This window comes from Methylophaga sp. OBS4 (assembly GCF_026319305.1).
Taxonomy (GTDB): domain Bacteria; phylum Pseudomonadota; class Gammaproteobacteria; order Nitrosococcales; family Methylophagaceae; genus Methylophaga.
The window spans coordinates 1-57,671 of sequence record NZ_JAPDMV010000002.1 but is presented as its reverse complement, the minus strand read 5'-3'; the positions used below and the strand labels follow the sequence as shown (position 1 = coordinate 57,671).

At 50.3% G+C, this 57,671-nt stretch carries 50 protein-coding genes (1 of these 50 running past the window's edge); 23 read left to right on the top strand and 27 right to left on the bottom strand.

Annotated features, from left to right (window positions below; genetic code table 11):
- Both OMP95_RS00825 and OMP95_RS00820 read right to left on the bottom strand, forming a co-directional pair.
- On the bottom strand, positions 1-804 hold the 5' portion of the coding sequence (locus OMP95_RS00825) for a hydantoinase/oxoprolinase family protein (protein ID WP_266324915.1). Its footprint begins 243 nt before the window's first position; 804 of the gene's 1,047 nt are visible here — the first part of the coding sequence; its start codon is at positions 802-804; the stop codon falls past the left edge of the window.
- A 12-nt stretch (positions 805-816) separates the two neighbouring features.
- Positions 817-1,779: an ATP-grasp domain-containing protein gene (locus OMP95_RS00820; RefSeq protein WP_266324913.1), complete on the bottom strand. Its 963-nt coding sequence runs from the start codon at positions 1,777-1,779 to the stop codon at positions 817-819.
- Positions 1,780-1,801: 22 nt separating this feature from the next.
- Here OMP95_RS00820 and OMP95_RS00815 point away from each other — a divergent pair, with 22 nt between their 5' ends.
- A complete protein-coding gene (locus tag OMP95_RS00815) occupies positions 1,802-2,518 on the top strand; it encodes a HisA/HisF-related TIM barrel protein (protein ID WP_266324911.1) in 717 nt (238 codons plus the stop codon).
- Positions 2,519-2,548: 30 nt separating this feature from the next.
- Here the strand turns inward: OMP95_RS00815 and fae are convergent, their stop codons facing one another.
- From fae to OMP95_RS00755, 12 genes are all read right to left on the bottom strand, one after another.
- Positions 2,549-3,067, bottom strand: coding sequence for a formaldehyde-activating enzyme (gene fae / locus OMP95_RS00810; RefSeq protein WP_266325017.1), 519 nt, complete (start codon positions 3,065-3,067; stop codon positions 2,549-2,551).
- A gap of 123 nt (positions 3,068-3,190) precedes the next feature.
- Positions 3,191-4,060 carry a triphosphoribosyl-dephospho-CoA synthase gene (locus OMP95_RS00805; RefSeq protein WP_266325016.1) on the bottom strand — a complete coding sequence of 290 codons (870 nt, stop codon included), beginning with the start codon at positions 4,058-4,060 and terminating at the stop codon, positions 3,191-3,193.
- Entirely contained in the window at positions 4,050-4,967 is a 918-nt protein-coding gene (locus OMP95_RS00800) for an ATP-grasp domain-containing protein (protein ID WP_266324909.1), read from the bottom strand. The genes OMP95_RS00805 and OMP95_RS00800 overlap by 11 nt, the downstream gene beginning before the upstream one ends.
- Positions 4,968-5,009: 42 nt before the next feature.
- Positions 5,010-5,993 carry a methenyltetrahydromethanopterin cyclohydrolase gene (gene mch, locus OMP95_RS00795; protein ID WP_266324907.1) on the bottom strand — a complete coding sequence of 328 codons (984 nt, stop codon included), beginning with the start codon at positions 5,991-5,993 and terminating at the stop codon, positions 5,010-5,012.
- 166 nt (positions 5,994-6,159) lie between these two features.
- On the bottom strand, positions 6,160-7,386 hold the full coding sequence (locus tag OMP95_RS00790; RefSeq protein WP_266324905.1) for a multifunctional CCA addition/repair protein: 1,227 nt from the start codon (positions 7,384-7,386) through the stop codon (positions 6,160-6,162).
- A gap of 9 nt (positions 7,387-7,395) precedes the next feature.
- Positions 7,396-9,336, bottom strand: coding sequence for a transglycosylase SLT domain-containing protein (locus tag OMP95_RS00785; protein WP_266324903.1), 1,941 nt, complete (start codon positions 9,334-9,336; stop codon positions 7,396-7,398).
- A 46-nt stretch (positions 9,337-9,382) separates the two neighbouring features.
- Entirely contained in the window at positions 9,383-9,859 is a 477-nt protein-coding gene (locus OMP95_RS00780) for a chemotaxis protein CheW (RefSeq protein WP_266324901.1), read from the bottom strand.
- A 3-nt stretch (positions 9,860-9,862) separates the two neighbouring features.
- On the bottom strand, positions 9,863-15,790 hold the full coding sequence (locus OMP95_RS00775) for an Hpt domain-containing protein (protein WP_266324899.1): 5,928 nt from the start codon (positions 15,788-15,790) through the stop codon (positions 9,863-9,865).
- Between the two features lie 33 nt (positions 15,791-15,823).
- Positions 15,824-17,086 carry a methyl-accepting chemotaxis protein gene (locus OMP95_RS00770; RefSeq protein ID WP_323135097.1) on the bottom strand — a complete coding sequence of 421 codons (1,263 nt, stop codon included), beginning with the start codon at positions 17,084-17,086 and terminating at the stop codon, positions 15,824-15,826.
- A 24-nt stretch (positions 17,087-17,110) separates the two neighbouring features.
- Positions 17,111-17,659: a chemotaxis protein CheW gene (locus tag OMP95_RS00765; RefSeq protein ID WP_266324897.1), complete on the bottom strand. Its 549-nt coding sequence runs from the start codon at positions 17,657-17,659 to the stop codon at positions 17,111-17,113.
- A 2-nt stretch (positions 17,660-17,661) separates the two neighbouring features.
- Positions 17,662-18,027, bottom strand: coding sequence for a twitching motility response regulator PilH (gene pilH / locus OMP95_RS00760; RefSeq protein WP_266324895.1), 366 nt, complete (start codon positions 18,025-18,027; stop codon positions 17,662-17,664).
- Positions 18,028-18,030: 3 nt separating this feature from the next.
- Complete coding sequence (locus tag OMP95_RS00755; RefSeq protein WP_266325014.1) at positions 18,031-18,402, bottom strand: response regulator; 372 nt, start codon at positions 18,400-18,402, stop codon at positions 18,031-18,033.
- Between the two features lie 279 nt (positions 18,403-18,681).
- Between OMP95_RS00755 and gshA the strand changes: the two genes are divergently transcribed.
- Entirely contained in the window at positions 18,682-19,956 is a 1,275-nt protein-coding gene (gene gshA, locus OMP95_RS00750) for a glutamate--cysteine ligase (protein WP_266324893.1), read from the top strand.
- A 272-nt stretch (positions 19,957-20,228) separates the two neighbouring features.
- On the opposite strand, the gene OMP95_RS00745 is transcribed toward gshA, so the two are convergent.
- The 3 genes from OMP95_RS00745 to OMP95_RS00735 form a co-directional block, all read right to left on the bottom strand.
- Complete coding sequence (locus OMP95_RS00745; RefSeq protein ID WP_266324891.1) at positions 20,229-21,371, bottom strand: FIST signal transduction protein; 1,143 nt, start codon at positions 21,369-21,371, stop codon at positions 20,229-20,231.
- Between the two features lie 223 nt (positions 21,372-21,594).
- Complete coding sequence (gene gatB, locus OMP95_RS00740) at positions 21,595-23,037, bottom strand: Asp-tRNA(Asn)/Glu-tRNA(Gln) amidotransferase subunit GatB (RefSeq protein ID WP_266324889.1); 1,443 nt, start codon at positions 23,035-23,037, stop codon at positions 21,595-21,597.
- Between the two features lie 117 nt (positions 23,038-23,154).
- Complete coding sequence (locus tag OMP95_RS00735) at positions 23,155-23,811, bottom strand: HAD family hydrolase (RefSeq protein ID WP_266324887.1); 657 nt, start codon at positions 23,809-23,811, stop codon at positions 23,155-23,157.
- Between the two features lie 150 nt (positions 23,812-23,961).
- Here OMP95_RS00735 and OMP95_RS00730 point away from each other — a divergent pair, with 150 nt between their 5' ends.
- Complete coding sequence (locus OMP95_RS00730) at positions 23,962-24,474, top strand: RNA pyrophosphohydrolase (protein ID WP_266324885.1); 513 nt, start codon at positions 23,962-23,964, stop codon at positions 24,472-24,474.
- A 2-nt stretch (positions 24,475-24,476) separates the two neighbouring features.
- Here OMP95_RS00730 and argA read toward each other — a convergent pair whose 3' ends face one another.
- On the bottom strand, positions 24,477-25,784 hold the full coding sequence (gene argA, locus OMP95_RS00725) for an amino-acid N-acetyltransferase (RefSeq protein ID WP_266324883.1): 1,308 nt from the start codon (positions 25,782-25,784) through the stop codon (positions 24,477-24,479).
- A 120-nt stretch (positions 25,785-25,904) separates the two neighbouring features.
- On the opposite strand from argA, the gene ilvD reads away from it, so the two are divergent.
- Complete coding sequence (gene ilvD / locus OMP95_RS00720) at positions 25,905-27,758, top strand: dihydroxy-acid dehydratase (protein ID WP_266324881.1); 1,854 nt, start codon at positions 25,905-25,907, stop codon at positions 27,756-27,758.
- Between the two features lie 138 nt (positions 27,759-27,896).
- On the opposite strand, the gene OMP95_RS00715 is transcribed toward ilvD, so the two are convergent.
- Entirely contained in the window at positions 27,897-29,681 is a 1,785-nt protein-coding gene (locus OMP95_RS00715; protein WP_266324879.1) for an ABC transporter ATP-binding protein, read from the bottom strand.
- A gap of 146 nt (positions 29,682-29,827) precedes the next feature.
- Entirely contained in the window at positions 29,828-30,502 is a 675-nt protein-coding gene (locus OMP95_RS00710) for a TIGR04211 family SH3 domain-containing protein (RefSeq protein WP_266324877.1), read from the bottom strand.
- 166 nt (positions 30,503-30,668) lie between these two features.
- On the opposite strand from OMP95_RS00710, the gene OMP95_RS00705 reads away from it, so the two are divergent.
- Positions 30,669-31,103 carry an arsenate reductase ArsC gene (locus OMP95_RS00705; RefSeq protein ID WP_266324875.1) on the top strand — a complete coding sequence of 145 codons (435 nt, stop codon included), beginning with the start codon at positions 30,669-30,671 and terminating at the stop codon, positions 31,101-31,103.
- 22 nt (positions 31,104-31,125) lie between these two features.
- Here OMP95_RS00705 and OMP95_RS00700 read toward each other — a convergent pair whose 3' ends face one another.
- The 3 genes from OMP95_RS00700 to OMP95_RS00690 form a co-directional block, all read right to left on the bottom strand.
- Positions 31,126-32,952, bottom strand: coding sequence for a GGDEF domain-containing protein (locus OMP95_RS00700; RefSeq protein ID WP_266324873.1), 1,827 nt, complete (start codon positions 32,950-32,952; stop codon positions 31,126-31,128).
- A gap of 83 nt (positions 32,953-33,035) precedes the next feature.
- Positions 33,036-34,520, bottom strand: coding sequence for a choice-of-anchor I family protein (locus OMP95_RS00695; protein WP_266324871.1), 1,485 nt, complete (start codon positions 34,518-34,520; stop codon positions 33,036-33,038).
- Between the two features lie 164 nt (positions 34,521-34,684).
- Positions 34,685-36,043, bottom strand: a complete 1,359-nt coding sequence (locus OMP95_RS00690; RefSeq protein ID WP_266324869.1) for an OprO/OprP family phosphate-selective porin — start codon at positions 36,041-36,043, stop codon at positions 34,685-34,687.
- 222 nt (positions 36,044-36,265) lie between these two features.
- On the opposite strand from OMP95_RS00690, the gene OMP95_RS00685 reads away from it, so the two are divergent.
- From OMP95_RS00685 to groL, 3 genes are all read left to right on the top strand, one after another.
- Entirely contained in the window at positions 36,266-36,742 is a 477-nt protein-coding gene (locus OMP95_RS00685; RefSeq protein WP_266324867.1) for an FxsA family protein, read from the top strand.
- A gap of 122 nt (positions 36,743-36,864) precedes the next feature.
- Positions 36,865-37,155 carry a co-chaperone GroES gene (gene groES / locus OMP95_RS00680; protein ID WP_266324865.1) on the top strand — a complete coding sequence of 97 codons (291 nt, stop codon included), beginning with the start codon at positions 36,865-36,867 and terminating at the stop codon, positions 37,153-37,155.
- Between the two features lie 45 nt (positions 37,156-37,200).
- Positions 37,201-38,838 carry a chaperonin GroEL gene (gene groL, locus OMP95_RS00675; protein WP_266324863.1) on the top strand — a complete coding sequence of 546 codons (1,638 nt, stop codon included), beginning with the start codon at positions 37,201-37,203 and terminating at the stop codon, positions 38,836-38,838.
- Between the two features lie 329 nt (positions 38,839-39,167).
- Here groL and OMP95_RS00670 read toward each other — a convergent pair whose 3' ends face one another.
- The 4 genes from OMP95_RS00670 to OMP95_RS00655 form a co-directional block, all read right to left on the bottom strand.
- Positions 39,168-40,784 carry an ATP-binding protein gene (locus tag OMP95_RS00670; RefSeq protein ID WP_266324861.1) on the bottom strand — a complete coding sequence of 539 codons (1,617 nt, stop codon included), beginning with the start codon at positions 40,782-40,784 and terminating at the stop codon, positions 39,168-39,170.
- A gap of 177 nt (positions 40,785-40,961) precedes the next feature.
- The gene (locus OMP95_RS00665; RefSeq protein WP_266324859.1) at positions 40,962-41,987 is read right to left on the bottom strand and encodes an MBL fold metallo-hydrolase; all 1,026 of its coding nucleotides are present in this window, start codon (positions 41,985-41,987) and stop codon (positions 40,962-40,964) included.
- A 382-nt stretch (positions 41,988-42,369) separates the two neighbouring features.
- Entirely contained in the window at positions 42,370-43,410 is a 1,041-nt protein-coding gene (locus tag OMP95_RS00660; RefSeq protein WP_266324857.1) for a PA2778 family cysteine peptidase, read from the bottom strand.
- Positions 43,376-43,783, bottom strand: a complete 408-nt coding sequence (locus OMP95_RS00655; protein WP_266324855.1) for a DUF6627 family protein — start codon at positions 43,781-43,783, stop codon at positions 43,376-43,378. Before OMP95_RS00655 ends, OMP95_RS00660 begins: the two co-directional genes overlap by 35 nt.
- Positions 43,784-44,017: 234 nt before the next feature.
- Here OMP95_RS00655 and glnE point away from each other — a divergent pair, with 234 nt between their 5' ends.
- From glnE to queC, 15 genes are all read left to right on the top strand, one after another.
- Entirely contained in the window at positions 44,018-46,831 is a 2,814-nt protein-coding gene (gene glnE / locus OMP95_RS00650; RefSeq protein ID WP_266324853.1) for a bifunctional [glutamate--ammonia ligase]-adenylyl-L-tyrosine phosphorylase/[glutamate--ammonia-ligase] adenylyltransferase, read from the top strand.
- Between the two features lie 39 nt (positions 46,832-46,870).
- On the top strand, positions 46,871-47,803 hold the full coding sequence (locus OMP95_RS00645) for a branched-chain amino acid transaminase (protein WP_266324851.1): 933 nt from the start codon (positions 46,871-46,873) through the stop codon (positions 47,801-47,803).
- A 229-nt stretch (positions 47,804-48,032) separates the two neighbouring features.
- On the top strand, positions 48,033-48,782 hold the full coding sequence (locus OMP95_RS00640) for a YebC/PmpR family DNA-binding transcriptional regulator (protein ID WP_266324849.1): 750 nt from the start codon (positions 48,033-48,035) through the stop codon (positions 48,780-48,782).
- A gap of 11 nt (positions 48,783-48,793) precedes the next feature.
- Positions 48,794-49,330 (top strand): crossover junction endodeoxyribonuclease RuvC, encoded by a 537-nt coding sequence (ruvC, locus tag OMP95_RS00635; RefSeq protein ID WP_266324847.1) that lies wholly within the window; start codon positions 48,794-48,796, stop codon positions 49,328-49,330.
- Entirely contained in the window at positions 49,327-49,920 is a 594-nt protein-coding gene (gene ruvA, locus OMP95_RS00630) for a Holliday junction branch migration protein RuvA (protein WP_266324835.1), read from the top strand. Before ruvC ends, ruvA begins: the two co-directional genes overlap by 4 nt.
- Before the next feature lie 2 nt (positions 49,921-49,922).
- A complete protein-coding gene (gene ruvB, locus OMP95_RS00625; protein WP_266324834.1) occupies positions 49,923-50,936 on the top strand; it encodes a Holliday junction branch migration DNA helicase RuvB in 1,014 nt (337 codons plus the stop codon).
- A 2-nt stretch (positions 50,937-50,938) separates the two neighbouring features.
- Entirely contained in the window at positions 50,939-51,343 is a 405-nt protein-coding gene (gene ybgC / locus OMP95_RS00620; protein ID WP_266324832.1) for a tol-pal system-associated acyl-CoA thioesterase, read from the top strand.
- Positions 51,333-52,001: a protein TolQ gene (tolQ, locus tag OMP95_RS00615; RefSeq protein ID WP_266324830.1), complete on the top strand. Its 669-nt coding sequence runs from the start codon at positions 51,333-51,335 to the stop codon at positions 51,999-52,001. Before ybgC ends, tolQ begins: the two co-directional genes overlap by 11 nt.
- A 14-nt stretch (positions 52,002-52,015) precedes the next feature.
- Positions 52,016-52,471, top strand: a complete 456-nt coding sequence (tolR, locus tag OMP95_RS00610) for a protein TolR (RefSeq protein WP_266324828.1) — start codon at positions 52,016-52,018, stop codon at positions 52,469-52,471.
- A gap of 4 nt (positions 52,472-52,475) precedes the next feature.
- Complete coding sequence (tolA, locus tag OMP95_RS00605; RefSeq protein WP_266324826.1) at positions 52,476-53,594, top strand: cell envelope integrity protein TolA; 1,119 nt, start codon at positions 52,476-52,478, stop codon at positions 53,592-53,594.
- A gap of 12 nt (positions 53,595-53,606) precedes the next feature.
- A complete protein-coding gene (gene tolB, locus OMP95_RS00600) occupies positions 53,607-54,905 on the top strand; it encodes a Tol-Pal system beta propeller repeat protein TolB (RefSeq protein ID WP_266324824.1) in 1,299 nt (432 codons plus the stop codon).
- A 20-nt stretch (positions 54,906-54,925) separates the two neighbouring features.
- A complete protein-coding gene (gene pal, locus OMP95_RS00595; protein WP_266324822.1) occupies positions 54,926-55,495 on the top strand; it encodes a peptidoglycan-associated lipoprotein Pal in 570 nt (189 codons plus the stop codon).
- A 1-nt stretch (position 55,496) separates the two neighbouring features.
- Positions 55,497-56,297, top strand: a complete 801-nt coding sequence (ybgF, locus tag OMP95_RS00590) for a tol-pal system protein YbgF (RefSeq protein WP_266324820.1) — start codon at positions 55,497-55,499, stop codon at positions 56,295-56,297.
- A gap of 19 nt (positions 56,298-56,316) precedes the next feature.
- Entirely contained in the window at positions 56,317-56,961 is a 645-nt protein-coding gene (queE, locus tag OMP95_RS00585) for a 7-carboxy-7-deazaguanine synthase QueE (RefSeq protein ID WP_416234620.1), read from the top strand.
- Entirely contained in the window at positions 56,958-57,629 is a 672-nt protein-coding gene (queC, locus tag OMP95_RS00580) for a 7-cyano-7-deazaguanine synthase QueC (protein ID WP_266324816.1), read from the top strand. The genes queE and queC overlap by 4 nt, the downstream gene beginning before the upstream one ends.
- Positions 57,630-57,671: the final 42 nt, after the last annotated feature.

Here is a 57,671-nt window from a genome sequence, read left to right as displayed (position 1 = left end):
AAACCATTGCGCTAGGTAAGACCATTGCTGCTCGGAAGCAAATTCGGCATCAGTGGCTAATATGCGTGCCAGCCTTTGCCGGCAATATGGTTTGTCCCACGGTTGACCGTCGGCACTATTATCCTGAATATCCGCGCTGCTGAGTTGATTTAACAGACACCAGACATCGGCACTGCTGGCAAACCATTCGGCTGTCAGCGGTATCCAGTCACCATTCAAGGGGGCCTGATGGGCGATCGCCATCAGCGGTGTACGAATCGCACCGGTATAGACCAGTTCTCCATGGCGTTGCCGATCATGATCACTGAGACCGCCGGGCCTGATTTGATGTTGAACGATGGGAATAATATCGCAGGTGGTACTGCCGATATCGATAAACAGCCCTTGCTCAATAGTGGCTGCTGCATACATGGCACTGGCTTGCCAGTTCATCGAAGCTACAGCCTGCCATTGTGTTTTTGCCTGTTCGACCTCTAACCAGCCCTGTTTGCCGGTAAATATCTGTATTGAGGATAGCGGCAATATGTTTACTATGCAGTCGAGGATCTGTTCAACGCCCTGTTGTCGATTGCGGAAAAAATCAACCAGTTCGCCGGTCATGGTGATCGCATGTACATCAGTCTGATTGTTGAGCTGTGCCAGTGCCAGACTGAAAGCCGTTTCCAGTTCGTCAATACCACGCCATAAAGCACAGGGAAACTGGATAATATCTTGCAGTTGTCCGGAAACATCACAGCGCGCCACTTTCAGATGCGCGCCGCCGATATCCCAGCCACTGAAGCCTGATGGTTGCGATTTATTCATAGCAAATACGGGTTATTGTTGTGTCAGATAAGCGTGCAAAGCCAGTGCCGGGTTGTGGTATTGTCTCATTTCAGCCTCAGCATAAGAGCTGGTCAGGCGGGGATTGATATCTATCACCCACAGCTGATCACCGGTTTTTATCAGATCAATACCCACAAACCCCCACAGACCCGGCATCGTATCATGAATCCTGCCGGCAAGCGCTATCGCCACTGTCGGTGCGAGTAGGTGGTCGTGATTGACCTGGCAGTGAGTCAGTTTTAACTGTTGCTGATGCTGCGTCATAATCTGAGCATTGATGGATAATAAATCGACGCCATTATCAGAGATAAACAGGCTCAGGCTCAGCGCCTGACCACCGATATAAGGCTGTACGATAAAGTATTGCAGCTCAGTCAATGAGAAAGTTGCCAGCTTTTCACGGCTTTGGCGGGTGTCAAGTACATAAGTGTCCTCACAACCGGCGCCATCAATGGGTTTTATCACCCACTGCCGGCTTGTTGTTGCGGAGTTGAGTAGCCAAGCTTCGGCTGATTGAGTAACTGGTGTTTGAATATCATGCTGCTCAAGCAGATGCCAGCATTGCAGTTTGTCGCCGCAAACAGTGATGGCAAGTTGATCGCAACCGAGCCACTGTTTTTGCGCTTGTTGCACCTGCCGGGCAATGTTCAGCAAGATATGGTCGGTTTCCGGAGCAATAACCAGAAATTGATCATATTGCTGCAGGCAGCGTGTCCAGCAGGTTTCAAAACTTTCTTTATCCTTGATCCAGAGGGTCTGCAAGCGGGTATCAGTAGGGCTGGTAGTAAGCGCGGGAAGTCGTTGGTCTCGCATGATCACCAGCTTGTGGTTTAACGCCAGCAGGTCCTGCACAATGGCGCTGAGCATGGCATCACCTTCAGCCGTCAATTCGGGGGGACAAAATCCTCCGGCCAACGCCCCACTGGTAAAATGTTCGTAAACAAATAAAGTCATTAAATTAAATCGAAATATGTGAATGGAAATTATACCGGTCATCGATATCAGAGAGGGAGTAGCCGTTCATGCCCGTGGTGGCAACAGGAGCGACTATCCACCGTTAAAATCATGTTTAACGCAGGCAAGCGAGATAAAGCCGCTTATCGCTGATCTGCTGGATTGGTATCCGTTTCGCGCCATTTATATTGCTGATCTGGATGCTATCGAAAGCGGCCAGCATTCGGTTTTGCGCTATCACGAACTGGAAAAAACGTTCCCTCAGCTGGAAATCTGGCTGGATGCCGGCATCAGGACTTATGCGGATTATTTGCAGTATGAGCAAAACCAGATTGTCCGGCCGGTTCTGGGGAGTGAAACTTTGGCTGCTCCCGACCTGTTGCAAAAACAGGATGTGCAGCAGCGGGCGATTCTGTCTTTGGATCGACGTCATGGCCGTTTTCTGGGTGATCAGACATTATTGCAGCAGCCTGCTAACTGGACTCAGACAGTGATCGCAATGAATCTGGATACCGTTGGTGCTGATAGCGGACCGGGTTATGACTGGCTGACAGAATTAAAACAGGCCAGGGCTGATGTGGATTTATTTGCTGCTGGAGGGGTGAGGGGAGAACAGGATATGTTGCAATTGCAGCAACTGGATATCAAAGGGGTGTTGCTTGCCAGTGCATTACACACCGGACATTTGAGTAGAGAGGCTGTCGCAAGCCTGATGGAGCAGGAACACCGCCCTTCGTGAGAAGAGCGGTGTTGTAACAAGCTTTAAAACTTACTTAGCACCGAATGGGTGTTCAGAAGTTTTGTATTGAGCAACAACATCAGCCGCTTTTGGCTCACGTGCAACGGCACGTTTGATAGCTTCTTTGGTTGCTCGCTGGTTCCAGTCCTGAATTTTCTCGTCGCTGTCAGCGGTTGGAGAAATAAAGACACCTACACAGATGAAACAATCATCAGCTTCGCCAGCAGGGATAGTTCCGTCTTCAACACATTCAGCTACTGCCAAAGAAACACCACGCTGAGCGGGACCGAACATTTGTACGGCTTGCTTCATGTTTTTGATGGTCACTTTGTTGAACATGACTGTTGAAGGTTTAACCATCAGGTTAGGCGCAACAACGGCCAAAAGACCATTTACACCTTGTTTCTGGTCAGTCAGAGTGCGGCAAAAAGCATCTTCTGCTGCTGAACCACGTGGGCCCATAATAAGATCAATGTGAGCGACATTATCCAGGTCACCATCTTCAATGACCAAAGATTCACCTACAAGTACGCGATCGATAACTGGCATGTTATATTTTCCTGTTCCAAAAAAATTGTCAAAAAGGCTCATTTTTTCCCCTCCTTATCACAAGGAAAGGTTTATACGTAATAAAGGAACGTATCACCTGCTCAGTGCCGTCCGCTATATGCATCATGGTACTGAAATTCTGTGTAAAGAAAACCTTTGCTGAAATGCATGCAGCAGCAAGGTGGCTGCGACAAGATCAGCGGTCGTTCCTGGGTTGATGGCTTTCTGTTTTAATTCGTTATCCCAAGCAGTGAGCTCAGTATAATAAGCATCTAACTTATTGTTCTTATTCATCTCAAAAACAAATTGTTTTGCCTTTTGTGTGACCGCCTCTGCGAGCTCAACGGACTGCTTGCGACAGATAAGACTGTCCGGAGCGGTTGATAACAGCTTAAGATACGCGAAAGCGGTGGCCCATTCAACACTTTCCCCAGAATCCAACGCCGCTGTCAATGCCGGCAAAGCGATCGTCCATATATCCCCGAAGTTGCTTACATACTGAAGGGCTATTTGGTCGCGATCCCGAGCCATGTCCATCGCTTCAAGTAGTGTAACGGTCGGTTCCTGAGCAATGTCCTGATTATTCAGCTTGCCCAAACCGCCGGCTTCAGCCATGCGAATAGCCTGATAGCAAAGGCGGGCATCTTCAACTGACAAATCATTCAGCACGTACTGCAACTGTGAAGAGAGTTGTTCAAACGATTCACATTGCTTGATAGCGCAGCAAAGAGGAGCAAATAATAAGACAATGCCGAGATTGGTATTACAGTCAACAACCGCTCGAGTCGCGGTAATAGCCTGCATAATGCGCTCGCCGACAGAAAGTCCAGGGCGGGCCATAACGGGCGCTATGGCATGGGCACTGCGGATAAAATCATCTACCGCCATATTGTGACCATCGCTGAAGCAGTTCACATTGCCGGGTTTGGGCGCCCGGACTTCCTGTTCACAGGCCCAGATCACAGCTTGCTGGATATCAGACTCAGACAGCATGGTGGGATTGTAGCGAGTTTTCCACCCGTTGCAGTAATGCCTTGGCCAAAGCGCCGGCGATATTCGCACCGGTAGCCTGATATAAACCTTTCCATGCCGGGACGCTGTTGACTTCCAATACACTGAACTGGCCATCACGGGTGCGGATCAGGTCAACCCCGGCATAGTCAGCCTGTACCGCCGCTGTTGCCTGGAGTGCGAGCTGTTCCATTTCTGCCGAAACCGGTGAGGCAAAACAGCGTGCACCCTGTGCGAAGTTGGTGATCCAGTGTTCGGAGCGACGAGACATCGCCGCGTATACCTGCCCATCAATTACCAGTAAGCGCCAATCCTGCCAAAGACCGCTTTGTTCGGGCGCGATATATTCCTGCAGATAAAATGCGTCGCCGACCGGAATTTGTTCGCCGAGTTGCTGCATGTTTTCAATCAAGGTAATGCCCTTACCCTGAGAACCAAACAAAGGTTTCATCACCAGTGTCATGCCTGCATTCAGCTGACGGCAGGCTATATCGAAGGCCATAGAGCGGTTTTCACAGGCCCAGGTGCGGGGGGTGTTGAGTCCGGCCAGATGCAGGCGTAAAGAGGTGCGGGCTTTATCAACCGTATGCTCTATCGCCGTGGCAGGATTGAATACCGGTACGCCCAGTTCAGCCAGGGTATGTAATACATCCATACGCAAGGTGATTTGTTCGAGAAAACCGGGCGCAATGCCTCTGACCATAGCTGCTGCCGGCAATTCGTTTTCAAAACCGGGGATAAAAAGGCCTTCCGGATAATCCAGATCAATCCGGCATTGCGCCAGATCGGTGAGTACGACATCAAAGCCGAGTTCCCGTAAAGCCGTTGTTAATTGCTCACTGTGCCAGCCATGGGTGTCGTTAAAAATAACAATGCGAGGCGTATTCATATGTCGACTTAAAAGGGGAGTGAATTAATACTCCCGTATCAATTACAGACCGAAAGACTGGTTAAGTAAGTCCTGATTCAGTTCACCTGCGCTAAAGCTTTTACCGGTTTTAGCATTGGTTACGATCACTTTCGCCGGGCTGAACAGCATCGGGTCAATTTTGAAGAAATCATATTCATAGGACTTGAAGATATCAGCAAACGGACGACCATAATCAGAAGAAGTGTTACTTGGCATTTTGGCTGCCAGATCACGGGCTTCTTCATCGGTACCTTCGATAAACAAATGTACCAGACCACCGTAAAGAATGGCATCATTGGTGCGGCCCATGCCGGTCATAAAGTCACCACCTGGCGGCGCAACGGGCGTGACGCCAAAACCATCGATGATTTTTTCCATCGGGAAATGCACAGTATGCGCTTTGTGCATTGCCACCTCCAGTACCCGAATGGCTATCTGCATCACGCCGGCCAGGCTGGAAGTCGGGGTCAGAATAAAGGTCAGGTTTTCAGCTTTTATGCCACAGTTGTCCGCCACTTTTTCTGCGACTTCAACGGGGGGGAACGTGTCCACTTCCAGCACAATCACCGTCGAGTCGGCTTTATCTTGATAGGCAAATTCCTTGAACAATTCTTCTCTGGCTGCCAACGCACGGCCGGGACCGGATCCTAAAGCAAAAAATTTACTGTCTTCGCTTTTGTGGGACAGGCTCCACCCGGCATATTGACTGCCCAGACAGCTTAATACAGGTGTTTTGGCATGCACATTGACAGACCATGGCCAGTTATCAAAACCACTGTTCGATCCGAGGGTAACGGTGCCCAGGCCGCCCATGCAGATTTCACCAATGCGACGTCCGGCTTCCAGACCGCCAACACAATTGATGCCGGCATCAACGATACGGGTGCCGTTTGCGAGCGTGCTGATTTCAAGTTGAAGGGCTTCGGCATCGGCGATCAAGCGGTCGACCAGCGGTTGGCATGCGGCGTTGACGCTGGTCCAGTTGGCGGAGATATCACTGCTCATGAAAAGGTCCTGTCTAGAATCGAAAAATAAACAAATTATACGTGATGTGGCAGCTGCTGTAATGTTGCAAGCCACAGTCAGTTAAGGCCTGAGCGCTTGTTTCGGTATATAACCGTCCGCTAACTGCGTTACTGTTGGAAAAAGGTGCTGGATCGCTGTAACGGACTCAGGCTGTTTGCCTGAATTGTGCGAGGGTGTCTGCAATTGCCTCGGTACGCGCTGTGGCAAGCGCTTCGGCAATGGCTTTACCACTGAGCCCTGCTTCCACAAATGGTTGGACATCAATGGCTTTAGCCGCCTTATAGCATGCCTGAAAAGCGGCTTTTTCCGGGAGGGGGGCATCTTCATAGCCGGGACGACCGCGAAAATCAGCTTCGCTGGCTAAAAGGTATTGTTGAAAACGTTGGGGGCGACGAAAGCTGTCAATGGCTTCCAGCGCTTGCAAAATCTTATCCGCAGAGAACTCAAACAACAGGTGTACATGAGTATGAAACTCGGCGACTTTGACTGCCAAAGTGGTCAATTCCCTGGGGACACGTAAGCGTTCACACAAAGCCAGAGTTAATGCAACACTGCTGGCCTCATGGCCTGTGTGACGGGGCAGAATATGCTCAGGGGTGGTGCCTTTACCTAAATCATGACACAGGGCGGCAAAACGCACCGCCAGATCACTGCTGAGCCGTGCGGCCTGATCAATGACCATCATTACGTGCACACCGGTATCTACTTCCGGGTGCCATTTGGGATCTTGCGGCACACCAAACAGACGATCAACTTCCGGAAACAACACCGCTAAGGCACCGACCTGTCGCAGTGTAGTGAAAAATACGGAGGGGTGATCCGCCAGCAAGGCATTGGACAGTTCCTGCCAGACTCGCTCGGCCACCAGGTGATCTAGCTCACCGCTGGCTATCATCTGCCGAATCAAAGCTTGGGTTTCATCCGCGATTTGGAAACCAAAACGTGCTGCAAAGCGGGCGATCCGCAATACTCTGACCGGATCTTCAACGAAAGCAGGCGAGACATGACGCAGGATCCCCTGTTGCAGATCCTGCCGGCCGTTAAACGGATCGATGATATTACCGTCCGGATCTTCGGCAATGGCATTGATGGTCAGATCGCGGCGCGCCAGATCCTGCTCCAGTGTCACATCCGGTGCGGCGTGTACCGTGAAGCCATGATAACCATGCCCAGACTTACGTTCGGTGCGGGCTAAAGCGTATTCTTCCTGAGTTTCAGGATGCAGAAATACAGGGAAATCTTTGCCCACCGGGCGAAAGCCCTGAGCCAGCATTTGAGCAGGCGTGGCGCCGACCACGACCCAGTCGCGATCTTTAACGGCCAAGCCTAACAGTTGATCACGGACACAGCCGCCAACAAGATAGGTTTGCATATCAACAGTTTAAGGTGTTTTGGGTTTGATTGCAGGCATACGTTCCGACAGCGGTTTAATTGACTGTTTGCGCTGGCTGTCAAAAATCGCTGCATAACTCAGCACACTACTGACATAGTGGCGGGTTTCATTAAACGGAATGTTTTCCACCCAGATATCGGCATCAATATTTTCGGGGGGTAACCAGCGTGTCACACGATGAGGCCCGGCATTATAAGCCGCGGTTGCCAGCACCGGGTTACGCTGATTTTCATCATACATGCGCTTGAGATAGGCGCTGCCCAGCTCAATATTGGTATCGGCATTGTATAACTCTGTCAGTTGCCTGAGCGGACGGTTGATCAGCTTGGAAATCAGCTTGCCGGTAGCCGGCATCAGTTGCATCAGTCCCATTGCGCCGGCATGAGAGCGTGCCTCAGGGTTAAAAGCACTTTCCTGGCGTGCAATGGCGAATAACCAGGATGGATCCAGTCCCTGGGTTTGTCCTGCTTTCAACATTTGATGGTCATACAGCACCGGAAAACGCAAATCCAGCGCATCCCAGTACTGCGCTTTGCCGAGCAGTGCAATAGTCTGGTTATGCCAGCCCCAATCATGGGTGATCATGGCAATCAGCTGCAGTTCACGGGCCGGACGCGTTAATGTGAGCTGATAAACCTCGCGCCGGGCTTCCAGCATCATATCCTGCAAATAGAATTCATACAGGCGCTGCATGGCCGGTTGTTGTTTCAACGTAGCGATTTCTACCGGCTGCGCCGCTATCGGGCGGTGATTCATCTGATAAGGCTGCGTCAGATGATCTGCGGCGAGGAAGGAATAATAATCACGCTGGCCGATGATGGCGGCGAAGGTTTCATTAGCCGCTGCCTGCTGACCCAGTCCAGCCTGACTGCGGCCCAGCCAGTACTGCCACTTGGTGGATGCCTGATCATCGATGTTCAACTGGGTGATGGCTTTGTGGGCAGCAGTCCAGTTTTGCTGCCAGATAGCTGCACGCGCCTGCCATTCTCCGCCCGGAATATTACCGAAATAAATCAGTGCATTATCATCACGGTTCAATGCGGCCCAGGTGCCAATTGTGCGACGAACCTGAATTCGATCCTGCTCACTGAATTGATAAGCCTGCCTCAGCCGTAGCCATGTTGCATAGGCTTGATCCGGTGCCCGCCGTGCCAGTCTTTCAATACCATGAATGATGATTTCTCTGGATAACGCTTCATCATGGGCAAGCGAGACCTGAGATTTATCTGCGGGTGGGGCGGCGGGTAACTGTCGTAATAATGACAGGGGATTTTCGTGAATACTGCGCCAGCGCTGTACCCAGGCTTTATTTTGCTCAGCGTTAGCGCTGGACTTGGCAAGATAAAGTGCGATGGAAAACTGATTGTCGCGTAAAGCCAGCATCATACGCTGCTGGCGCAAGTCTTCACTTAGCCGCCCCGCTTGCTGCCAGCGTTCAAATACCGGATCGCAGGCTTTGTGTTGAGAATGTGATACCAGCCACATAGCGGGGGTTGCCTCAAAGGCCAGAGATTGCTGCCCCGTGGCTAAAAGCGCCTGCAATCGATAACAATCTCTGGCGGCAGTCTGTGGCGCCTTGTAAAAATCGAGATATTGTGTCCAGCTTTTCTGACTGGCCAGCCGGTCCAGCCATGTTTGTCTTAGTCGATCGGCGTAGAAGGTGCCGTCTTCCTGATCAAGAAACTGCTTGATGGTATCGGCCGAAACATGATGAAGACGGTGACGTAAATAAAGATATTGTAGATAACCCTGCAGCGGATAGCCCTGCAGTTGCGCACTGAATTGCTGGTAAAGGTTGAGTTGATTAGTCTGCAGTGCTTTTTTTGCCTGCTGGAACAGTTGCCGCTGCTTGGCAAGCTGGGCTTCGCTGTCAGCATGGGCGATGGGTGTCAGCAACAGACATCCAAGATAAAACAACAGTGTTTTCATCAAGCTCATGGCCGCTATGTTATACCGAAACCAGGGTGAAAATCAGCTACTGTTTTTGTGATTGAATCGCGATTTCCAGTTGATCCAGATCGGGGATGAAAGCGACTTTGTTGCCAATCTTGATTTGGCAGTGCAGATAGGGTGATAGATTGTCGTCATGGGTCAGACGCAAAGCCGCCTGATTGAGTGTAATAAGCTGTGGCGAACCATTACAGGGTATGGCATAAAACTCCACATCAGCATCGGGATTAATACCATTGATAATGCACAGTTTGTTGCCGGGACTGATTTCATCGGCATCTGAGGTAATCAGATTTTCCAGGTTGATGATGGGCAGCTTTTGTTCCCGCCAGTTGACATACCCCAGCCAGTATTCGGGACAAGGTGTCTTGTTATCAATACCGGTTTTAGGGATGACTTCAGCAATGGTGCTGTTGGGTAACAACAGGTAGTGCTGATGCAGTGGAATCAGCATGCAGTGGATAAACTGAGCTGTATTTTGCATGGTGTTTGACTCTGCCATGGCTTAATGCTGTCCCTGGAAGAAACTGCTGCCGAGCAACCGTTTCATATTTTCAACCAGATCGTCTTCCTGATAGGGCTTACCCAGATAGGCATTGACACCGATACTAGTGGCACGTTCACGGTGTTTTTCGCCAGTGCGGGATGTGATCATGATGATCGGCAGATGTCTGAAGTCCGGATCATTGCGAACAATAGAAGCAAACTCAAAACCATCCATGCGCGGCATTTCCACATCCAGCAGTATGATATCGGGTTTCTGGGTGTGCAGTTGCGATAAAGCATCGACGCCGTCGCGGGCGGTCATAACCTCAAATCCAAGACGTTTGAGCAGGTTGCCGGAGGCTTTTCTCATGGTGATGGAGTCATCCACGACCATCGCTATCGCTGGTCTTTCCTGCAATTGTTCCAGTTCCCGTTCCAGGTTTACCGCGTCGTTATTGTCCAGATGCAGCTGACCGCCACTAGTATCAATTAAAGTGGGTATATCAAGAATAAATACCACACGGCCATCACCCAGAATGGTCGCGCCGCTAATAGCGGTGATATGGCCAAGTTGCTGGCCGACTGATTTGATGACGATTTCACGGTTGCTGATGATGGCATCGACAAGCAGGGCGATGCGTATATCACCGGAACGGAACAGCAGCAGCGGCATTCTCTGCTTCAGGTTGTCCGGCAAGATAATCGGTTTATCCAGCAAAGAAGCCAGCGGCATGAAATCGTATTGTTCGCCGTTAAACTGGTATTGTGGCTTAGGTGTACCCAGCATCAGTTTGATATCACGTACGCTGATGCGTTCACCTGCATTGACACTGCCCAGCGGGATAGCATATTGCTCGTCCTGGACTTTAACCAACAATGCCTGAATCACGGATAAAGTCAGCGGTAGCCGGACGACGAAAGTGGTGCCTTCGCCTGGCAGTGAGTGAATGGTGAGCCGACCTTTCAGACTGCGAATTTCATTACTGACCACATCCATACCCACGCCACGGCCGGCAAGCTGAGAGATATTGTCAGCCGTGCTGAAACCCGAGGTCAAAATCAGCTGAATCAGTTCGTCATCACCGGGGATATTGTCAGCCGTAATCAGATTAAGCGCGAGTGCTTTTTGTTTGATTTTTTCGATATTGATGCCTTGTCCGTCATCGCTGATGGTCAACACCATCTCGGAACCTTCACGGACAATTTGCAAATGTAACTGGCCACTTTCATATTTAGCTGCGCTGATACGCTCTTCGGGAGATTCTATGCCGTGAGCAATGGCATTACGCAAAATATGCTCAACGGGCGCGACCAGCCGATCCAGAATGGTACGATCCAGATCCAGTTCGGCCCCCCGAATCTGCAATTCAGCTTTTTTATCCAGCTCGGCGGCAGTTTGTCTGACAATGCGCTCCAGTCTGGGCACAACCCCGCTGAAAGGTAGCAGGCGGGTATTCATCAGGCCTTGCTGCAAATCGGTATTAAGGCGTGACTGTTGCAGCAGAATAGCATCAGTTTCTTTGACCAGCGTATCCATGGATCGACTGATATCATTGAGATCAATCACACTCTCGGTCAGGCTGCGTGATAATTGCTGGATCATGGAGAAACGATCCAGTTCCAGCGGGTCAAACTCCGAGTTCTGATGCAGTTGTTCATCTTCGTAACGAAATAGAATCTGGGTTTCGGTTTCAATTTCCAGTTTACGTAACTGCTCATGCAGTCGGGCAACGGTTTCTTCCATTTCCCGTAATTGCTGATGCAAAGCGGTGTGTTGTTGCGTGACTCGATCTCGGGCGATGCTGACTTCACCGGCGAAGTTTGTCAGGTAATCGAGCAAGTCCGCACGTACTCGTACTTGTTCAACATGAACGGGTGTTGTGGTTTTGGCGGCAGCTTGTTCCGGTTGCACGGTTTGCACCAACGGTTCAATTTCAATCACCGGACTGTCAATATGATACGAAGCCGTCTCACCGATCAGCTGTGAAATTTCAGCGATCAGAGAAACCGCGGTGGTAACGGATTCTCTAATGGCAAGCTGTTCCTGCATTTCAGTGAGTTTATCCTGGCAACGCTGCAGCAGATCAAAGAAATCTTCATTGGCGGGCTGTTTATTGTCACTGACGGCGAGAACCAGTGTTTCAATCTGATGTGTCAGATCCGCCATCGGTGTGATGCCGGTCAGGCGGGCACCTCCCTTGAGTGTGTGCAGATCGCGTTGCAGTTGCAGCGCATCCTGCTCACCGGCTTGATCAGACTGCCATCCTTTGATTGCCTGTCCACTTGAAGTCAGCAACTCCTTGGCTTCTTCTGTAAAGGCTTCCAGCAGGTCCGGATCCGTGTCGGCGGGAATGCTGAATTCAGTTTCATCAATATCGATAATATTGATGGTTTCAGTCTGGTTTTGCGGCCGCAGAAAGTCTGTGACCAGAGCCGGGAAATCTTTTTCAGCACTAACGGGTTTATTTTGCAGCAGACTTTCAATGTAATCGTTAAGCAGTTCGTAGCCTTGTTCAAGCAAGGCATCCAGTCCTTCATCGCCGGGTTCACTATTTTCAATCAATTTAGCGAGGGCGGCATAAAGACCAGCGATAACCGTTTGTTCAGCCTGACTGGCCGTATCTTTCAGCTTGCCCAGTGTTTGGATTAAGGCCTGCAGGTTTTCCTGATCCTCAGGATGTTGCTGCCATTGAGCAAGCTGCCGGGTATAGGCATCCAGCAATTCGTCAGTTTCTTCGAGAAAGACCACCAGAAATTCAGGATCGATAACGAGGGTGGCCTGTTCGGGGTCCGCCGGTGTAAGTTGAAAAATATTGTCTGAAAGTTGCCGAATATCAGGCTCATCGGCTTGCCCTGTCAGGCTGTGAAGAATCTGCTCCAACCCGGAAATGATGCCGGTTAATAGTGTCATTTGTTGCTGATCGAGCACGATGTTCTGTGCATGCAGGCGTTTCACTGCTTGATCCAGTTCAGTGGCAACCAGCGCCATCGGGGTAACTTCAGCAATATTGGCACAGCCTTTCAGCGAGTGAATGGCTCGCAGCATGTCCTTGGTGAGCTGGCGAGAAAAGGCAATCTCAGTCAGACATTGCTGCAAAGCGTTGACGTGTTGTGTCGCTTCATTGACAAAAATCTGCCGCAATTCGTCATCTTCTGATAGCCCAGTTGCCGGTTCCGGAGCTACCTCGGCTTCAGGGGCTTGCGAGGCAAGCTGTTCGATATAACGGGCTACACTTGTAGCCGGTCTGTCTTGTTGTGCCTTGTTGAGAATATATCTGTCTACTGACGTCAGCGACAGAGTTTCACTGCTTGTTGTGCCATCCTTCTGCCCGGGCAATGCTGCAACAGGCGACTGAGGTGTTAACTGCTCCTGCCGACGGATATATGATTCAACGCTTGTGAGCGGTTTGTTTTCGGCGGCATGGCGTTGGATATACTGTTCGACACCGGTAACAATGCTGGTGTCGATATGGAAGCCGGAGGCTGAATTATCGGCGTCCGCATCAACTGCTACGGATAATGTTTCATCCGAATACTGCGATATATCGAATTCAATATTTTCTTCTTTATCTGCCTGTTGGCGGATATATTGTTCTACCGAGGTGAAAGCTGCCGGTGCATCAGGTAGTTCATATGTTGATGCAGGCGGGACAGTTTCAATCGTTTCGGTAGTTGTGTCCTCACCGGTAAGGCACTGTTGTTTCTTTTCCAGCAGCGTTGTGACTTGCTCGGTGCTGTTCATATCGGCCTGAGTAAACCTGGCCAGCAAAGACGGAATCAGCTGATGTGACTGGCTCGCCAGCTGTTTTACCGCCTCAGTTTGTGGTCGTGTGCCATCAATTACATGGTTCAACACTTGTTCGACCGCCCAGGCCAGCTCACCAATTACTTGCGCGCCGGCCATACGGCCACTGCCTTTCAGCGTATGGAAATGACGACGGATATCATACAAGGCCTGCTGGTCTTCAGCATGCAGCCACAATGGCAGCAGATGATCCAGTTCAGCCAGAACTTCATTGGCTTCTTCGATAAAGATGGCAGCAATTTCCTCATCAACACCTTCGGCAAACTGCCATTGGGCCGGATCCGGCATAACCTCTGTGACGGAGCCAGCTGCTGAAATATCTGCTTCTGGTTCATGTCGAGGTGCTTCTTCACCGGGCGCGGGGCTGTCACTGACAGGGGTGTCCGCTTCAGATTCAATTAACAGGGGGGTATCATCGTCTGTTAACAGGCTGTCCAGTTCGGCAAGGGCGCGATCGTGAATATTTTCTGGCTGAAGCTGGGCGGTCCCGGTTTCTGTTGGCGCTTCAGTTGCCACTTCCGGCTCCGCCGTAACAGTGACCGAGTCGAATGTTGCCAATTTGTTGCTGGCGTCATTCAGGTAGTCATTTTCAGCATGGCCATGTTGCTTGATACCTTCCATGTACATATCGCAGCAGGCCAGAATATCTGCCAGTTGATTAAGCTGCGCGGGTGAAAATGCATCCGGGCTGGCGCTTTGCTGACAAATTTTCTCTGCAGTTTCATCAAGAACCAGTGCCGCTTCCGGGTAATTGAGAATATTGAGGCTGCCCGCGATCAGTTGCAGTTGCCGCGCCGTATCACCCAGTTCGTCGTTATAGCCGCCGGCCTGACTCATCAGCGTCAGGGTTTCCTTGATGTTGGCCATTTCCAGCAGGCATTCGGTTATGACCGTGCTGCGAAGCTGATCGTTGACGTTGGCCTGCGAGGTCGACTGAATGAATATCTCAACCTGGAGCAGGGTGTCGGCGAGTTCGGTGAGCGTTTGGTCATCGGGACGCTGCTCTTGATCAATCAGCCCCTGTAATTGTTCTGCCTGATGATGCAGGAGATTACTGGCTTCATATTCAGCAAGCAGGGCCAGCGTATCGGTCATGCTTTGCAGTTGCTGAACCACATCTTCAATGATGTTGGCGTTCAGATCCTGATCACGGTTGTAATGATTGATTTTTTCTTTTAAATCTTGCAGTTGTTCGAGCAGTGCCAGATGTGCATCGCCTAAGGCGTTATCACTCATGCCATAGATTTTCTGCTTATGATCGAAAAAGTGCAGACCGAATGTGGTTTTCAGCAGGGTGACATGAGGACCGTGACTGGTCGACTTTGCGATCATCAGTAACAGGCGGGACAGCAATTCAGCAGGGAAAGATAACAGCAGTTGGGATTCATCGCGTTCGCTCTGAATTTTGATGGGCTGAACCAGTTTGCCCAACAATTGCTTGATTGTGGCACTGGCCAGTAAGCCTTCGTGACTAAGCGCTTCGAGCAAGGTTTCAGCCGCCCACCACAATAAGGTCGTTTTTTCTTCCTGACAGGCGAGTCGCAGGTAATGGCAAACACCACGCATTTTGCGCAGGCTGTCATTATCTTGCTGACGCAGCCAGCTCAGCAGCATGACCTGGAATGCATGACCGAGTTTGTTTTGTTCAATACCGATATTGGGTAGTTGACGATGCGGATTGGGGGCAATGCTGTCAGGCAAGTGCACGGTTAGTGTCGGGCTAAAAAGATCGGGTTCGGTCAGCTTGTCAGCCTGTCTGACCTGGCGCAATTCATTAATACTGTCGAGCAGCGACAGCGGATGGTCCTGAAAATCATCATTAAGCAATTTGAGATAGTTGGGTAGAAGCAGCAGGGCTCGGACCAGCGCGTCCTGCGCTTGATCCTGGTCGGATACTTTATTATCGCGCAGCGCTACGGTCGTTTGCAGCATTTCTTCAGCCAGCATGGCGGCACCGCTGAGATTGATCATCTCTACAGTACCTTTGACCTGATACACCGCTTCGATACAGTCAGACAGTGAGTGATTGCCTGCTGCATCGATGAAGGCGTTCATGGCATTCAAGGCATGAACCAGCGATTGCTGCAGCTCGTCCTGCAGCCACATCAGCGCGTTGTAATTGCCTTTGATCAGTTGTGCCATATTTGCCGTTTCACTTTTTGGTTCAGTTAATGATTAAGGCAGCTTGAAGCCGGAGACGGATTTACGCAGTTCATTGGTCAGTTCCAGCAAGCGCCCGATCGCAGCAGCACTTTCATTGGTACCGGTTGATGTCTGCATGGTGATTTCCTGAATCACGTTCATGCTTTCTGATGTACTCACCGCAGCGGTGGCCTGTTGTTTGGCGTTGGCGGTAATGTTGTTGATGAGTTCTGCCAGTTGATGAGACACTGCTTCAATCTGCTCCAGCGAGGCACCGGCGTCCTGAGATAATTTGGCCCCGGCCACTACCTCAGAAGTACTTTGTTCCATAGAGGTAATGGCTTCACTGGTATCGCTTTGAATGGTTTTTACCAGCGCATCTATCTGTCTGGTGGCGTTACTGGAACGTTCAGCAAGACGTTGAACCTCGTCGGCCACCACCGCAAAGCCACGACCCGCTTCACCCGCCATGGCGGCCTGAATCGCGGCGTTCAAAGACAGGATATTGGTTTGTTCGGCAATGTCGTTAATAAGTTCGACGATATCACCGATTTGCTGTGAACTCTCACCCAGACGTTTGATCCGTTTTGAGGTTTCCTGAATTTGTTCGCGAATAGTGTCCATGCCGTTAATGGCTTTTTTCACCGCCGCATTACCCTGTGCTGCCAGCGATACCGATTGTTTTGCTACTTCGGAAGATTGGCTGGCGTTGTTGGAAACCTGTTCGATGGAGCCGGCCATTTGAGTGATGGCTGAACTTACTTCGGTAATTTGTTGGGCCTGATGTTGACTGGCATCGGTCAGGTGCAGTGCGGTGGCCTGGGTTTCCTGCGCGGCAGAGGCGACTTGCATGGTGGTGGAGTTGATTTGTTCGACCAGACTGCGCAGCGCATCGATGGTGTAGTTAACCGAGTCCGCGATCGCGCCGGTAATATCTTCGGTAACCGTAGCACTGACGGTGAGGTCACCATCAGCCAGATCGCCCATTTCATCCAGTAGACGTAAAATCGCATCCTGATTGTGACGGTTTTGCAGCTCCATTTCATCCATAGACGATTTCAGTGCCTGCAAAGGGGCGTAACTCAGGCGTATAGCCGCAATCAATGTCAGTACAAAGATTACGGCAACGGCGATACTGATTGGTAGCAGATCATTGTGAATTTGTTGATACTCACCACTTGCGATCAGCCAGAAACCGGCCAGTGCCAGCACTAGAAATAACAGGAACACAAGCAAGTTAAGCCAGTTGTGTCTGGTCATCAGGGAAGATAGGAAGAGCTTGCTAGTTGAATTCATAAACCTTGTCCTGAGAGCAAAAAATTAAGCCGCTGCATTGATAAATCGAGGGTCAGCAATCAGCTTGCGGAAACTGAAAACATCCCATTGAATGTCCTGTTGGAAGACGCTTCCTGTCAGATAGGGAGTGAGGTTGAGGTTTCTGTTCTGATCAACGGCTTCCGCCTCTCGCTGGAAATGTTTGAGGCCAAATACCTCATCTACCAACAGGCCACTACCAATTTCTTTGTCATTGATGACTACGATACGGCTGCGTTTTGTGACTTTAGAGGCTTTACCGTGAAGGTAAAGACTAAGATCTAACACCGGCAGTAACTCACCGCGCAAATTAACTATACCAAACACCCAGGGCTGAGATTTGGGTACTGCGGTGACTTGTTCGGGTACCGGAAAAACTTCTCTGGATTCCTTCAGAGGAATGACGAAATGGTGTGGCCCGGCCCTGAAACCGATCGCTGTCCAGGCATCGGTAAGATCGTCCTGTTGACTAAGGCCGGCAGCTTTTTGTTTGCTGCGCCGTTCAATATCTTGCAGCAGAGCGATGATATCTTCAGGCTGATAAATTTTTGTCATTTTCAACCCCCGATTAGCAAGTTGATTTGTTCGATCAAGTCCTTTTCAGCGACCGGCTTGCCTAGATAGCCTTTGGCACCCTGACGCAGTCCCCACATTTTATCCGTTTCCTGGTTTTTGGAAGAGACGATCACGATGGGAATGTCACTGGTTTGAGGATCTTTGGTCAGCTTGCGTGTAGCCTGAAAACCATTGAGGTTAGGCATGACTACGTCCATCAGAATCAATTGCGGGTGTTTGTCATACGCCATTTGAACCGCCTGTTCTCCATCTTCTGCGATCAACACGTCATGCCCGTTTTTTGCGAGCATTTTTTGCAATACATAGACTTCCGTGGGTGAATCATCGGCAATCAGAATAAGCGCCATAGGCTAATCAGCGTCCTGTCTTTTGTTCAGCAAATGCGTTCGGATTGCACCGAGTAAGTCGTCTTTAGTGAAAGGTTTGGTCAAATATTGTTCCGCACCAACTACACGTCCTTTAGCCCGATCAAACAGTCCGTCTTTACTGGAAAGCATAACAACCGGGATATCTTTAAATTTAGGATTGTTTTTAACCAGCGCACAGGTCTGGTATCCATCCAGGCGAGGCATCATAATATCAATAAAGAGAATATCGGGGTGGTCGGCACTGATGATGGGAAGCGCTTCAAATCCATTGTCCGCAGTAAGCACATCGCAACCTGCTTTTTTCAGAAGTGTCTCAGCAGTACGACGAATGGTGTTACTGTCATCGATGACCATGACCTTCAGGCCGGAAAATTCAGTTTGGTTTTCGCTCACGATTATGCTGTACCTGAAATTGTGTCTTAATTGTTATTTATTATCCCTAGCAAACGAAGATATACCATTTTTCTTTCGCAGGCTAGTAATGCTGTGCGCACATCAAAAACCGGTTTACCAGTCCCGATTTTCAGTGACAAACCAGTATGAATGACTTGAAAAACCGAAACTGTGTCCCATGTCACAGTAAGGAACTGTGCTCATACCACAATCTGCAACCCAAAACAGTGAGATAAAATCATGACTTCAGGCGTTCCCCATCTGACCACCGCCCTCAACGGTCCGTTGCTTCAACTGGAAGCTCACCTGCTGGAGAAACAGACTCAGGTGGAAATCTGGCTGCGCGAACAATGGCTGAAAACGCCTGCGCCATTTTACGCTTCTGTTGATTTGCGTAATGCCGGTTTCAAATTGGCGCCGGTCGATACCAATCTGTTCCCGGCTGGATTTAATAACCTTAATCCGTCATTTATACCTTTGTGCATTCATGCCGCGCAGGCGGCGGTCGAAAGAGCCTGTCCCACCGCTAAACGCCTGCTGATCGTGGCCGAAAATCACACGCGCAATCTGTTTTATCTGGAAAGTCTGGAAACCTTGCGTGATATTTTCCAGAAAGCCGGTCTGGAAGCCCGAATCGGCAGCCTGCGTGAAGATATTACTGAAGCGGTGACGGTTGAATTACCTTCAGGAAAAATCAGTACGCTGGAGCCGCTGATCAGAAAAGGCAATCGTGTAGCCGTGGATGATTTCTCTCCTTGTCTGGTGCTGTTGAATAACGACCTGTCAGCGGGGCGTCCGGCTATTCTGGAAGGGTTGGAACAGGAGATATTACCGCCTTTGCACGCAGGCTGGTCTACCCGCAAAAAGTCCGATCATTTCACTCACTACAACGCTGTTGCCAAAGAATTCGCAGAGCAGATTGATATTGATCCCTGGCTGGTGTCGCCACTGACTTTGCAATGTGGTGAAGTTAACTTCAAGGAGCGTGCCGGCACCGAGTGTCTGGCAAGAAACATCGACAATCTGTTGATGACGATTCGGAAAAAATACCGCGAATACAATATTGACCGCGATCCTTTTGTGGTCGTAAAGGCTGATTCCGGTACTTACGGCATGGGCATTATGACGGTGAAAAGTGCCGATGACATCACTAACCTCAACCGTAAGCAGCGCAATAAAATGTCATCTGCCAAGGAAGGGCTGGTGGTGGATAATGTGTTGGTGCAGGAAGGGGTGTATACCTTTGAAACGCTGGGGAATGACCATGCGGTGGCTGAACCGGTGATTTACATGATGGATCACTTCGTTGTAGGCGGATTTTATCGGGTACACACCGGCCGCGGACCTAATGAAAATCTCAACGCACCGGGCATGCATTTTGAGCCGTTGGCATTTGCTCAATCCTGCATCACGCCGGATCAGACCGAGCAGCCAGATTCAGAACCCAACCGTTTTTATGCTTACGGTGTGATTGCCAGACTGGCTTTGCTGGCCGCGGCCCGGGAGCTGGTCTAATAGACCAACTGAATATTCACGATATCAAATTGTAAAGTGCGCTAAGGAGTCTGTCGGACTTAAGATGGTTCTGTTGCGAAAAAGCCGGATTGGCCATTTTTACACAATTTCTCGTTTAAAGAGAATGACTATTCGCCTCAAAATTGTGCAAAAATTGACTCATTCAATCGGCGGGAGCGATTGAACGTGTAAACCCCGAAAGGGTGAAGCACAGGGATGTGCTTAACAAACCTGATTTTCCCTCGCAACGAACACTTAAGTCCGACAGATTCCTAGGTTTTATGTTCGCTTAAGTAGGCGATAGTCATAGTCTGATTGTGTAACTGACTGTGACTGTCGTCTTCACCAGAGCAGATTTCACCATTGGAGTAAAAACCGGTGATGCCGGTTTGTACTCCCAGCAGGCGTTGCACGGCATACACTTCATCTACGACCTGAGATTCCATCACTAGTTTGCGTCCGACACAACTGACGCAAATCGCCAAAGCCTTGTCATTGATATCAACGTCTTTTTGCAGGATCTGGCGTGCCGCTTCACTGGCGCCCATTACCAGGCTGTCATGATCTGATTTGAGGAAACGTACGGTAGAGCCTTCGGCGATATTGCCGGCAAAGGTCAGGCTGTTATCTTTTTCGTTTATAGACAGCAATGTGCGGATCACATTGACGTTTTTTTCGTCCATAATCGCAAACGGGAAATTGAGGCCGGAGGCCGGCAGTTCATTGGCATAATAACCAATGTACATTTTGTACAAAGGCAAAGCCGGCTTGTTATCCAGCTCATGCACCACGTTTTTATTGGAACGGGTTATCTTGCGAGGCGGGCCATAGGGTTTCCAGCCTCCCAGGGCGCCGCTGGTCACAATTGCATCTTTGCCGTAGATGCCGACAGCAATGACCACACGATCTTCAATCTTGTCATTATTAAGTAACAAGGTCTTTTTAAAGTTGGCATCATCGCCGGCCAAGCCGCCGGTAATGGGCACATTAGGTAATACTGCCTGTAAACCTTCCACCAGCTCGGAGCCGTTGACATTAAGGCCGTCACTGAGTACAAACACGCCTTTGAGATCATCCATTCTCAGCTCGCCGGCAATTTGGGCGCCTAGCGCGTGCGATTGTTCCATGCTGTTCACCGGTTTGGTGATAAAACGCAAAGTGCTGCGTTCCCACTGCATCGCGGTAATATGCACACTGTCATCATAAACACCGTCGCCGGTGATCTCACCGGAAGTCGTACAGCCGATGATTTGCGCATTGGGATAACGTTTTTCCAGAATCTTGGCGAAATTGCGTTCATTAAAGCGACTGACCGACCCAAAAACCAACACCCAGTTAGCTTCGGGGAGCGGGGAGGCGGAGGGTAATTTGTTTAAGCCCGCTTTGGCTGGGAGGTGTTCCTGTTCAAACTTCATGGGCGCGCGCCTGACTCCATTGAATGACGGCTACTTATAATTCAAGTGCCAACAAATAAAGCTTAATTAAATCCTTCGGCTGATACTACATCAGTTTATTGACTTTGGGGAATTGCCCGCCCAGGAAACTGTGACAGGGGTCACAAATAGCAAAATCGCTGATCCGAAAAAATAAAAGGCCGTAAATGTCATTTACGGCCTTTTGAGCGGAGAAACTGAAAACTTAACCGGCCAGTTTTTTCTTCAGCAATTCATTCACTTGTGCCGGGTTGGCCTTGCCTTTGGAGGCTTTCATGATCTGGCCGACAAAGAAACCGAACAGCTGTTCTTTACCCTCGCGGTATTGCTGTAATTGCGCCGGATTATTGGCGAGCACTTCATCAACCATTGCTTCTATGGCACCACTATCGGTTACTTGTTTCAGTCCTTTGGCTTCGATAATGGTGTCAGCGTCGGCACCTTCACCTTCCCACAAGGCTTCAAACACAGTTTTGGCGATTTTGCCGGAAATGGTGTTATCACTGATACGAATCAATACACTTGCCAGTTGCTGGGCGCTGACAGGTGATTCGGTAATATCGAGTCCCGCCTTATTCAACGCGCCGGACAATTCACCGGTTACCCAGTTGGCACATTGCTTGGGATCTTTACTGCCTGTTGCGGCTAATACGGCTTCGAAGTAATCAGCCAGTTCGCGGGTGCTGGTCAGCACTGCAGCATCATACGGAGACAGATTCAGTTCCCTGACAAAACGATCACGTTTTTCATTGGGCAGTTCCGGCAGGGTGGCGCGGACTTCATCAATCAGTTGCTGTTCGATCACTAAAGGCAACAGATCCGGATCGGGGAAATAACGATAATCGTTGGCTTCTTCTTTGGTGCGCATAGAACGGGTTTCGTTCTTGTCAGCATCAAAGAGCCGGGTTTCCTGAATGACGGTACCACCTGATTCCAGGATGTCTATTTGACGTTCTATTTCAATATTGATGGCACGCTCGACATTACGGAATGAGTTGATGTTTTTCAGCTCAGCGCGGGTACCGAATTTTTCCCGGCCTTTAGGGCGCATGGATACGTTGGCATCACAACGGAAAGAACCTTCCTGCATGTTGCCGTCGCAGATTTCCAGATAGCGCACCAGCGAGTGGATTTTTTTCATGTAGGCCACGGCTTCTTTAGCGCTGCGCATATCCGGTTCGGAGACAATCTCCAGCAACGGTGTGCCGGCACGATTCAGATCGATACCGGTCTGGCCGTGGAAATCTTCGTGCAGGGATTTACCCGCATCTTCTTCCAGGTGGGCTCGGGTGATGCCGACGGTTTTTTCAGTGCCGTCCTCCAGCTCAATGCTTATATGGCCTTTGCCTACTATAGGCAGTTCAAACTGACTGATTTGATAACCTTTAGGCAGATCGGGGTAGAAGTAGTTTTTGCGGGCGAATACCGAGCGTTCGGCAATTTCGGCGTCCACAGCCAGGCCAAATTTGATGGCCATTCTGACGGCTTCCTGATTGAGTACCGGCAACACCCCCGGCAAACCCAGATCAACGGCACATGCCTGTGTATTGGGGGGCGCACCGTAGGCGGTGGCAGCACCGGAGAAAATCTTACTTTTCGTAGCGAGCTGGGCGTGAATTTCCAACCCGATGACAACTTCCCATTCCATAATGACGGCCTGAATTTAGAATTATAAAAACGATAAATTGTATACGGAAACTACCTGGAAATGCACGATCTCAGCGAGACAAGAAGCTGATTTATTCGCGTCATAACCGGTATTAATTTATTCGCGCAAACTGAGAATTTTCCAGCCGCGTTGTTGCGCGACTGCCTGTAATTTGGGATCCGGATCGACCGCAACGGCGGTATCAACCAGTTCCAGCAATGGCAGATCATTATGTGAATCACTGTAAAAGATACTGCCTTGCAAATCCTGATTCTGTTCCACCAGCCACTGTTTTAATCTGTCCACTTTACCCTGATGAAAAGAGGGGATCCCGGCGACATGCCCGGTGTAACGGCCATCTATTAATTCCGGTTCGGTGGCAATCAAATGTTCAATAGCCAGCATCTCGGCAATCGGTGAAGTGATAAAGCTGTTGGTGGCGGTGATAATCAGCAACGTATCGCCTTTCGCCCGATGCTGGGCAATGAGTGCTTTAGCAGCAGGCAATATAATAGGTTTGATTTTCTGCTGCAGGTAATTTTCCCGCCATTCATATAATTGTCCCAGGCTGTGGCTGGCCAGCGGTTTGAACACAAACTCGAGAAACTCATAAATATCCAGAGAGCCCTCAAGATATTGCTGATAATAATGTTCATTGGCGCGACGGTAGGCATCCGCATCAACAATGCCGTTTTCGCACAGGTAGCGTCCCCATAGAAAGTCGCTATCACCTCCCAGCAGGGTATTGTCCAGATCAAAGATTGCCAAAGCCATAATGCAGAAAAATTCTCCGTGTAAATCAAAACCAGAATCTATTGTAAGCCAAAATGAATTGCATACTGGCAGTGCTTTTAATAATCTAACCACTAATGAAGATAAACATGCTGGGGGCGTCTGCGCTCAGCCAGCCAGAGATTGAGAGTTGTGATTGATAAAGATGGCTTCAGGCCAAATGTGGGGATCATTCTCTGCAATGAAGATAACCAGGTTTTGTGGGCGCAACGAGCGCAACATGATTCGTGGCAATTCCCGCAGGGAGGCATCAAAGCAGATGAGACAGCAGAACAAGCTGCCTATCGTGAGCTTATGGAAGAAGTCGGGTTGATGCCGGAACATGTTGAACTGCTGGCAGTAAGCCGTAGTTGGTTGCGCTACCGTTTGCCCAAACGTTATCTGCGTTATGGTAACAAGCCGCTATGTATCGGCCAGAAACAGCGCTGGTTTCTGATGCGCTTTACCGGTAACGAGGAAGACGTCAAACTTGATCTGCACGAAAAACCGGAGTTTGATGACTGGCGCTGGGTGGATTACTGGAGGCCGGTGGAAGAAATCGTATTTTTCAAACGCCGCGTCTATGAAAAAGCTTTGCACGAGTTTGCACCGGTCCTGTTTCCAGAATACAGAAGACGCGTTGGCCGTAAACAGCAAACCAGCTGACTTTAAACAGGTTTTAACGTTTTTCGAAACACTCTGGAGTTGCGCTGATAGTTGTACAAAGCCTGCTTGGTTACAGGCAAATCACTGATTTCAGCGGCTTTGAAACCATGTTCCAGAAACCAGTGCGCAGTCTGGGTTGTCAGTACATAAAGGCTTTCAATACCCATTTTCAGAGCCGAGTGCTCCAGTGTAGCCAATAACTGTTTGCCCCGCCCCTTGTCGCGATAGTCGTCGGCAACCGCCAGACAGGCGAGTTCGGCCATTTTATTGTCGGGATAAGCGTAAATGGCGGCGCAGGCAATTACGCTACCGTCACGTTCCATCACGGTGAAGTGATCGATTTCACGCTCCAGCAGTTCACGTGAACGTTTCACTACCGCCCCTTTTTCTTCCAGCGGTTGAATCAGCTCAAGAATGCCGACTACGTCTTCAATGGTTGCCTGGCGCGTGGTTTCAAAAGAGGTTGCCGTTAATAAAGTGCCAGCGCCATCGCGACTGAACAGTTCTTGCAGCAATGCTCCATCCAGGGTGCGATCCAACAGATGCACACGTTTGACACCAGCCTGACAGGCACTGACTGCGGCGGCGATAGAAGGGTGGGCCTGTAAATTCTCTCTGGCTTGTTGCAGGGTCAGTTCGCGTGGCAGGTTACGGTTACTTTCACCGATAAAAATCAGCTTGTCGGCAGTGAGGGCCGTTGCCACAGCGGTGGCGATGGCTTCAGCAGACAAATTGAAAATTTCACCGGTCAGTGAATAACCGAGTGGAGGGAGTAACACGATATTGCCGAGTGACAATTGTTGATTGATGCCTTCAATATCCACCCGGCGTACTTCGCCGGTGTGTCCCAAGTCGACGCCATCCAGAATGCCGGCTGGTCTGGCGGTGACCAGATTGCCACTGGTACAGCGGATGCGGGCATCGGCCATCGGTGTATGCGGTAAACCAAAAGACAGTTTTGATTCGATATCCACCCGCAGTTTGCCAATTACCGATTTGGCTATTTTAAGGCTGGTATCATCCGTGATGCGCAGACCGCGGTGGTAGTTGACCGGCACGCCGAACTGCCCGCACTGCGCTTCAATCTGTGGTCTGGCACCATAGATCAGCACCAGACGAATACCCAGACTATTAAGGATCGCAACATCATGCAACAAGTGATCAAAGCCCGTACTATCAATGGTTTCGCCATCAAACGCAATCACAAAGGTAGCCCCGCGATGCGCGTGAATATACGGCGCAGCGGTACGGAACCAGCTGGTGGTGGTCGCCAGATTGTCAGGGTTTGTTGTTGATTGCGAGTCGTTCATAGGCTCCTTTTTATCGCAGTCTCAGCACACTTGCCAAGTTACGTGTAAAATTTGTGCGGATAAACCACACGGAATTAACTAAATTCAAGATGGTAAAAGCAGCTTATTCGGAGACTCAGTATGCCTCAATATCGTTCTAAAACGTCTACCGCCGGCCGCAATATGGCAGGTGCCCGCGCTTTGTGGCGGGCGACGGGAATGAAAGATGATGATTTCAACAAACCGATCATTGCAATCGCTAATTCATTTACTCAATTTGTGCCCGGTCATGTTCACCTGAAAGATCTGGGACAGCTGGTTGCGCGCGAAATTGAACAGGCTGGTGGCGTCGCGAAAGAATTCAATACCATTGCGGTTGATGATGGCATTGCCATGGGCCACGGCGGCATGCTTTACAGCCTGCCATCGCGCGACATTATCGCCGACTCGGTGGAATACATGGTTAACGCGCACTGTGCTGACGCGTTGGTGTGTATTTCCAACTGCGACAAGATTACCCCGGGCATGTTGATGGCCGCACTGCGCCTTAATATTCCGGTGGTTTTTGTTTCGGGCGGCCCGATGGAGGCCGGTAAAACCAAACTGGCGGGTAAGGACGTCAAGCTGGATCTGGTCGATGCCATGGTGCAGGCGGCGGACGAACATGTCAGCGATGAAGATGTGGCACAGGTAGAGCGCAGTGCCTGTCCGACTTGCGGCAGTTGCTCGGGCATGTTTACCGCCAATTCGATGAACTGTCTGACCGAGGCGCTGGGATTGTCGCTGCCGGGTAACGGTTCGTTGCTGGCAACACATGCCGATCGACGTGAGCTGTTCCTGGAAGCGGGGCGCCGTATTGTGGACCTGGCTAAACGTTATTACGAAAACGATGAAGATGATGTGTTACCCCGTTCGATCGCAACTAAAGCCGCGTTTGAAAATGCGATTGCTTTGGATATTGCCATGGGCGGTTCTACCAACACGGTTTTGCATTTGCTGGCGGCAGCCCATGAAGCCAAGGTGGATTTCACCATGGCCGATATTGACCGTATGTCCCGCAGGGTTCCTAACTTGTGCAAAGTGGCACCGGCTACCAATAAATATCATATGGAAGATGTGCATCGTGCCGGTGGTGTAGTCGCTATTCTCGGCGAATTGGCCGCTGGCGGCTTATTGCATACTGATGTCCCGACCGTGCATGCCAAAACCATGGCAGACGGGCTGGCGCAATGGGATATCAAACGCAGCGAATATGAAGTGGCGCAACTGCGTTATCTGGCCGGGCCTGCCGGTATTCCGACCCAGCTTGCGTTCAGCCAGGATTGCCGCTGGCCGGAACTGGATCTGGATCGTGAAAACGGCTGTATCCGCGACATTGAACATGCTTACAGTCAAGATGGTGGCTTGGCGGTACTCTACGGTAATCTGGCTGAAGATGGTTGTATCGTAAAAACGGCAGGTGTGGACGAATCTATCCTGACCTTCTCCGGTCCCGCGCGTATTTTTGAATCTCAGGATGCTTCAGTAGCCAGTATTCTGGCAGGTGAGATCAAAGCGGGCGATGTTGTGTTGATTCGCTATGAAGGGCCGAAAGGCGGCCCGGGTATGCAGGAAATGCTGTATCCGACCAGCTACCTCAAGTCTAAGGGGCTGGGCAAAGCCTGTGCCTTGCTGACCGATGGCCGTTTCTCTGGCGGGACTTCCGGTTTATCGATTGGTCATGCTTCACCGGAAGCGGCGGAAGGCGGCAATATCGGTCTGGTGGAAGAGGGCGATATCATTCATATCGATATTCCTAACCGTAAAATCAACGTTGACCTTACCGATGAAGAATTGGCACACCGCCGCGCAGCGATGGAAGCCAGAGGCGAACATGCCTGGCATCCGGTAGCCCGTGAACGGGAAGTTAGCCTGGCCTTGCAGGCTTATGCGGCTTTAACCACCTCGGCTGCCAAAGGTGCGGTCAGAGATGTGGAGCAGTTGAAGCGCCGTTAAGTTTTTCTGCCCGGTTAACGAATTAACCATAGAAATGGAATGGTCCGCCTCGCTTCGCTTATGAATGGAATTTCCATTCTGGCACTTTGATGCCGTTATGGAGCGGACCATTCCATTTCTGTGGTTATTGACTCCAAGCTAAATCTGCTGGGCGTAGAGTTTTTGATACAAGCCATGCTGGCGGATCAGCGAGTCATGGTCGCCTTCCGCGATAATCTCACCGCCATCAAATACGACAATCCTGTCCGCTTGTTTTACCGCGCTCAACCTATGCGCAATAATAATGGTCGTACGGCCTTGCAGATAATCAGCCAAAGCCTGATGCAGATGATGTTCGGTATCACTGTCCAGTGCCGAAGTGGCTTCGTCCAGCACGACCACGCTGGGGTTTATCAGCACCATGCGGGCAATCGCCAGACGTTGACGCTGCCCCCCTGAAAGTTTGACCCCAGAGCGGCCGATAATGGTGTCGAGTTGCTGCGGCATATTGGCAATAACATCTTCCAGCTGCGCAATGTGAATTGCCTGCCAGACGGCCTCATCTGAATAATCCCGGCCCATGGTAATGTTTTCCCGCACGCTGTCATTAAACAATGCCGGGCTCTGTAACACGGTAGCCACATGCTCCCGTACGGTATCGAGGCCGATATCGCTGACTGCAATATCATTGAAATAGACCATGCCGCTATCAGCCGGATACAACCCTAGCAACACATTAACCAGTGTCGACTTACCGGCGCCGCTGGCACCGACTAACGCCACTTTCTCACCCGCTTTGATATTGAGCGAAACGCCATTGAGCACTTTGTGATTATCGCCATATTTGAAGTGCAGATCCTTGATACTGATGCTGCTGGCTTCACCTGCTACAAAGGGATTGATTTTGTCTGGGTAGCGTTTTTCTTCCTGCATGGAGAACAGTTTATTGAGCCGGGAGACAGCGGCACCCGCTGCGTAAAACGAATATTGGATATTCAGAACTTCCTGAACCGGACTCATCATGAACCAGAGGTAACCGAATACGGCAAACATTTGGCCGATGGTCAGGTCGGAGAACACGACCATAAACATGCTGACCGCTCGGAACACATCAAAACCGAACAGAAAGATCACAAAAGAAAAGCGGTTGGCGGCATCGCTTTTCCAGGCGTAATCGGACGCGTAGTTACGCAGGCTGCGGGCATTCTCGATAACACGGCGCAGATAATGTTTTTCGCGGTTGGCGGTACGGATTTGCTGTACTGCATCCAATGTTTCGGTGAGACTTTGCTGGAAAATCTCAAAAGCCGTGTTTTCGCGTTGTTTCAGGGTTTTGACCCGTTTGCCCACTATCATCGTGAAATAAATCACCAGTGGATTCATAAACAGAATCAGCAATGCCAACTGCCAGTGTAAAAACAGCAGGATAACGGCGGTACCGATAATGCTCAGCAGGGCAACGATAAAGCGGCTGACGGTATTGCCGATGAAATTGTCGATGACTTCGATATCAGTGACAAAATGTGAGGCGATCCCCGCACTGCCACGGGTTTCATATTCGCTGATGGCAATGCGGCCTAAGCGTTTAATCAGTTGCTGGCGAATGCGGAAAGTAATGCGCTTGGCAATCAACGTGAAATAGCGTGACTGAATAACGTTGAGGAGCAGTGAGGCTACCCGCAGGATCAGTGTAAACAGTAACACGGCGGAAATATACAGCACCGGGCCATGCCACATTTCCGGGGTAAAGCGTTCGATAAAATGCACGGTAACGCCGGGCTGATCCAGTAAGACCTCATCAACCATTAATGGCAGCAGCAAAGGCACTGGCACCGCACAAATCGTGGCCAGAACGGCGATCAGGTTGGCTTTGACTAAATGTTTCTTATAGCCCAGTGCCCGATGCAAAATACTCTGGAGGTCATAACTGTTTTCGCTGCTCATCTGTCTATCGGCATTACATTGGCTTGGTCAAACTTGCTGCTGTATTGAGTACAGCAGCAAGTGGTTGGTGAATCTTGAAGGCGGTGGTGTTTCCGCCTTAAGCTCATTATAACTCCGCGATAGAGGGGGGCTGTGCAGATAAGTGCTTACAGGCTGCCCCAGCTATCTTTTTTGCGCAAACGCAGGCGTGGAAGAATCAGCCCCAACACGATACCTGCGAACAGGACTGCAGCGCCGATCAGAAACCAGTTGCGGGTGCTGTTGTCCTTCAGCGCATTATTTTCAATGACCAATGACTGATTCTGATGATCGATTTGTTGCAGTTTTTCTTTCAGTTGGCGGTTTTCATTATCTAACGCCACGGCATTGGAGGCCGTACGGCGCAAATCGTCCAGTTCTTTGCTGAGGCGCTGGGATTTTTCCTTGAGCGTCATGTTCTGGCTGTCGACATCGGTATTTTGTGAGCTCAATGCAGAAATTTCTTCTTTGTACCTGGAAATTTCCAGTTCCAGGTTGGCAATTTTCTGCTCACTGGCTGTCAGGCGGTCACGGGCGCTGGGTGTATTGCTGAGATAGCGTGTCAACACCCAGCCTTCGATGCCCTCAGCGGTTCTGACTTTGGAGTAACCGGCCGGATCGGTTTCCAATACATCGAGTCGGGTGCCGGATGTCAGCATTTTGCGAATACCGAATTTGACGCCCTGGCCGTTGCGCATGGTGATTTCCAGTTCGTCAGAAACGTAGCGGGTGGTTTGGGCGCTGGCAAACACCGGCACCAGCAAAACGACTGTTATGAGAAAGTTAGTGATGAATTTTTTCACGGCGGATATCTGTGTTGGTTAACAAACTGGCATTTTAACAGATGGGGCTAAGGGCGCTTCAAGTTTGTCAGTGTGAATCAGTCATTATCTTGTCAAAACAATGGGATTCATCACATTGTCATAAAACCCTGCTACCTTCACCGCAGATATGAAGAAGGTAATAGCAATGGATAGGTTAAGAGTGATGTTTTTGTGTACCGGCAATTCCTGTCGTTCACAAATGGCCGAGGGCTGGGCACGTGCACTTTCCGGCGATGATATCGAAATCAAATCAGCAGGTATCGAAGCACACGGTCAAAACACGCACGCGATTAAAGTGATGGCAGAAATCGGTATTGATATTTCGCAGCAGGAGTCTATCCGCGTCAATGGCGAAATGCTGGAATGGGCGGATTTACTGGTGACCTTGTGTGATAACGCCGAAGAACAGTGTCCTTTGTTGAGCCCGCATACCATTAAAGTGCACCTGCCGTTACCTGATCCGGCCAAAATGAAAGGTGAAGAAGCAGAGATCCTGGGCGCATTTCGTGAAACTCGCGAAAAAGTGCGTCAGCGGGTCGAGTTTGTGCTGGAACAAGTGGCAATGGAAGCTGCGGTATAGTTAGAGTTACCCTTAAGTATTTTTAGCTGTTGATGACTTTTCTATCAACGCCTGCTATTTGTAGTTTATCCACGCAGCACTGGCATTGCTGTTTCTCCAGCAGATAGAAACTGTTGCCGCTGATGCGTTTTGCCATTGATTTGGCTTTACTGGCGCATTCCGCTAAATCAGCCTCAGCGAGAATTTCTTCAAAGTCCTGTAATCTGACCGCTCCTATCGACAGGCTGAGCAACGGGTAAAAGGTCTGTTGGCCGTGGCGATCCTGGGCGTTAATTCCTTGCTGCTGCAGGTGCGCAGCAAGGTAAAGTTGCGGATACAAAAGCTGAAATGCATGCAGAATTTGCTGACAGCGTAACTGCCAGTCCAGGCTTTCAAACACGATGATAAAGTCATCGCCGCCGACATGGCCGATAAAATCGATGTCGGTATTGATGTGATCAGTGAGGGTTTTGGCGGTCAGACTGATCACTTGATCCCCTTTGCCATAGCCGTATATATCATTGTAAGGCTTGAAATTATCCAAATCGAAATAACAGATAACCACATCACGGTTTTGCTCAATGACATCGCGTGTGTGTTCGCTAAGTGGTACATTGCCAGGCAGGCCACTGAGCGGATTGGCATGACGGGCCATGGTGATTTGCATATCGGTGATTTGGCGTAATAAATCCATCAAACTGCCGACCCCCCGATAGCGTTGCTGTTCGGTGATGATAAACAGACTGTGCTGATGGTGCGTTTCCTGGCTGGTAATCTGATAGCTGAGTTTTTTCAAAGACAACGCGGTCTCGACGACGATAGGCTGGTTGTCCATAAATTCACGGATGGCCTTGCGTCCGTGCAATTCGCGCCCAAACCGGCTGGCATATAAGGTCATGAATTCATCACGCCAGACAATACCGGCAACTTTGTTATTGGCATCAACAACCGGTAACGCGGCGAGGTTGACGGCTTTCTGAAAGCGGTCGCCGACATGGTGCAGTAAGTCGCTGGTTGTCAGCGGTTCCAGTTCGGTCAGCAAACTACTGACCAATGTGTTGGCGCGGGGACGCCCCGGAGACAGCAAGGCGGTTTGCTGGCGTTGGGAAAATAAACCGCTGTCCAGTGACTTTGGCGGGTTGCGGCCGGGCCTGCCGAAATAATAACCCTGCACAAATTGCATATCGAGACTTTGTGAAGCCAGGTATTCCTGACGAATTTCAATACCTTCCCCAATCACCTGGCAGTTGATGCTCTGTGCGATATCTATCATCGATTGCACAAACTGGCGCTTTTCCCGGTCTTCATGGATATTTTGCATGAAGTGGCGATCCAGTTTGACGAAATCAGGTTTCAGTTCTGACCAGGTTCGCAGTCCGGAATAACCTGCGCCCAGATCATCAATCGCAATAGAAAACCCCATTTCACGGTAATGTTCGGTTGCCTGCCGCATTAAATCATAATCGTCGATGGGATACTGCTCAGTCAGTTCAATAACCACCTGTTGTGGTAATAGACCGGCAGATTTTAGAAACTGTAAGGTCAGGCCATGCGGGTAATCATTTTGCAACAAAGCCACAGGCGTGGTGTTGATAAACAATTTGCCGGGCAGGCCGAGTTCGCCATAACGACGGATAACGGTTTCCCGGCATAACAAATCCAGCTCGGCCAGTTTGCCATGACGATAAGCGGTGTTGAACAGGTTAATCGGCGAATGCAACGGACTGTCAGAGGGGCCGCGGATCAGCGCCTCATAGCCGAAGATCTGCTGTTGCTGCAGCGATACAATGGGTTGGAAAAGCGGGGTCAGACTGCCTTGACGGAGTATGTCCTCCAGTGAAAGGAATTGTTGTAGTTCTTCTTGTGTCATCCAGACTCAACTTTTTAAAAAACAGAAAATCCTGCTTCCTCCGGGAAGCAGGATTTGCAAGTGGCTAGGGGCGGCTATTAACGTTATGGCTTGATTTCATATAAAGAAATCGTGTTGCTGATTTCGTTGGTAACCAGCAACCAGCTGCTGTTGCTATCACGTTCAATAAAGACCAGACCCTCAGGGCCGATATCACCCTGCTGTTTGGTGTTAATAAAGCCAGCCGGCGCTGGTTTGTAGGGATTATCGAGCTGGTAGACAAAAATGCCTGAGGTTCTTTCCAGACCGATAAAAGCATAGCTGCTGTCACCCAGCTTGCCGACTGTAACCGATTCAGGTTCCGGGCCTTTATCATCACTGCGGCTGTCATCCCAGACATCCATTCCCTGCTGCTGGTATTGCGCCAGTGAGCGCTCAAACGTTGAGCCACTGTCATAAACTTGATTGCCGTTGGCATTCCAGATGGAGAAGGAGCGGCCACCATAAGCAAAAATCTGGTCAAAGTCGCCGTCACCATCAATATCACCATGTGCCAGCGTGGTTTTTAAACGGCCCAGGTTTTCATCTTTTTGCAATACTTCCGCACCCGGGAAGACGTCGGGATCAAGGGTCAGATCCTTAACCCGTGCTTCTTCGCTGAAGCCGTCGTAATCCCGCGCGTCACCTTCGTTGGCCGAGATAATAAAAGTGGCGTTGCCACGCTGATAAGCGGCCAGCGCATCGGGTTGATACATGCCGTAAGCAGGCCATGGCTGGATATTGATGCCATTATCTTTGTTGCTGGCATCAAAGGCATTCTTCTGTTGCGTATGTTTTTTGTAACCCAGGCCGTAAATAGCGGTAATGGTCGCAGTTTCGATATCCAGCCTGGCGATGGCATTGTTTTCCTGCAGGCTGATCCAGGCTGTTTTGGAGTCTTCAGCGACCGTCACGTATTCCGGTTCCAGATCCTGTGCGATGCTGGCACCGGGGCCAAAGATCCGGACATTTTTCAGATCTTTTATCGTGAAGCTGTTAAAACCGGCAGTTCGAGCTGTCCAGCTTGCCGTATCGATGACAGACACAGATCCTTCCGGGTCTACCGAATAATCAGCGTTGGGTTCTCCCTCATTCGCTACAAGCAGAAACTTGCCATCAGGAGTGAAAGTAAGCATATCAGGCAGGGCACCGACTTCGACTGAGTCGATATGTGTGCCATCAGTCATAAACAATTCTACCGTGCCGTTAGCCTGTTTATCTGAGGCTTCTACTGCAACAGCAACGATGCCACTAGATACCGCCACACTGTTCGGGCCGCCACCATAGAGTGATAAATCAATGGCACTGACTTCAATTAATTGGCCATCAATGACATCTAAAATACGCAGTTCATTTTCCGCGGCATTGGTTACAAAGACGCGTGATGAGGCAGCGTCGTAAGCGGCGATTTCGGCACAGCTTTCCTGGCCACCGCATTCTTCGGCGTAGCTTGAAAGTTTTGTAACTTCAAATGCCTGGATGGTTGCAACAGGCAGTAAGAATGCCAGGCCGAGAACGACAACATATTTTGATAACAGGAATTTTTGCATGATGATGGCCTTATGCTGAGAAGAGAACATGACTAAAGTCACATAATTCAGCTTCTTTTTAATGACAATCAGATGAAGTTTTTATGACAGCCGGACTTGCCGGCAAAAAAAAAAGGCCCCACCTGTAAGGGTGAGGCCCAATCGAGAGAGTAACTAACCGGTCTCTACCAGTAAGCCTGGGCACGGAATTTCAGTGCTGAAGGCTCTATACTCGTGCCGGCACCGTTTACAGTCAGGTCGGTAACCTTGTCGTAGTTCAGCATCAGACGGGTGTTTTGAGTCGGGTAGTAGTTGACACCGATGGTGAATTTATCTGCTTCGTCATCACCGGCCTGTGAGTCCTGGATTTCGAGATTTTCGAAGCGGGCGGCGATTTGCCATGCACCGTATTTGGATTTAGGTGAAATGCCTGAGGTATAACCCTTTTTCCATTTCAACGATTCTCCGGTCAGGAAGTAACCCGCTTCAACCGCGTAACCGTCGATATCGATATCGTCTGCTGTTTCACGCTCGATACTGTAATCAATGTATTCCGCCATTGTGTGGAATGAACCAAACACACCCATGGCATCAACGGTAAACGCATCAGAACCGTCAAACTCACTCGCAGCAACTGTGCCGGTGCTGAGCGGTTTGGAATTATCAATGTGGCTTACCAGACGTTGATCAAATTTGAAGGAGTCGCCGCCGCCTTTGGTCAGGTAACCGGCGCCAATTTGCAACAGGTGAGTGCTGTCCTGCATATAAGGTACGAATGAACCGCGGACAGCAAAGGTGCTACCGTTATTGTCTGTTTCGCCATCACTCAAGCCACCATTTGTCAGGCCTGCAGCAAGTAACCATTTATAATCTTTGTCGTTGACAGAGACTACTGCACCGCTTTCCCGAGCAGGTGAGATGCTGCTGTCAGCAAACAAGGGGCGATCCATAAAGCTCATGTATTTGGAGCTGATTTTGGTGTTCAGACCAAAAGGAATATGAGACTGACCCAGTTTGACACCGTATTTGGTGTTGTCGGTCAGTTTGTTACCGTAGCTGATATAGGCATCTTTGATAGAAGCATCACCACCGGCAAAATCAGCTTCAAATTTGTAACCCATGCTGTAGATAGCACCCTCGAAACCCAGACGGGCACGGCGTAATTCAGTGCCTTCTGCATCATCGCTCTCGCTGCCAGTGTCTGCATCTGCGGTTACCGCATCCCACATCACCCGACCGATAGGCTGGAATGACCAGTTACCTTCACGATCTTCAACAACCAGCTTACCTTTGGTAGTGATCTTAGGCATATCAGCAGTTGCTTCTTTGACTTCTGCTTTCACTTCGGCTTGCGCTGCTTCGGTGGCTTCCTTGTCAGCTTTTGCTGCATTAGCCAGCAAATCGTAATCTTGTGCACTGATAGTGCCTTTGTCGCGCAGGACCTTCAATAGGTCTATCATGGCATCGTTGTTGGCTTGTGCCGGCAGCATGGCCGCACCGAACAAGGTGCCTGCTATTAATAAAGATGTCGTTTTCAGTTTCAAGGGACTATCCTCTTGGTTGGTTTATCAAGTTCGGTGTTAATGCCGAAGTCCCGCACACCTTATGCCCGAAATGTTTCACCGTGATTAAAGTTTTGTGACAGTTTCGTGACAACGATACAAATCGGCATTTTTGTGGCTTTTTGGCTACAACCGCAGCGGCAACCTTGAAAAGTCGGCGACTGTCCCAATATCAACCAATGAACTCCTAATTTAGGAAAAGTCATGTTTCGGTTTTTATTTTTGTTGTTTCTGATCATTCCCCTGGTAGAAATTTACTTTCTGATCCAGGTCGGCAAAGTGATCGGTGCGGGTTGGACGGTTTTTCTTGTGGTCGGAACCGCTGTGATAGGCGCCTTTCTCTTACGTTTGCAGGGATTTAGCACGCTGCAACGTGCGCAAACAGTCATGGCGCGTGGCGAGCTCCCGGCTGTTGAAATGCTGGAAGGGCTGACCTTATTAATAAGTGGTGCCTTATTGTTGACTCCCGGCTTTGTCACCGATGCCTTGGGTTTTTTGTTGTTGATACCGCCAGTCCGACAGTCGATGATCCGGCAGATTTTGAAAAACAGTCAGATTATTCTCAGGCAGCACAGTTCGGCCCATTTCCACCAACATCGCTCGCCCCCATCTTCTCATGATGAATCCAGCATTATTGAGGGTGAAGTGGTTGATGATGATGATCCGCATCAGCTGCGATAAAGAAAGACGAAAAAAACCAAAAATTTTTATCTCAAGCCCTTGAAAGCGGGTTTTATAACCCCATTTATAGGGTTCCAAACTTACGTTGGTCATTAAATAGACATTTTTCGGAGGAATTACAGATGAATCTTCGTCCCCTTCATGATCGTGTGATTGTTCGTCGCATGGAAGAAGAAACAACCAGCCCGGGTGGTATTGTTATCCCGGATAACGCAGCAGAAAAGCCTTCCCGCGGTGAAGTTATTGCTGCAGGTGATGGAAAAATCACTGATTCAGGTGAAGTACGTGCCCTGGCAGTGAAAGTCGGTGACAGAGTGTTGTTCGGTAAATATGCCGGTACAGAAGTCAAAGTCGACGGTGAAGAACTGCTGGTAATGCGTGAAGATGACATCGTTGCTGTTATTGAATGTTAATCTTCTGGATTCATTTGCATTTTTTAAAGAATAAGAGGAATAAAAATGGCTGCTAAAGAAGTCAAATTCGGCGCCGATGCGCGCCACCTGATGGTTAAAGGCGTAAATACTCTGGCCAATGCGGTAAAAGTAACGCTGGGTCCTAAGGGTCGTAATGTGGTTCTGGACAAGAGCTTTGGCGCACCTGCAGTGACTAAAGATGGTGTTTCAGTTGCTAAAGAAATTGAGCTGGAAGACAAGTTTGAAAACATGGGCGCACAAATGGTCAAAGAAGTGGCTTCGCACACTTCTGATGCTGCCGGTGACGGTACCACCACAGCGACGGTTCTGGCTCAAGCCATCCTGCGTGAAGGTATGAAAGCGGTCGCTGCGGGCATGAACCCAATGGACCTGAAACGCGGTATCGACAAAGCAGTGCAGGCGGCAGTTGAGCAACTGCGTGCCATGTCTTCTCCATGTGATGATGATAAAGCTATTGCCCAGGTAGGTACTATTTCTGCTAACTCTGATGCTTCTGTGGGTCGCATCATTGCCGAAGCAATGCAAAAAGTCGGTAAAGAAGGTGTTATCACTGTTGAAGATGGCAGTGGTTTTGAAAACGAACTGGATGTGGTTGAAGGTATGCAGTTCGACCGTGGTTACCAATCTCCGTATTTCGTTAACGACCAGCAAACCATGACAGCAGAACTGGAAGATCCTTATGTCCTGCTGTTCGACAAGAAAATCTCCAATATTCGTGAACTGCTGCCAACTCTGGAAGGCGTTGCCAAATCAAGCCGTCCCTTGCTGATCGTCTCTGAAGATGTGGAAGGCGAAGCCCTGGCGACATTGGTTGTCAACAACATGCGCGGTATTGTTAAAGTCTGTGCAGTTAAGGCCCCTGGCTTTGGCGACCGCCGTAAAGCGATGCTGGAAGATATCGCTGTTTTGACCGGCGGTACCGTGATTTCTGAAGAAGTCGGTCTGAGCCTGGAGAAAGTGACGCTGGATCATCTGGGTCAAGCCAAGAAAATTACTGTCAGCAAAGAAAACACCACCATCGTTGATGGTGCTGGCCGTGGTGATGAAATCACCGCGCGTGTTGAACAAATCCGTGCCCAAATTGCTGAATCTTCTTCAGATTACGACAAAGAAAAACTGCAAGAACGAGTGGCCAAACTGGCTGGCGGTGTTGCGGTGATTAAAGTCGGTGCTGCAACTGAAATGGAAATGAAAGAGAAGAAAGCACGTGTTGAAGACGCGTTGCATGCGACCCGTGCCGCGGTTGAAGAAGGTGTGGTACCTGGTGGTGGTGTTGCTCTGGTTCGTGCAGAAGGTCTGCTGGGTGAGCTACGCGGTGACAACCACGATCAAGATATGGGCATCACCTTGGCTCGCCGTGCGATGGAAGAGCCTCTGCGTCAAATCGCGACTAACGCAGGTGCAGAAGCGTCTGTAATTCTGAACGAAGTTGCCGCAGGTAAAGGTAATTTCGGTTACAACGCAGCATCTGGTGAATATGGCGATATGATCGACATGGGTATTCTGGATCCGACTAAAGTAACACGTACCGCATTACAAAATGCCGGTTCAGTTGCCGGTCTGATGCTGACTACCGAAGCGATGATTGCTGACCTGCCAAAAGATGAAGGTCCATCAATGCCTGATATGGGTGGTATGGGCGGTATGGGCGGCATGATGTAACAGTCGTTCAAGCTTTTGTTTTAAAAAGGCCTCAACCTTCGGGTTGGGGCTTTTTTTTTTATTAAGCTATTGCCTCGCCAGTCATTACGGGTGTGGGTGGGTTGTGTTGCAGCACAACCCGTATAATCACGAACCTTGCGGCGGCCGTCTCTATGAGAGTTAAAAGGGAGTTCTTAATCGAAGACGTCACCGTTGTAGACGTGGAGTTATTGACAACAGCAAAAGCTGAAAGCCACTTCCATTCCGCGAGTCTTGATTGGCGAATAAACAAAGCGGGGTAGAAGCCTGCTATGGCGGGTAAGATGTCACCGTCTTCAAGCTTTTTGGATTTATCCGGACGCTGTCTGGCCAAGAGTGAAGAAAAAGGTAGCGCCTTTCCCTTGGCTTGCATCGGCCCAGATCCGACCATTATGTTTGCGGATAATTCGTTGCACTGTGGCCAGGCCGATACCATTGCCCGGAAACTCTTTCTCAGCATGAAAACGCTGAAAAGGAGCGAATAGTTTGTCGGCATAGCTCATATCAAAACCGGCGCCGTTGTCTTGTACAAAGAATACCGCCTGCTGTTCACTATTATTATTTATCCCGAAGCGGATCTGGGCATCGCCGACATTGCCGGTATATTTCCAGGCATTGGCAAACAGGTTTTCCAGCACCACACGTAATAATCCTTTATCCGCCTCAGCTTTCATGCCAGGGGCTATTGTTACTGTTACCCGGCGTTCAGGCATGGCGGCCTGCAGGCCTTCTACAATGTCATGTGCCATTTGTGAAACATCAACAGGGGAACGGCTGACCTCTGAGCGCGTAATTTGAGACAGTTTGAGCAGATCATCAATCAAGTCATTCATACGGGCACCGGCATGACTTATTCGAGCGATATGCGCTTTGCTGGTTTCATTCAGTTCATTTTTGCCCGAATCTGCCAGAAGTAACTGGCTGAAGCCATCAATATGTCTCAGGTGCGCCCGCAGATCGTGAGATATGGAGTAGGAAAAAGCTTCAAGTTCGCTGTTCAGTTCATGGAGCTGGGCTGTACGTTCATCCACGCGCTGTTCCAACTCGTTATAGAGTTGCACGTTTTCCATGGCGATGGCAGTGCTGTTAGCCAGGGACTGCAAGAGTTTCACCTGCTGGGGGCTGGCGTGATGCTGAACAGCCCAGTAGGTGCCAATCGCGCCTATCGGCGCATCGCTACGTATGGGGACAACCGCCAGACTTTTTACAAAAGTCGGGCGGTAAGCATCGGCAGGTATACGCGCGTCGGTATAGATATCCTCGATTATTGCAGGCTGTTTGTTCATCATGACCCAGCCACTGATACAGGCCGACATCGGAAAACGCTTGCCTTTCCATAACGGAGCGATGGCGTCCTCTTCAGCGTAGAAACAGAGGTCGCGTTCCCGCAGGATAAATGTGGCCCCATCGGCCCCTGTCAGATCCCGGGCCGCGCGCCGCACGATGTTCATCACCGTATCAAGGTTACGGGCCATGGATAGTGCCTGGACGATATTGATAAGTCGGTCGACAGGATTGTCGCCGGTCGGGCTGACCGTGGTTTGAGCTGTAGGTGGCGGATTGCTCAATATCTGTTTTATGGTTGGGACCAGTTGACCCAGATCCGTCTTGGGGACATAACCCGCCCCGCCTATTTCCTGCATAGCGGTACTGTTCAGTTGGTCGACATAGCCCGAGACAAATACAAAAGGGATATCCGGATGACTTTTACGTGCGGTTTTCAGTGCCGACAGCCCGCTAAAGCCGGGAATACTACTGTCAGACAAGATCAGATCAAGCGGTCGCTTATGCAGTGTATCGAGAAATTGCTCACGGCTGGCAGCTACATGCATTTCACACGGAATGCCGCCTGAGTCGAGGGCAATTTGTACAAGATAGGCATCATCAGCATCGTCTTCCAGATGCAGAATATGTAATAGCTCCGTCATCACGCGCACTCCTTCGCATATAGATGCTGTGTTGCTGCTTTTAAAACTGCTTAACTGCTGATTGTGTTAACTGTCTTCAAAGTTACAAGTATTTCTCACCGATTATCAGCCCGATATGGTGAGCGATATATTGTGTTCTTATAGATTGGGTTCGTTCCATAAACCGGTTTGTCCTTGTTATTGCTGAGTTGCGAGCTGCTGCCGATCTGAGTGGAAAGCTTCCGCCGCACTAAGTAAACGGTAGATCAGCGCATCATTTTTATCGGGTGTTGCAGAGGAAGCGGTTTGGCCTTGAGGCATATCCAAGTCCGGGTCGAAGCCTATCGTGCTGCCCAGACCGGCATACAGATAATGATCCGCAAATGTTTGTTGCAAGATCTCAAAAGCAGGTTCACCGGTACAGTGGGCTGGAGCGATCCAGTGCACATCAAGTTTGTCATGCAGAACCGTGGCAATCCGGTGGATCTCGCTGGCCGAAGCCGGCAATAAATGTGTGCCGCCAAGAACCAGATGTACCGGTTTATGAAGTGTGGCTATGGCTGTTTCGACAATCTTTTCTATGGTCGGGTGGCTGCATCCTACGACCAGGACGATGCCTTTCGGGGTGTCGATGGCTAATGACAGTTCACGTACCGCCAGATCGGTGCCCCAGTTGCCGACCAGCGCAATCAGGTGAATGCCGGGGCTGATTTCGCCGGTTTCGCCAATCCAGCTGAATTTGGCTGTGGGCCAGGCACTGCCAAAGGTCAGAGTCTCAGGTGGTTTGCCGTCAAAATAACGCTTTTCCGGAGGCAAAGCCTCGTTACCGGGATAAAAGTCGCCGGGCAGCGTGGCGCCGAAGACACCGAAACCTTCTTGCGGCGCATAAATGTTCAGTCCCGGGTTCACTTTTAACAGATGGGTCAGGCCGCCCATATGATCGCCATGCCGGTGCGAAATCACCGCAAAATCCAGGCTGCTCAGATCAATCCCTGCCGCGGCTATATTGTGGGCAAAAACCTCGGCATTATTGCCGGTATCAAACAGGATGTGCTTGCCGTCATATTCGATCAGCGCCGCAAAGCCCCAGTCTTTTTTCAATGAAGAAGTCTTGCCGAAGGCATCGTAGAGAACCGTTATTTGGGCGTCTGTTTGTGCCCAGAGCACATTGCTGGCGGAGAGGTGAAGCAGGACTGTGAGCAGAATGAAAAATTTCTTGCACATTTTTGATCCTCGGATAAAAAATGTTGGCAGCTGTCTATTCAAGTCCGGACTAAATCATGTCCAGATTGAGTTTTTCCTTACCTGAAAATTAGGTTAGACCCAAATAACTGTCCGGACAAGAAGTTTTTATTATTTTCACGCAAGCCTGGACCCGCTGGGAACCTGGTTATCGGGCACGGCCAGAGAACCACACTGTTATCATCACGATGAAAGCCGGTAATCAGACATTCGGACATATCGGCATACAAGCCGGTAATCTGGGTACTGGATTTTTGATACTGATTTCAGCACCGAAATCGACTTGAGTTTATACCAAAACAACCTGGAAATGCGTGTATCAGAGCCCATGTAAAAGTCAGGACAAGGCACAAGCCTGCAACGTCTACTGATAATAAAGCGGACACTGAGGTACGTCGCACTGACCGGGGGGGATTTCACGTTGGCCGACGATTTCTTTCAGGCTGGCTGCAATATTGTCATCATCCGGCGCCAGTCTGACCGCACAGCCTATGGCTTTGATGGCCGCTACGCGGCATTGCCTGGCGCTTAATGTGTAGGCCAGATTATTCCAGGCCTGGGCATTATCAGGCTCAACGGCAATGGCCCGACTGAAAGCTTTTTCCGCAGCCGGATAGTCTTCGACGGCATATTCAGCATTGCCCAGTGCCATCTGCGGCAAGACCTGCTGAGGCCAGTGCTGCGCGGCTTGTCTGTAGGCTGTCAGCGCTTCCTGCTTAAATCCTGTTTTCATCAGCGCATTGGCAGCCTGGGTGTAGGAAAGTGCATTCGCTGTGACCGGGATCTGCCCGGGTTTAATGACTACATAAGCCCAGTATTCAGCGCGCTGCCAGGTTTGCTCAAAGGTGGCAAAGCTGACGATATGACGCTCCTCAACACCAGAGCGCAAAATGAGTTGTTGCTGATTCAAATCGTAACCGACGGCAACCGCATAGTGCCAGCGTGGAATCCATGGCAGTGACAGGTTCTGAAATACCAGCACGGGGTGACCGTTGGCCAGTTCTGTCAGCAACTCTTTGAGTTCGGGGGCAAGTTTGTACGTCATCAGACCATAACTGCGGGCGGTGGCAATCATCTCTATCTGCAGACTGCCTTTGCGCTCGGGAATATACACCCGGTTCACCAGATCCTCAGGCTGAGCCTTAATTTTCTGATGATCCAGTATGGTGGCCAGTGCCGCTGGCCCGCACTGATATTTTTTCTGAGGGAAAAAAGCCACCTCACTCAGTTCGACCTGGGCAGGGATGTCAGCGGGTTGCTCATTTATCAGCTTGGTGGTCTGTGGCGTGCTGGCACAGGCACTCAGCAGCATCACAAAAAAAGCGCCAGACAGAAATCTGGCGCTTTTTATTAACATCAGCGGGGTGGTTTTAGCGATTGATGTTGTGAACAAATGCGAATACATCTGTCGCACCCAACATATCGGTAACCACCAGAACTATAAAGATAACGAGCAATACCCCTAGAATACTGCCAGCACCGCTGCCCGCGGGCATTTGTTCAAAGTTTTCTGCGATTTGGGCCAGTTCGGCATTGTTCATCTGACTGATACGTGATTTAGCATCAGCAGGATCTACGCCCATTGCAACTAGTCGATCTTGTATGTCTTGACGATCGAGGGTATTAAGGACTTGCTGTACAGTTAGTTCATGTTGGGACTGTGCCAGCAAGGTTTCATTGTCAACCATAGCTGCCTGCAACGGGGCCATGTGAATACTCAACAAAGCCAGAATCGACAGTATAGGTACGACTTTTCCGAGGCGCCTGAAGAAATTCATAATTGCTCCTTAATCGAAGTTGAGTAATTTGCTAGACACGGCAGTGTCTTCGCAACTAATTGGACAATAACAAATATCTATATGTTCGACTATTGATTTTGCCTGCTATTGTGACCGGTTCTGCAAAATGAATCCGATAAGGTTTGAACGGTGTGAAGTGTTTCATGTTTGGTGAAGCAAACAGTTACGGTTAAAGTAGCTGTTTTTGGATAAACAGGTCCTGATGGAGAACCCATGACATCAACATTCACCATGCCGGAGTCCTGGCAAACAGTATTGTTACAAAACCCGACGTTGCATGATTCTGCCGTTTCGGTGTTGACGGCGAGTGATTTTGTTAAACAGTGGGGTGAGCGGCAAGCCGGCCAAGCCGAACAATTACTGGCATCAGGCCTGATTGAAAAGGCATTTGAATTCAACGATTATCAGCAGCTACTCACGGCTATGCTGAGCGGGGTTAACGATGAAGAGGCATTGCACCGCCAGTTACGGCGTTTTCGCCAGCAACAAATGGTGCGTATTATCTGGCGCGATCTGGCTGGTTGGGCTGATCTAGCCGAGACGATGTGTGACTTGTCTGCGTTGGCTGATGTTTGTATTCAGCAAACTCTGGCCTTGTTGTACCCCTGGCAGACGGCTGTTAATGGTACGCCGTATGACGATGATGGAAACGAGCAATATCTGGTGGTGCTTGCTATGGGTAAGCTCGGTGCCGGCGAACTCAACCTTTCCTCCGATATCGACCTGATTTTTGCCTATCCGGAAGAAGGCGAAACGCAAGGAGGAGGCCGAAACCTGACCAATGCAGAATTTTTCACCCGTCTGGGTAGAAAGCTGATTCAGGCTCTGGATAATAAGACGGTGGATGGTTTTGTGTTCCGGGTTGATATGCGGCTGCGGCCATTTGGCGACAGCGGGGCCCTGGTGACCAGTTTTGATGCGATGGAAGAGTATTACCAGACCCAGGGCCGGGAGTGGGAACGCTACGCCATGATTAAAGCGCGGCCAGTTACCGGCACCGATGAGGCTAAGACACAGCTTACCAATATGCTGCGGCCTTTTGTTTACCGACGTTATCATGATTACGGCATGTTTGATTCCCTGCGGGAGATGAAGTCGATGATTGCCGGCCAGCTCCATCGCAAGGGCATGGAAGACAATATCAAGCTGGGCGCCGGCGGTATTCGGGAAATTGAATTTGTCGGCCAAGTGTTTCAGTTGATCTACGGGGGGCGGGATAAACCGTTGCAGCAACGGCCGATTCTGACCATTCTCGATTTACTGGCAGAACGAAACCTGCTTTCTGACTATGCCGTGACTGAGCTCAAGCAAGCTTATGATTTTCTGCGCCGGACTGAGCATCGATTACAAGCCTGGGCCGATCAACAAACCCATGTATTACCTAAAACTGAGTCGGCACGCGAGCGCCTTGCCGGCAGTATGGGCTTTGCCAGCTGGGATGCGTTTACTGAAGTTTTGTCGCAACACCGTCAGCAGGTACATGATCATTTTGTGCAATTGCTGGCTGCGCCGCAGGCAGAAGATGAGGCTGCTACCGATAACATTTCCCTATTGAATGCCAGTGAAGAAGAAAAACTGAGTTATTTGCAGCACTGTGGTTATCAGGAGCCGCAAGTTTGTCTGGAAGTACTGGACAGGCTGATGAACCTGCATGTGTGCCGGAATCTCAGTCAGACCGGCCGTAGTCGGCTGGAACGTTTGTTGCCGTTACTGGTTCAGGCGGCGGCGGGCGTTGAAAATGCCGATGAATGTCTGTCACGGCTGATGCCTTTGGTCGAGGCTATTATGCGCCGCAGCGCGTATATGTCGTTGCTGGTGGAAAATCCGCTGGCGTTGTCACAGTTGATCAAATTGGGCGCTGCCAGTCCGCTGATCAGTCACCAACTGGCTCGTTTCCCGGTGCTGCTGGATGAGCTGCTGGATCCGCGTTCGCTTTATGAAGTGCCGGAAAAACAGCAGCAGCAGGCTTTGCTGAATCAGTTTCTGTCGTCAGTGGATGAAGATGATCTGGAACAGCAGATGAACCGTCTGCGTGAGTTCAGGCAGATTGCCACGTTGCATGTTGCAGCAGCCGATGTCGCCGGCGTATTGCCGTTGATGCGGGTAGGCGATCAGCTCAGCGAACTGGCGGAAATCCTGCTGGAACGTGTCTGGAAACTGGCTTGGGCGCATTTGGTGGCGCGTCATGGATACCCGCCGATTACCGATAATGATGATCCGCAACAATGCGGTTTTACGATTCTGGCGTATGGCAAATTGGGCGGACTGGAACTGGGCTATGGTTCTGATCTGGATCTGGTCTTTATCTTTGATGATACGCAGCAGGGGATGACCAACGGTGACCGGCCGGTAGAACTGATGGTGTTTTACACCCGGCTGGCCCAGCGCATGATTCATCTGTTGACCACGGTTACCCCGGGCGGCCTTTTGTATGAAGTTGATATGCGCTTGCGGCCCAGCGGTGCTTCCGGTCTGTTGGTCAGTCCCTTATCCGGTTTCGCCGAATATCAGCGACATGAAGCCTGGACTTGGGAACATCAGGCTTTGGTGCGTGCGCGCAGTGTGGTCGGCGATAGCCATCTGGCGCAAAAAGTGAGTCAGATTCGTAAACAGGTTCTGGCTGTTTCGCGTGATGAGAAAGCACTGGCAGCTAAGGTCAGCGACATGCGTGCCAGGATGCGTGAGCAATTGGATAAGAGCGACAGCCAACTATTTGATCTGAAACAGGGTAAAGGTGGTATCACTGATATTGAATTTATGGTGCAATATGCGGTGCTGGCCTGGTCAGCAAACTTGCCTGAACTACTGGTTTACACCGATAATATCAAGATTTTGGATGCGTTGGTCGCCGCCGGCAAGCTTGATCAAACCGAGGGCGAAATGCTGGCAGAGGCTTATCGTTACTATCGTAGCGAAGCCAATCATTGTGTTCTGCAGGAGCGGCCGGCCCTTATCCCCGTATCGCAAGTGGCAGATTATCCACCGCAGGTAGAACGAATTTGGCAGCGCTGGTTGGGCGAATCCTGAACCAGATCAGATTAACAGACAGACTTGGAATTTAAGCATATGGTAGCAGCAACAATGGCAGATCGTGACGGCGTTATCTGGCTGGATGGTGAATTGGTGCCGTGGCGTGAAGCGAAGGTTCACGTTTTAACGCACACGCTTCATTACGGTATGGGGGTGTTCGAAGGTGTGCGCGCCTACAACACGGATAACGGTACCGCGATCTTCCGTTTGCAGGAACATACTGACCGTTTGTTCCGCAGTGCCAAGATCCTGGGCATGCCCATGCCGTTTGACAAAGACACCCTGAACGAAGCGCAAAGAACTGTGGTGCGTGAGAACAAGCTGGAATCGGCCTATATCAGACCCATGTGTTTTTATGGTTCCGAAGGCATGGGTATTCGTGCTGATAACCTGAACACCCATGTAATGGTGGCGGCCTGGAGCTGGGGAGCCTACCTCGGCGAAGAAAACATGACCAAAGGTATCCGCATCAAAACCTCATCTTTTACCCGTCATCATGTCAATATCACCATGTGTAAAGCCAAGGCCAACGGCAACTACATGAATTCAATGATGGCTTTGCAGGAAGCGGTCAGTTGTGGCTACGACGAAGCGTTACTGCTGGATGCCCAGGGTTTTGTCTGTGAAGGCAGTGGTGAAAACTTCTTTATGGTGCGTGATGGTGTGTTGTATACACCGGAACTGACATCAGCGCTGGAAGGCATTACCCGTGATACGGTGATGACGCTGGCCAGAGATATTGGTCTGAAAGTGGTGGAAAAACGTATTACCCGCGACGAGGTATACATTGCCGATGAAGCTTTCTTTACCGGTACCGCAGCTGAGGTCACGCCGATCCGTGAACTGGATAACCGTGCTATCGGCCGAGGCAGCCGGGGGTCCATCACCGAACAATTGCAATCCATGTATTTCGATCAGGTTCTGGGTCGCAGTGAGGTGTATCAGAACTGGAATACACTGATCGGCTAGTCATAGGAGCCGGTCGGACTTAAGATGATTCTACTGCGGAAAAGCCGGATTTGGTCATTTTTTGCGCGCTTTCTCGTTAAAGAGAACGGCTATTCGCCTCGTAAGCGCACAAAAACTGCCTCAAACCGGACTTTCCCTCGCTACGAACACTTAAATCCGACAGGCTCCTGAATTTTCAAATCCGGCCGGTGCGGGCCGGAACGAACAAACAAAGAGGTAAGTAACAGCAATGGCAGGTCATAGTAAGTGGGCGAATATTCAGCATAGAAAAGGCGCGCAGGATGCCAAACGCGGCAAATTGTTCACCAAGCTGATCCGGGAAATCACCGTTGCAGCCCGGATGGGTGGAAGCGACCCGGCTTCCAACCCACGTTTGCGGGCGGCGACTGACAAGGCGCTGGGCAATAATATGACCAAAGATGTCATTGAGCGCGCCACCAAACGGGGCGCCGGTGAACTGGAAGGGGTCAGCTACGAGGAAATTCGTTACGAAGGTTACGGCCCTAACGGTACGGCGATTATGGTGGACTGCATGACCGATAATCGTAACCGCACCGTGGCCGCTGTGCGCAATGTGTTTACCAAGCGTGGCGGCAATATGGGTACCGATGGTTCAGTTGCCTATCTGTTTAATAAAAAAGGCATCATCAGCTTTGCCGCTGGCACCGATGAAGATACGGTGATGGAAGCGGCGCTGGAAGCCGGTGCCGAAGATATCGTCACCAATGACGATGGTTCGATAGATGTCTTCACCACCCCGGAAGAATATGCGGTGGTGAAAGATGCGCTGGATGCGGCCGGACTGGAAGCCGAGTCAGCTCAAGTCACCATGCATCCGGATACCACGGTAAGCCTGGATGTGGATGATGCCAGAAAGGCGATTGCCATGATTGAAGCATTTGAAGAATTGGATGATGTGCAGGAAGTGTATTCCAATGCTGATTTCTCCGATGAGGTGATGGCCCAGCTCGATAGCTGATGCCACAGGGTATGCCGCGTATTCTTGGAATTGATCCTGGCTCACGTAAAACTGGTTTCGGCATCATCGAACTGGAAGGAAAACAAATTAAACACGTCATTAACGGCCGGCTGAAAGTCGGCAACGGCGAGTTTACCGACAGACTGAAGCAGATATTTGAAGGTCTGACCGATCTGATTCAGCGCTACCAGCCGGATATGATGGCGGTGGAAAAAGTGTTTCTGCACAAAAACGCCGATTCGGCATTAAAGTTGGGGCAGGCACGCGGCGCGGCTATTTGCGCGGCAGTGAGTCAGCAGCTCAGTGTCTATGAATACAGTGCCACCCAAATCAAAAAAGCCGTGGTCGGCAACGGCCACGCGAAAAAAGATCAGGTCCAGTATATGATGTCAGTGATTCTGAACCTGCCGGAGTTACCGGAAGAAGATGCAGCCGATGCGCTGGCCTGTGCGCTGACACATGCGCATCACGCTGCTATCGGCAGCAGTCAGCGCAAATTGCCCGAAGGCATGCGCACTACCCGTCGCGGAGGACGATATAGTCGATGATTGGACGTTTGCGTGGCATTATCATAGAAAAACAACCGCCCGAACTGGTGTTGGATGTACAAGGTGTCGGTTATGAGTTGTCAGCGCCGATGTCGACCTTTTTTAATCTTCCCGCTGTTAACGAAGAAATTACCCTGTTTACGCATATGGTAGTGCGCGAAGACGCACAATTGCTTTATGGCTTTGCCTCCGAGCGTGAACGTTTACTGTTTCGCAGCCTGCTCAAGGTTAACGGCGTAGGTGCCAAACTGGCGTTGACGATTTTATCCGGCAGTGATGTCGATACCTTTGCCCGCAGTGTGCAGGACGGCGACACCGCCAGTCTGACCCGTTTGCCCGGTGTGGGTAAGAAAACAGCGGAAAGGTTGATCGTTGAAATGCGCGATCGCCTGAAAGAAGTCAGCGCCGCGATGGGACTGGATACGATTGTCACCGGCAGTGCAGTGGTTACAGGGGCTAAAAATGAAGCGGTGGAAGCCTTGATGGCGTTGGGGTATAAAGCTGCTGAAGCGGATAAGATGCTGCGCAGCTTTGACAGCGAAGGCATGTCTACCGAGCAAATGATTCGTCAGGCCTTGCAGAGAAACTGAGCATGGATGAGCGATTTATCACAGCACAAGCCAACGGTGAGGAAGAACGCTTTGATCGGGCTATCCGCCCGCTCACACTGGCTGATTATATCGGCCAGCCGGTGGTACGCGAGCAGATGGAGTTGTTTGTGTCTGCGGCCAGAAAGCGTAAGGAAGCGCTGGATCACACCTTGATATTCGGTCCGCCGGGTCTGGGTAAAACGACACTGGCTAACATTATTGCCCATGAAATGGGGGTGAATCTCCGACAGACTTCCGGTCCGGTATTGGAGCGTCCCGGTGATCTGGCGGCGTTACTGACTAATCTGGAACCCAACGATGTTTTATTCGTCGATGAAATACATCGCCTCAGCCCGGTGGTGGAAGAAGTGTTATATCCGGCGATGGAAGATTATCAAATAGATATTATGATCGGCGAAGGACCGGCAGCGCGTTCCATTAAACTGGATCTGGAGCCGTTTACGCTGGTGGGCGCAACCACCCGTGCCGGCTCATTGACTTCACCGCTGCGGGATCGTTTCGGAATTGTGCAGCGGCTTGAGTTTTATAACAGTGAAGATTTGAGCACCATTGTGCAGCGCAGCGCCGGTATTCTTAATGTTCATCTGGATAAAAGCGGTGCTAACGAAATTGCCCGCCGTTCACGGGGAACCCCGCGTATTGCCAACCGTCTGCTGCGGCGGGTGCGGGATTATGCCGAAGTGAGATTTGACGGTGAAGTGACAGCCGAAATCGCCCGTCAGGCGCTGGATTTGCTGGACGTGGATAATTTCGGTTTTGATATGCTGGATCGTAAATTATTGTTGGCGATTATTGAAAAATTTGAAGGCGGGCCGGTCGGGCTTGATAACCTGGCGGCCGCCATCGGTGAGGAACGCGGCACAATCGAAGATGTGCTGGAACCTTTTTTGATCCAGGAAGGATTTATTATGCGCACGCCGCGAGGAAGAGTGGCGACAAAAAGAGCATGGCTGCATTTGGGATTGACGCCCGCTATCACGCTTGACGGTGAGTAACAATGCAAAAATTTGACTGGCCGGTCCGTGTTTATTATGAAGATACTGACAGCGGCGGAGTCGTGTATCATTCCAACTATCTTAACTTCATGGAACGAGCCAGAACCGAGTGGTTGCGTGAACTGGGTTTTGAGCAAGATATACTCCGAACCGAGCATGGCTGCCTGTTTGCAGTGCATTCAATGCAGTTGAATTTCCGTCGGCCGGCCCGATTTAACGATGCTTTGTTGATCAGATCACGTTTACTGAAAGCCTCTGGTGCTAGTATGCATTTTGAACAAATTATCTATCGTGGTGAGGAACTGTTGTGTGAAGCGTCAGTCAGAATTGCGTGTCTTGACGCTGATTCCTTTCGTCCACAATCTATACCTTTATTTATTCTGACGGAGATGCACGGTGACTGCTGATCTATCCCTGATAACGTTGATTACCGAAGCCAGTCTGCTGGTTAAACTGGTGATGCTGGCGTTGTTGCTGATTTCATTTTATTCCTGGTTAATTATTTTTCGTAAAAGAAGCGAACTGGAGCAGGCCAAGCGCGATGCCAATGCGTTTGAAGACAAGTTCTGGTCTGGCAATGAACTTAATCGCCTTTATGAAGATATTTCTTCCCGCCCACATGCCAGCCGCGGTATGGAGGGCATTTTTGAAGTTGGCTTCAAAGAATTCGTACGCTTGAAGAAATTTGCCAATGGCAGCAATTATGTGCTGGATGGGTCGCAGCGGGTCATGCGTATTTCTCTGGCACGTGAAATTGACCAGTTGGAAACGTCGTTACCGTTTCTGGCTACTGCCGGTTCCACCAGTCCATATATCGGTCTGTTCGGTACTGTCTGGGGCATTATGAACTCGTTCCGTGCTCTGGGTAATGTGCAACACGCGACTTTAGCGATGGTGGCACCCGGTATTGCGGAAGCGTTGATAGCCACAGCGATGGGGCTGTTTGCGGCGATTCCGGCGGTTATTGCCTACAACCGCTACTCACATGAAGTGGAGCGTCTGATCAATCGCTACGATACCTTCCTTGAGGAGTTTTCTTCCATTTTACAGCGTCAACAGGATTAACCGCGGGGTTAACAATGGCTGTACATAAACGCATACGACAACGTCGCAAACCCATGGGTGAGATCAATGTGGTGCCTTATATTGACGTTATGCTGGTGTTGTTGATTATTTTCATGATCACCGCGCCGATGCTGACTCAGGGCATCAAAGTTGAGTTGCCCAAAGCGGATGCCAAACCGGTAGAAGTACCGGATGAAAATACCGAGCCTTTGGTGGTATCGGTGGATGCAAAAGGCAATTTCTATGTGGCGATTGGTGATACACAGGATGAACCTATCAGTGCGCAGGAATTGATGGCTAAAACAGCCGCGGTACTGAGGCGCAACCCGCAGACACCGGTAATGGTGAAAGGTGATAATGCTGTTAATTACGGCTATGTGGTAACAGCTATGGCGCTGTTGCAGAAAGCGGGCGCGCCCAGTGTAGGCCTGATTACACAACAGCCTGAGACGGTGGCGACCGACCAATAGTAGTATGAAGAAACCAATCGTTGAAAAATTCCTGGCCGGTAGCTACTCGCTGCTGTTGCATATCATCATTCTGGCTTTGTTTGTGGTAGGTATGGATTTCAATACAGCGCCACGTCACTTGGCACAACAACCGGATGTTGAAATTGTTCAGGCCACGATTCTGGATCAGGCTCTGGTCGACCGGGAAGTTGCGAAACTGGACGAACTGGAGAAAAAACAACGCGAAGCTGAAGAAGAGCGGCAGCAGAAAATACAGGACAAACTGGAGCAGACGCAGACGGAACTGGCACGTAAAGAACAGGAATATCTGGATATGGAAGAGCGCGCCCGGATTGAACAAGAGCGCCGCAAGCAGGAAGCAGAGGCTGAACAACAGCGTATTGCCGAACTTGAAAAACAGCGCCAGTTAGAAGAACAGCGCAAGCAAAAAGCCGAGCAGGAGCGTCTGGCCGCCGAGCAAAAACGTAAGGCAGAGGAAGAGGCCCAACGTAAGGCCGAAGCAGAACGTAAAGCGGCAGAAGAAGCTAAACAAAAAGCCGAGCAGGAACGCCAGCAGGCTGAAGAAGCCAAACGCAAGGCTGAAGCAGAACGTAAAGCAGCAGAAGAAGCTAAACGCAAAGCTGAAGCCGAACGTAAAGCCGCAGCCGAAGAAGCTAAGCGCAAAGCTGAAGAGGAAGCTAAACGTAAAGCGGAACAAGAACGCCAGCAGGCTGAAGAAGCCAAACGTAAAGCTGCAGAAGAGGCCAAACGCAAGGCAGAGGAAGCCGAACGTAAAGCCGCTGAAGATGATCTGCGCCGTCAACTGGAACAGGAGCAGCAAGAACGTGATGCTCGACGGGTTGCAGGCGTGGTTGATCAATACTCGCTCATGATCAAACAGCGGGTTAAACGTTACTGGATTCGACCCTCCAATGCTGAAAATGGTTTGCAGTGTACTTTACGCGTGACTTTGCTACCGGGCGGTGATGTTAAACAGGTCTCAGTGGTAAAAAGCAGTGGCAATGCCGTATTTGATCGCTCGGCAGAATCAGCAGTTTATAAAGCAGCACCGTTGCCTCAGCCAACCGACCCCCAGGCGGCTGCGGCTTTGCGTGATTTCCAATTTATCTTTAAACCAGAATAGAGGACAGATGCGATGGTCAAACGTTGGTTAAATACAATCGCACTACTGATTGCTTTGCTGCCATGGCCGGCACATGCGCTGCTCACCATCGAAATTACCGGTGGTTCCGAAGCAGCATTGCCGATTGCGATTGTGCCATTTGGCAGCGAAGGATACGCAGCACCGGAAGATATTTCAGCCATTATCAGTAACGATTTGGCGAGTAGTGGTCGTTTTGCCCCCTTGGAAAAACGGGATCTGATTTCACAACCGCATGAGGCGCAGCAGGTCAACTTTGCCGACTGGCGCCTGTTGCGTTCGGAAGGTCTGCTGATCGGCAAAGTAAGCAGTCAGGACGGCGAAAATTTTCAGGTTCAGTTCCAGTTGTTTGATGTTTACAAAGGACAGCAACTGGTGGGTAAGCGTTACAAGATCCCTGCCTCCGGTTTACGTAACCTGGCGCATCAGATCGCCGATATCGTTTATGAAACACTGACCGGTGAGAAAGGGGTGTTTTCCACGCGTCTGGCTTTTGTGACAGAAATGAAAAATGCCGATGGCAGTAAGCGTTATGCGTTACAGGTGTCTGACGCTGATGGCGCCAATCCGAGGACGGTTCTGCAATCTACCCAACCGATTATGTCTCCCAACTGGGCGCCGGATGGCGAACGTCTGACCTATGTGTCATTTGAAAACGGTAACTCAGAAGTGTATGTGCAGGAACTGCGTAGCGGTCGCCGTAATTCCATCGCTTCATTCAAGGGGCTGAACAGTGCGCCGGCCTGGTCACCGGATGGTAAGAAACTGGCTTTGACCCTGTCTAAAGGCGGTAATCCGGAAATCTATGTGCTGGAACTTGATTCCGGCAAGTTGTCACGTGTGACCCATAATTCACAGGCTATTGATACTGAAGCGGTATGGATGCCCAACGGTCGTGAAATCTTGTTCACATCCGACCGTGGCGGCCGCCCGCAAATCTATAAAGTTGCCGCCACAGGTGGTCGCGCCGAGCGATTGACTTTTGAAGGTGGTTATAATGCTTCTGCAGATATTTCACCGGACGGACGCATGATGTCCATGGTACACGCTGTTAACGGCAAGTTTCATATTGCCGTTCAGGATTTGCAGACTGGCGCAGTGCAGGTATTGACCGATACCACCGCGGATGAATCTCCGAGCTTTGCGCCGAACGGCCGAATGATCCTGTATGCTACGTCACAAAAGGGCAAAGGTGTTCTGGCAGCCGTTTCCGTTGATGGTCAAATTAAACAACGCTTGGGCGAATCAGGCAGCGCGGTACGCGAACCGGCATGGTCGCCATTTAGAAATTAACCCCCCACAGGAGTATATATATGAAGTTTTTAAAAATGTTTGTATTAATGATGCCATTATTGTGGTTAGCAGGTTGTAGCTCTACCCCCGATAAAGGCATGGGTGAAGGCGATGTTGCCGTTGAAGACCTCAGTGCAAAAGCTTCCGGTGCTGATGGTGAAGGTGCCGAAGGCAGTGATTTTGGCGCTGAAGCACAGGTCGTTGTCGGTGAAGATCAATACAGTGGCAGTGAACTGAATGATCCTTCCAGCCCGCTCTCCAATCGTGTGGTCTATTTCGACTATGATAGTGATGTTGTCCGTGTTGAAGATCAGGCCACGCTGGAAGCGCATGCGGCCTACTTGTCTAAAAATCCGAACTTGACGGTTCGTCTGGAAGGGCATACAGATGAACGTGGTTCCCGTGAATACAATCTGGCTCTGGGCGAACGTCGTGCTTTGTCGGTTCGTCAGTTTTTGATGCTGCAGGGTGCCAGTATCAATCAGTTCCAGGTCACCAGTTTTGGTGAAGAACGTCCTGCTGAAGATGGTCATGATGAATATTCCTGGTCTCAAAACCGTCGTGTAGAAATCATTTATATAGGTCGATAAGATGCAGTTTAACGGCAAAAAAAGTCTGATCAGTGCCGTGATTCTGGTGGTGACTCTGCCCGGCATCAGCTGGGCAGAAGAGCCCGAACCGCTCCAGCAGCGTGTCGAAAGACTGGAGCGCATTATTCAGGGTCAGGGATTAATGAATCTGATCACGCGTGTTGATCAGTTGCAAAACGAGATCAAGCGTCTGAACGGAGACAATGAGTCTCTGCGTCATGAACTGGAACAGATGCAAAAGCGCCAGCGTGAAATGTATCTGGATCTGGATCAGCGTATGCAGGAACAGACTCAAGCTGCGCCGCCACAGCCTGTTGCACCGATGACCGATGACAGTGTGACGGAACCTGAGCTGGACAGCGAAATTCAGACACCGGCAGAGGGCACCAGCCAGGATGCTGCACCAGTAGCGGTTGAAAATGGTGAAGCAGCCTATCAGTCAGCCCTGCAAATATTGCGTAGCGGCCAGTATGAACAGGCTGTTGCTGCTTTGTCAGCATTCCCTGAACAGTATCCCAACAGTATTTATCTGCCCAATGCTTATTACTGGCAGGGTGAAGCCAGATATGTTTTGCGGCAGTTTGCCGATGCGGCTGCCTTGTTCCAGATTGTGATTGACCAATACCCGTCCAGCACTAAAGTGCCGGATGCGCTGCTCAAGCGTGGTTTCAGCGAAGACGAAATGGGTGACAGCCAGCGTGCCATTGCCACGTTGAACAGCGTGATCGAACAATATCCCGATACATCTGCAGCAAGACTTGCCAAAGTCAGACTGGATCGTATTAAACAACAATCGCGTTAAACGCTGGCCAGGTAAAAAGATAATGGCGCAGTGCCGTATTACTGAAATTTTCTATTCCTTACAGGGCGAGTCCAGAACCGTAGGTTTGCCCACGGTTTTTGTAAGACTGACCGGTTGTCCTTTGCGTTGTGGTTACTGTGATACCGAATATGCGTTTCATGGCGGTCAGAAAATGGAGATCAGCGACATTGTTGAACAAGTCGCTGCGTATCATCCACGATATGTCACCGTGACCGGCGGTGAGCCATTGGCTCAGCAAAGTTGTCATTCGCTGTTGACGGCCCTTTGCGACCTCGGTGTTGAAGTGTCTTTGGAAACCAGCGGCGCGATCGATATCAGCCAAGTCGATCGGCGCGTGATTAAAGTGATGGATCTGAAAACCCCCGCCTCCGGTGAAGAAAGCAAAAACCGTTACAGCAATATTGAACTGCTCAGGCAACAGGATCAGCTTAAATTCGTGATTTGTGATCGCCGGGATTATGACTGGGCCTGCGACAAATTGCGCGAGCATCAATTGGCGGATCGCTGTGAAATACTTTTCTCGCCGGTGCATGGCACTTTGAAACCGTCCGATCTGGCAGACTGGATTGTGGCGGATAATCTGCCGGTGCGGATGCAGATTCAATTACACAAGTATTTGTGGGGAGAACAGCAGGGCCGATGAAACGAGCCGTTGTGTTGCTGTCAGGCGGGCTGGACTCGGCGACCGTACTGGCCATTGCCAAAGCCGAAGGTTATGACTGTTACACCATCAGCTTTGACTATGGACAGCGTCACCGTGCAGAGCTGGATGCCTCTATGGCTTTATCCAAACAGCTCGGCGCTGTAGAACATAAAATCATCAATATCGATCTGACGGCCATCGGCGGTTCGGCATTGACCGATAACAATATTGCAGTGCCCCAGCAGCATGAAGAAGGCATTCCGGTCACTTATGTGCCTGCCCGTAATACCGTCTTTCTGTCGATCGCACTGGGCTGGGCGGAAGTACTGAATGCCGCAGCTATTTTTGTCGGCGTCAACGCGGTGGATTACTCCGGCTATCCGGATTGTCGTCCGGAATATATCGCTGCCTATGAAAAGATGGCCAATCTCGCCACCAAAACCGGCGTGGAAGGTCAGCCTCTGAAAATTGAAACACCACTGATTGATCTCAGCAAAGCCGCAATTATTCAGCGTGGTATGACGCTGGGCGTGGATTATAGTCAGACCGTATCCTGTTATCAGGCCGATGCGCAAGGGCGTGCCTGTGGCCACTGCGACTCCTTCCGCTTTCGCAAGCAAGGGTTTGAGCAAGCCGGGATCCCATATCCTACACGCTATCAACCCTGATTCAGACCATAGCCCGGGTCTTCCAGCGTTTCAGCTTCAAGT

Coding starts and splice junctions, on each gene's coding strand:
- OMP95_RS00820 (WP_266324913.1), bottom strand. CDS start 1,779: ATGACTTTATTTGTTTACGAACATTTTACCAGTGGGGCGTTGGCCGGA.
- OMP95_RS00815 (WP_266324911.1), top strand. CDS start 1,802: ATGGAAATTATACCGGTCATCGATATCAGAGAGGGAGTAGCCGTTCAT.
- fae (WP_266325017.1), bottom strand. CDS start 3,067: ATGCCAGTTATCGATCGCGTACTTGTAGGTGAATCTTTGGTCATTGAA.
- OMP95_RS00805 (WP_266325016.1), bottom strand. CDS start 4,060: ATGCTGTCTGAGTCTGATATCCAGCAAGCTGTGATCTGGGCCTGTGAA.
- OMP95_RS00800 (WP_266324909.1), bottom strand. CDS start 4,967: ATGAATACGCCTCGCATTGTTATTTTTAACGACACCCATGGCTGGCAC.
- mch (WP_266324907.1), bottom strand. CDS start 5,993: ATGAGCAGTGATATCTCCGCCAACTGGACCAGCGTCAACGCCGCATGC.
- OMP95_RS00790 (WP_266324905.1), bottom strand. CDS start 7,386: ATGCAAACCTATCTTGTTGGCGGCTGTGTCCGTGATCAACTGTTAGGC.
- OMP95_RS00785 (WP_266324903.1), bottom strand. CDS start 9,336: ATGAAAACACTGTTGTTTTATCTTGGATGTCTGTTGCTGACACCCATC.
- OMP95_RS00780 (WP_266324901.1), bottom strand. CDS start 9,859: ATGGCAGAGTCAAACACCATGCAAAATACAGCTCAGTTTATCCACTGC.
- OMP95_RS00775 (WP_266324899.1), bottom strand. CDS start 15,790: ATGGCACAACTGATCAAAGGCAATTACAACGCGCTGATGTGGCTGCAG.
- OMP95_RS00770 (WP_323135097.1), bottom strand. CDS start 17,086: ATGAATTCAACTAGCAAGCTCTTCCTATCTTCCCTGATGACCAGACAC.
- OMP95_RS00765 (WP_266324897.1), bottom strand. CDS start 17,659: ATGACAAAAATTTATCAGCCTGAAGATATCATCGCTCTGCTGCAAGAT.
- pilH (WP_266324895.1), bottom strand. CDS start 18,027: ATGGCGCTTATTCTGATTGCCGATGATTCACCCACGGAAGTCTATGTA.
- OMP95_RS00755 (WP_266325014.1), bottom strand. CDS start 18,402: ATGGTCATCGATGACAGTAACACCATTCGTCGTACTGCTGAGACACTT.
- gshA (WP_266324893.1), top strand. CDS start 18,682: ATGACTTCAGGCGTTCCCCATCTGACCACCGCCCTCAACGGTCCGTTG.
- OMP95_RS00745 (WP_266324891.1), bottom strand. CDS start 21,371: ATGAAGTTTGAACAGGAACACCTCCCAGCCAAAGCGGGCTTAAACAAA.
- gatB (WP_266324889.1), bottom strand. CDS start 23,037: ATGGAATGGGAAGTTGTCATCGGGTTGGAAATTCACGCCCAGCTCGCT.
- OMP95_RS00735 (WP_266324887.1), bottom strand. CDS start 23,811: ATGGCTTTGGCAATCTTTGATCTGGACAATACCCTGCTGGGAGGTGAT.
- argA (WP_266324883.1), bottom strand. CDS start 25,784: ATGAACGACTCGCAATCAACAACAAACCCTGACAATCTGGCGACCACC.
- ilvD (WP_266324881.1), top strand. CDS start 25,905: ATGCCTCAATATCGTTCTAAAACGTCTACCGCCGGCCGCAATATGGCA.
- OMP95_RS00715 (WP_266324879.1), bottom strand. CDS start 29,681: ATGAGCAGCGAAAACAGTTATGACCTCCAGAGTATTTTGCATCGGGCA.
- OMP95_RS00705 (WP_266324875.1), top strand. CDS start 30,669: ATGGATAGGTTAAGAGTGATGTTTTTGTGTACCGGCAATTCCTGTCGT.
- OMP95_RS00700 (WP_266324873.1), bottom strand. CDS start 32,952: ATGACACAAGAAGAACTACAACAATTCCTTTCACTGGAGGACATACTC.
- OMP95_RS00695 (WP_266324871.1), bottom strand. CDS start 34,520: ATGCAAAAATTCCTGTTATCAAAATATGTTGTCGTTCTCGGCCTGGCA.
- OMP95_RS00685 (WP_266324867.1), top strand. CDS start 36,266: ATGTTTCGGTTTTTATTTTTGTTGTTTCTGATCATTCCCCTGGTAGAA.
- groES (WP_266324865.1), top strand. CDS start 36,865: ATGAATCTTCGTCCCCTTCATGATCGTGTGATTGTTCGTCGCATGGAA.
- groL (WP_266324863.1), top strand. CDS start 37,201: ATGGCTGCTAAAGAAGTCAAATTCGGCGCCGATGCGCGCCACCTGATG.
- OMP95_RS00670 (WP_266324861.1), bottom strand. CDS start 40,784: ATGACGGAGCTATTACATATTCTGCATCTGGAAGACGATGCTGATGAT.
- OMP95_RS00665 (WP_266324859.1), bottom strand. CDS start 41,987: ATGTGCAAGAAATTTTTCATTCTGCTCACAGTCCTGCTTCACCTCTCC.
- OMP95_RS00660 (WP_266324857.1), bottom strand. CDS start 43,410: ATGTATTCGCATTTGTTCACAACATCAATCGCTAAAACCACCCCGCTG.
- OMP95_RS00655 (WP_266324855.1), bottom strand. CDS start 43,783: ATGAATTTCTTCAGGCGCCTCGGAAAAGTCGTACCTATACTGTCGATT.
- glnE (WP_266324853.1), top strand. CDS start 44,018: ATGACATCAACATTCACCATGCCGGAGTCCTGGCAAACAGTATTGTTA.
- OMP95_RS00645 (WP_266324851.1), top strand. CDS start 46,871: ATGGTAGCAGCAACAATGGCAGATCGTGACGGCGTTATCTGGCTGGAT.
- OMP95_RS00640 (WP_266324849.1), top strand. CDS start 48,033: ATGGCAGGTCATAGTAAGTGGGCGAATATTCAGCATAGAAAAGGCGCG.
- ruvC (WP_266324847.1), top strand. CDS start 48,794: ATGCCGCGTATTCTTGGAATTGATCCTGGCTCACGTAAAACTGGTTTC.
- ruvA (WP_266324835.1), top strand. CDS start 49,327: ATGATTGGACGTTTGCGTGGCATTATCATAGAAAAACAACCGCCCGAA.
- ruvB (WP_266324834.1), top strand. CDS start 49,923: ATGGATGAGCGATTTATCACAGCACAAGCCAACGGTGAGGAAGAACGC.
- ybgC (WP_266324832.1), top strand. CDS start 50,939: ATGCAAAAATTTGACTGGCCGGTCCGTGTTTATTATGAAGATACTGAC.
- tolR (WP_266324828.1), top strand. CDS start 52,016: ATGGCTGTACATAAACGCATACGACAACGTCGCAAACCCATGGGTGAG.
- tolA (WP_266324826.1), top strand. CDS start 52,476: ATGAAGAAACCAATCGTTGAAAAATTCCTGGCCGGTAGCTACTCGCTG.
- tolB (WP_266324824.1), top strand. CDS start 53,607: ATGGTCAAACGTTGGTTAAATACAATCGCACTACTGATTGCTTTGCTG.
- pal (WP_266324822.1), top strand. CDS start 54,926: ATGAAGTTTTTAAAAATGTTTGTATTAATGATGCCATTATTGTGGTTA.
- ybgF (WP_266324820.1), top strand. CDS start 55,497: ATGCAGTTTAACGGCAAAAAAAGTCTGATCAGTGCCGTGATTCTGGTG.
- queC (WP_266324816.1), top strand. CDS start 56,958: ATGAAACGAGCCGTTGTGTTGCTGTCAGGCGGGCTGGACTCGGCGACC.